Annotated in this window: 44 protein-coding genes, 1 tRNA gene and 3 pseudogenes; 42 read left to right on the plus strand and 6 right to left on the minus strand. The window is 44.6% G+C overall.

The window, feature by feature from the left end; translation table 11 throughout:
- Positions 1-857 precede the first annotated feature (857 nt).
- The 13 genes from H8704_RS12290 to H8704_RS12350 all read left to right on the plus strand — a co-directional run bounded on the left by H8704_RS12290 (position 858) and on the right by H8704_RS12350 (position 17,549).
- Positions 858-2,105: a hypothetical protein gene (locus tag H8704_RS12290; RefSeq protein WP_249298451.1), complete on the plus strand. Its 1,248-nt coding sequence runs from the start codon at positions 858-860 to the stop codon at positions 2,103-2,105.
- A gap of 71 nt (positions 2,106-2,176) precedes the next feature.
- Positions 2,177-2,653, plus strand: a complete 477-nt coding sequence (locus tag H8704_RS12295; RefSeq protein WP_022464005.1) for a DNA-deoxyinosine glycosylase — start codon at positions 2,177-2,179, stop codon at positions 2,651-2,653.
- Between the two features lie 123 nt (positions 2,654-2,776).
- Complete coding sequence (locus H8704_RS12300) at positions 2,777-4,498, plus strand: putative DNA modification/repair radical SAM protein (RefSeq protein ID WP_249298452.1); 1,722 nt, start codon at positions 2,777-2,779, stop codon at positions 4,496-4,498.
- Positions 4,499-4,617: 119 nt separating this feature from the next.
- On the plus strand, positions 4,618-5,403 hold the full coding sequence (locus H8704_RS12305) for a TIGR03915 family putative DNA repair protein (protein WP_022464007.1): 786 nt from the start codon (positions 4,618-4,620) through the stop codon (positions 5,401-5,403).
- Positions 5,404-5,584: 181 nt separating this feature from the next.
- Positions 5,585-6,028, plus strand: coding sequence for an Hsp20/alpha crystallin family protein (locus H8704_RS12310; protein WP_022464008.1), 444 nt, complete (start codon positions 5,585-5,587; stop codon positions 6,026-6,028).
- Between the two features lie 285 nt (positions 6,029-6,313).
- Entirely contained in the window at positions 6,314-7,471 is a 1,158-nt protein-coding gene (locus tag H8704_RS12315; protein WP_249298453.1) for an exonuclease SbcCD subunit D, read from the plus strand.
- Positions 7,458-10,625 carry an AAA family ATPase gene (locus H8704_RS12320; RefSeq protein ID WP_249298454.1) on the plus strand — a complete coding sequence of 1,056 codons (3,168 nt, stop codon included), beginning with the start codon at positions 7,458-7,460 and terminating at the stop codon, positions 10,623-10,625. Before H8704_RS12315 ends, H8704_RS12320 begins: the two co-directional genes overlap by 14 nt.
- A gap of 101 nt (positions 10,626-10,726) precedes the next feature.
- Positions 10,727-10,797: transfer RNA gene (locus H8704_RS12325), tRNA-Gly, on the plus strand.
- A gap of 61 nt (positions 10,798-10,858) precedes the next feature.
- On the plus strand, positions 10,859-12,046 hold the full coding sequence (gene fabV, locus H8704_RS12330) for an enoyl-ACP reductase FabV (protein ID WP_249298455.1): 1,188 nt from the start codon (positions 10,859-10,861) through the stop codon (positions 12,044-12,046).
- Positions 12,047-12,433: 387 nt separating this feature from the next.
- Entirely contained in the window at positions 12,434-13,042 is a 609-nt protein-coding gene (locus H8704_RS12335; RefSeq protein ID WP_022464012.1) for a cytidylate kinase-like family protein, read from the plus strand.
- A gap of 22 nt (positions 13,043-13,064) precedes the next feature.
- Positions 13,065-13,889 carry an SIR2 family NAD-dependent protein deacylase gene (locus H8704_RS12340; RefSeq protein ID WP_249298456.1) on the plus strand — a complete coding sequence of 275 codons (825 nt, stop codon included), beginning with the start codon at positions 13,065-13,067 and terminating at the stop codon, positions 13,887-13,889.
- Between the two features lie 196 nt (positions 13,890-14,085).
- Positions 14,086-15,543, plus strand: coding sequence for a glutamate--tRNA ligase (gene gltX, locus H8704_RS12345; RefSeq protein ID WP_118679379.1), 1,458 nt, complete (start codon positions 14,086-14,088; stop codon positions 15,541-15,543).
- Between the two features lie 89 nt (positions 15,544-15,632).
- Complete coding sequence (locus H8704_RS12350; RefSeq protein WP_249298457.1) at positions 15,633-17,549, plus strand: ATP-dependent helicase; 1,917 nt, start codon at positions 15,633-15,635, stop codon at positions 17,547-17,549.
- 29 nt (positions 17,550-17,578) lie between these two features.
- Here the strand turns inward: H8704_RS12350 and H8704_RS14555 are convergent.
- Positions 17,579-17,740, minus strand: a pseudogene (locus tag H8704_RS14555) (hypothetical protein); the annotation flags it as partial.
- A 297-nt stretch (positions 17,741-18,037) separates the two neighbouring features.
- Between H8704_RS14555 and H8704_RS12355 the strand changes: the two are divergent.
- The 12 genes from H8704_RS12355 to H8704_RS12410 all read left to right on the plus strand — a co-directional run bounded on the left by H8704_RS12355 (position 18,038) and on the right by H8704_RS12410 (position 27,915).
- Positions 18,038-18,268 (plus strand): pro-sigmaK processing inhibitor BofA family protein, encoded by a 231-nt coding sequence (locus tag H8704_RS12355; protein ID WP_408611200.1) that lies wholly within the window; start codon positions 18,038-18,040, stop codon positions 18,266-18,268.
- Positions 18,269-18,327: 59 nt separating this feature from the next.
- Positions 18,328-18,876 (plus strand): A24 family peptidase, encoded by a 549-nt coding sequence (locus tag H8704_RS12360; RefSeq protein ID WP_249298459.1) that lies wholly within the window; start codon positions 18,328-18,330, stop codon positions 18,874-18,876.
- Positions 18,877-18,895: 19 nt separating this feature from the next.
- Positions 18,896-19,801, plus strand: a complete 906-nt coding sequence (locus H8704_RS12365; RefSeq protein WP_249298460.1) for a P-loop NTPase family protein — start codon at positions 18,896-18,898, stop codon at positions 19,799-19,801.
- An 86-nt stretch (positions 19,802-19,887) separates the two neighbouring features.
- Positions 19,888-21,063, plus strand: a complete 1,176-nt coding sequence (locus H8704_RS12370) for a CpaF family protein (protein WP_118679385.1) — start codon at positions 19,888-19,890, stop codon at positions 21,061-21,063.
- Complete coding sequence (locus tag H8704_RS12375; protein WP_249298461.1) at positions 21,050-21,769, plus strand: type II secretion system F family protein; 720 nt, start codon at positions 21,050-21,052, stop codon at positions 21,767-21,769. The genes H8704_RS12370 and H8704_RS12375 overlap by 14 nt, the downstream gene beginning before the upstream one ends.
- 25 nt (positions 21,770-21,794) lie before the next feature.
- Entirely contained in the window at positions 21,795-23,180 is a 1,386-nt protein-coding gene (locus H8704_RS12380; protein ID WP_249298462.1) for a hypothetical protein, read from the plus strand.
- A 30-nt stretch (positions 23,181-23,210) separates the two neighbouring features.
- Positions 23,211-23,396: a Flp1 family type IVb pilin gene (locus H8704_RS12385; RefSeq protein WP_022464023.1), complete on the plus strand. Its 186-nt coding sequence runs from the start codon at positions 23,211-23,213 to the stop codon at positions 23,394-23,396.
- Complete coding sequence (locus H8704_RS12390; RefSeq protein WP_249298463.1) at positions 23,377-25,035, plus strand: DUF5702 domain-containing protein; 1,659 nt, start codon at positions 23,377-23,379, stop codon at positions 25,033-25,035. Before H8704_RS12385 ends, H8704_RS12390 begins: the two co-directional genes overlap by 20 nt.
- 221 nt (positions 25,036-25,256) lie before the next feature.
- On the plus strand, positions 25,257-25,955 hold the full coding sequence (locus tag H8704_RS12395) for a hypothetical protein (RefSeq protein WP_249298464.1): 699 nt from the start codon (positions 25,257-25,259) through the stop codon (positions 25,953-25,955).
- 1 nt (position 25,956) lies between these two features.
- A complete protein-coding gene (locus H8704_RS12400; RefSeq protein WP_118679357.1) occupies positions 25,957-26,379 on the plus strand; it encodes a hypothetical protein in 423 nt (140 codons plus the stop codon).
- A gap of 77 nt (positions 26,380-26,456) precedes the next feature.
- Positions 26,457-26,891 (plus strand): TadE family protein, encoded by a 435-nt coding sequence (locus H8704_RS12405; RefSeq protein WP_022464027.1) that lies wholly within the window; start codon positions 26,457-26,459, stop codon positions 26,889-26,891.
- Entirely contained in the window at positions 26,878-27,915 is a 1,038-nt protein-coding gene (locus tag H8704_RS12410) for a DUF6382 domain-containing protein (protein WP_249298465.1), read from the plus strand. Before H8704_RS12405 ends, H8704_RS12410 begins: the two co-directional genes overlap by 14 nt.
- Before the next feature lie 155 nt (positions 27,916-28,070).
- On the opposite strand, the gene H8704_RS12415 is transcribed toward H8704_RS12410, so the two are convergent.
- Together H8704_RS12415 and H8704_RS12420 are read right to left on the minus strand one after the other, a co-directional pair.
- The gene (locus H8704_RS12415; RefSeq protein WP_249298466.1) at positions 28,071-30,440 is read right to left on the minus strand and encodes a glycoside hydrolase family 31 protein; all 2,370 of its coding nucleotides are present in this window, start codon (positions 30,438-30,440) and stop codon (positions 28,071-28,073) included.
- Between the two features lie 94 nt (positions 30,441-30,534).
- Positions 30,535-31,023, minus strand: coding sequence for a protease complex subunit PrcB family protein (locus tag H8704_RS12420; protein WP_249298467.1), 489 nt, complete (start codon positions 31,021-31,023; stop codon positions 30,535-30,537).
- 249 nt (positions 31,024-31,272) lie between these two features.
- Between H8704_RS12420 and H8704_RS12425 the strand changes: the two genes are divergently transcribed.
- The 8 genes from H8704_RS12425 (at position 31,273) to guaA (ending at position 40,894) form a co-directional block, all read left to right on the plus strand.
- Positions 31,273-33,738: a glycogen/starch/alpha-glucan phosphorylase gene (locus H8704_RS12425; protein ID WP_118679349.1), complete on the plus strand. Its 2,466-nt coding sequence runs from the start codon at positions 31,273-31,275 to the stop codon at positions 33,736-33,738.
- A gap of 106 nt (positions 33,739-33,844) precedes the next feature.
- Entirely contained in the window at positions 33,845-34,489 is a 645-nt protein-coding gene (locus H8704_RS12430; RefSeq protein ID WP_330605996.1) for a hypothetical protein, read from the plus strand.
- A 12-nt stretch (positions 34,490-34,501) separates the two neighbouring features.
- Positions 34,502-35,539: a signal peptide peptidase SppA gene (sppA, locus tag H8704_RS12435; RefSeq protein WP_249298468.1), complete on the plus strand. Its 1,038-nt coding sequence runs from the start codon at positions 34,502-34,504 to the stop codon at positions 35,537-35,539.
- A complete protein-coding gene (locus H8704_RS12440; RefSeq protein ID WP_249298469.1) occupies positions 35,529-36,212 on the plus strand; it encodes an RDD family protein in 684 nt (227 codons plus the stop codon). The genes sppA and H8704_RS12440 overlap by 11 nt, the downstream gene beginning before the upstream one ends.
- Before the next feature lie 194 nt (positions 36,213-36,406).
- On the plus strand, positions 36,407-37,213 hold the full coding sequence (locus H8704_RS12445; RefSeq protein WP_022464035.1) for a M23 family metallopeptidase: 807 nt from the start codon (positions 36,407-36,409) through the stop codon (positions 37,211-37,213).
- Positions 37,214-37,438: 225 nt separating this feature from the next.
- The gene (locus H8704_RS12450; protein WP_118679343.1) at positions 37,439-38,122 is read left to right on the plus strand and encodes a TIGR00266 family protein; all 684 of its coding nucleotides are present in this window, start codon (positions 37,439-37,441) and stop codon (positions 38,120-38,122) included.
- Positions 38,123-38,277: 155 nt separating this feature from the next.
- Positions 38,278-39,183 carry an HD domain-containing protein gene (locus H8704_RS12455; RefSeq protein WP_249298470.1) on the plus strand — a complete coding sequence of 302 codons (906 nt, stop codon included), beginning with the start codon at positions 38,278-38,280 and terminating at the stop codon, positions 39,181-39,183.
- A 136-nt stretch (positions 39,184-39,319) separates the two neighbouring features.
- Positions 39,320-40,894 carry a glutamine-hydrolyzing GMP synthase gene (guaA, locus tag H8704_RS12460; protein WP_118689578.1) on the plus strand — a complete coding sequence of 525 codons (1,575 nt, stop codon included), beginning with the start codon at positions 39,320-39,322 and terminating at the stop codon, positions 40,892-40,894.
- Between the two features lie 292 nt (positions 40,895-41,186).
- Here guaA and H8704_RS12465 read toward each other — a convergent pair whose 3' ends face one another.
- A complete protein-coding gene (locus tag H8704_RS12465) occupies positions 41,187-41,717 on the minus strand; it encodes a helix-turn-helix domain-containing protein (RefSeq protein WP_009247529.1) in 531 nt (176 codons plus the stop codon).
- 448 nt (positions 41,718-42,165) lie between these two features.
- On the opposite strand from H8704_RS12465, the gene H8704_RS12470 reads away from it, so the two are divergent.
- The 6 genes and pseudogenes from H8704_RS12470 (at position 42,166) to H8704_RS12495 (ending at position 46,361) form a co-directional block, all read left to right on the plus strand.
- Entirely contained in the window at positions 42,166-42,354 is a 189-nt protein-coding gene (locus H8704_RS12470) for a helix-turn-helix domain-containing protein (RefSeq protein ID WP_009247528.1), read from the plus strand.
- Positions 42,355-42,567, plus strand: a pseudogene (locus H8704_RS12475) (Arm DNA-binding domain-containing protein); the annotation flags it as partial.
- Positions 42,568-43,893, plus strand: a pseudogene (locus H8704_RS12480) (DUF3427 domain-containing protein); the annotation flags it as partial.
- Positions 43,894-43,950: 57 nt separating this feature from the next.
- Positions 43,951-44,376, plus strand: a complete 426-nt coding sequence (gene mutT / locus H8704_RS12485) for an 8-oxo-dGTP diphosphatase MutT (protein WP_249298471.1) — start codon at positions 43,951-43,953, stop codon at positions 44,374-44,376.
- A gap of 1 nt (position 44,377) precedes the next feature.
- Complete coding sequence (locus H8704_RS12490; RefSeq protein WP_249298472.1) at positions 44,378-46,072, plus strand: hypothetical protein; 1,695 nt, start codon at positions 44,378-44,380, stop codon at positions 46,070-46,072.
- Entirely contained in the window at positions 46,017-46,361 is a 345-nt protein-coding gene (locus tag H8704_RS12495; RefSeq protein WP_249298473.1) for a hypothetical protein, read from the plus strand. Before H8704_RS12490 ends, H8704_RS12495 begins: the two co-directional genes overlap by 56 nt.
- Positions 46,362-46,420: 59 nt before the next feature.
- On the opposite strand, the gene H8704_RS12500 is transcribed toward H8704_RS12495, so the two are convergent.
- Together H8704_RS12500 and H8704_RS12505 are read right to left on the minus strand one after the other, a co-directional pair.
- Positions 46,421-46,606 (minus strand): hypothetical protein, encoded by a 186-nt coding sequence (locus tag H8704_RS12500; protein ID WP_118689281.1) that lies wholly within the window; start codon positions 46,604-46,606, stop codon positions 46,421-46,423.
- A 345-nt stretch (positions 46,607-46,951) separates the two neighbouring features.
- On the minus strand, positions 46,952-48,232 hold the full coding sequence (locus tag H8704_RS12505) for a galactokinase (RefSeq protein ID WP_118679130.1): 1,281 nt from the start codon (positions 48,230-48,232) through the stop codon (positions 46,952-46,954).
- A gap of 475 nt (positions 48,233-48,707) precedes the next feature.
- Between H8704_RS12505 and H8704_RS12510 the strand changes: the two genes are divergently transcribed.
- The 3 genes from H8704_RS12510 (at position 48,708) to H8704_RS12520 (ending at position 51,934) form a co-directional block, all read left to right on the plus strand.
- Positions 48,708-49,742 (plus strand): LacI family DNA-binding transcriptional regulator, encoded by a 1,035-nt coding sequence (locus tag H8704_RS12510; protein WP_118679128.1) that lies wholly within the window; start codon positions 48,708-48,710, stop codon positions 49,740-49,742.
- Between the two features lie 505 nt (positions 49,743-50,247).
- Entirely contained in the window at positions 50,248-51,561 is a 1,314-nt protein-coding gene (locus tag H8704_RS12515) for an extracellular solute-binding protein (protein WP_249298474.1), read from the plus strand.
- A gap of 115 nt (positions 51,562-51,676) precedes the next feature.
- Positions 51,677-51,934, plus strand: coding sequence for a hypothetical protein (locus tag H8704_RS12520; RefSeq protein WP_249298475.1), 258 nt, complete (start codon positions 51,677-51,679; stop codon positions 51,932-51,934).
- Positions 51,935-52,023 lie beyond the last annotated feature (89 nt).

Raw genomic sequence — 52,023 nt, forward strand, 5'->3', positions numbered from 1 at the left:
ATGGCTTCCCGTCAATTTTCCGACGGGAAAAAGCTGGAGAAGCAGGAGCAGTTTCAGTTATTGGAGGGGTTGGAGTGGTTCTTTCAGTATAAGGAGGGAAAGTCTGTGCCGGATGACCTTACATTTGGAATGCAGTTGATTTCGACAAGTAAGTAATACAATCAGAAGAATGTGTGGGATATAGCGGCATGGATAGATCGTTATGGGAGTGTCGCATTCCCTTTCTATTGCATTTTTCCCATATCATTTTTCTTTGATAAAGTAAGTGGCATTCCTCCATACATTGCATATTCTTCATAAGCCTCTGATTTGTCACCGCCAACAAAGTTGTAATACTCTTTAAAGGAAAGCGGATATATTTTGACAGCTCTGCCGGATCACGGTATTGCGTAAACATATCGTCATCAAGAGGAATTTAAAGGATCTGATCTTCATTAATTCCCTGTGAAATTAGATAATCATGATAGAGATAGAATAGTAAATAGCTTTTGCCATATCTTTTGATACCGGTTATCACCTTAATGAGACCGTTCTCTTTTTTGTCGATCAATCTTTGTAAATAAGTGTCTCTTTTTATCTCGTTCATGATTTAACTGCCTTTCGTTTAAAACTTAGGGGCATTTTCTCCTGACTTTTAAATGAAAAGACAGATTGTGTGCCGGTTTTATAAAAAATTCAACATCACATGCAACATTTTGAAAACAAAAGACACATATCCATGTGTGAAGTGCAAGGTGGTGGCATTGCAAAAAATCTGTTTTTTGCAACATTTGAGGTAAAACGGTGTCTATATAAGTAGGGGGGATTAGATGAGGAGAGATTGTCTATTTATATGTAAGCGGAGAAATTTTGCTGCTTTGTTTATAGTAATCGTGATGTGTGCTGCCAGTATACATGTGATGGCAAATAACAGTGTCAAAGCGGAAGAAACTGTAGATGAGCCTGTCAGAGAAGAAACGGTGAGAGAACTTCAAAAGCTGGAAGGGAAGCTGACAGTAAAGAACGAAGCTGCCGAGAGAGCCGGGTTGCAGGAAGCTGTAGAGGAGCAGGCGGCCGGAAAGAAAAACAGCGTTTCTTTACAGGAGGCATATCGGGTGAAATTATTGAAGAATTTCTGGCTGACCGGGTATCTGGAGGGCGGAGAGCTGGCAGATCATGTATCCGGCAAGATTCAATGGAAGGTACCGTATCAACAGCATAATGGGGAAGCCGGGATTATGACATTTGCTCTTCGGGAGCATGCTTATGTCCGGCTGGGGGAATCCTCCGGGGAGAAGCAGGAACAAATACCGGCACCGAAAAAGGAGATCGCCCGGATCATTGCAAAGGCTGGGATTACATCGGAGGATATTGATAAAGCAGAGTATTATTATTCTCAAATGTACAGTCTGGTTCTTATTGATATAAAAACACAAGACAGAGAGTTTGTTATTCCATATGCGGAATTCCCGGAAAAAATGAAGTCAACAGATCAGGGAGAGCAGATCCTGAATGGGCAGATATATGAGATTTCCGACTTTATGAATGAAATGAATCAGATTTTTGATGAGAAATATTTACAGGACCATCCGGAGGAAGTAACAGGGATGTATTATCGGAGGGATACGATGGCAAAAAAGAAATGGGTTATAGTAGGAATTTTTGGAGTGATTGTTTTATTTTTTGTGGTAAATACCATGACCATGAAAGGATATTGCTACACTGTCAGCTATCCGGGAGGGGAAATGATTTTCCTGAAGAATGGAAAATGCTATGTTGGTCTTCCCGGTTCGGAGAAACGTTCAAAGCTTACCGGCAGAAGTTATGACGGACGTCCCACAAGTCTTTCGGATGCGGATGAGGTCGAGGATACCTATTCCACATTTCTTGGGACTATTGTCTCGGTGGACAAGGGACGATGGATCGGTGTGCATTGCATCAACCGTTATTTCCTGATACAATGCAGTGGATATGACAAACCGGACAATAAGAAATTTGATTTTTATCAATATATCTTGGGAAAACCGTATTTTGTGTTTAAAAATAATGGAGAGAAGGATGACTATCCACAGGAATTTATTGAGAAATCAAAGGAAAGTAATCTAGGCTTGCCGGTTCAGAAATAAAATAAAAATATGTTTTATAAATTTAGGCTCTGTGGTTTTGTTGACTGCAGAGCTTAGGAAAGGTTCATATTATGATACAACATCCCATAGCACCGGTTTACGACGAGCATTCTAATATTTTAATTCTGGGAAGCTTTCCCTCTGTGAAATCCAGAGAGCAGGGCTTTTTTTACGGTCATCCACAAAATCGTTTCTGGCGGGTACTCGCTGCGGTGTATGGAAATCAGGTGCCACAGACTGTTGAGGAAAAGAAAGCATTTTTACTGCAGAGTGGTGTGGCGGTCTGGGATGTGATCGCATCCTGTGAAATTCAGGGGTCGGCAGACAGCAGCATTAAGGACGTAGTACCGACAGATCTGAGCGGGATTCTGGCGCAGGCACCGGTTCGTCGGATCTATGTCAACGGGAAAAAGGCGGAGCAGTTGTATCGGAAATATCAGCAAAAACAGACGGGGATCGAGGCGGTCTGCCTGCCATCTACCAGTCCTGCCAATGCCGCCTGGAGCCTGGATCGGCTTGTGGAGGCATGGCAGGTGATACGGGAGTGATTTCTTATTTCGGCGAACAGACTGCTCCGCATCATCCATCTTTTTCCTCTTGACACAGACCTGAGGCAAGTGTATTATAATAGAACAAATGTTCGGAATATATGTTTGAGAGGAGATGATAAAATGATCTTTGCGGAGCATGCGTCTCTGGAGGAGAAGCTGCGGATATTATCTGATGCAGCGAAGTATGATGTCGCCTGTACCTCCAGTGGAGTTTCCCGGAAGGGGAAGGATGGACAGATAGGGAACACCAGTGCGGCGGGAATCTGTCACAGCTTCTCAGCGGATGGGAGATGCATTTCTTTGTTGAAGATTTTATTTACCAATGAATGTATCTATAATTGCAAATATTGTATTAACCGTGTGACGAATGATGTTCCCAGAGCGACGTTTACCCCGGAGGAGGTTTGTGAGCTGACGATGGAGTTTTACCGGAGAAATTATATAGAAGGTCTTTTTCTGAGCTCCGGGATCATACAGTCAGCGGATCATACGATGGAGCTGATCTGTCAGACACTTCACGACCTGCGGACGATTCACCGGTTCCATGGCTATATCCACTGCAAGGCGATACCGGGGGCTTCCCCGGAGCTGGTAGAGCTGGCGGGGTGGTATGCGGATCGTATGAGTGTGAATATGGAGCTTCCTACGGCAGATGGACTGCGTCAGCTTGCTCCCAATAAAGACCGCCGGCAGATCCTGACGCCTATGCGCCAGATTCAGTCAGGTATGGAGGAGAGCAGGCAGGCACTTGGGATGAAGGGGGGGAATCGCAGTGCTTACTGGCATACCAGCCGCAGACTGGGGAGAAGCATGCCGGATGGAATCAGCCGCAGGGAGGACGCACCGAAGCTTGCAGGTCTGCAGGACATATCGGGTGGAGCAGGACAGGGAGAAGGGGCCACAAAGCCGAAGGAGCATGGCATATTGGGTAGAGTAGATTATAGCAGGACTACATCGGAGGCGGCGGGATTGACTGGGACATCCGCCAGAGATTGTCAGACACGGGGGATAGGGAAGCAGGGGGGCTTGCAGAAGGAGCCGGAGGTCCGGCAAGGGCAGAACGACAGTAAAGATATTACCGGAGAGACGGCAGGCCGGCAGAGGGCTGTAACGGATGATCTGTACCTCCCTTCTTCTGTCAAAGCCACAGGACTGACACAGTGGCGGCATTATGATACGAACCGCGGATTTGTACCAGCCGGTCAGAGTACACAGATGATCATTGGTGCCGGAGGAGAGAGTGATTATGAGATCATGTCTGTTTCAGAGGCGCTATATCAGAGATTTGATCTGAAGAGAGTGTTTTATTCTGCTTTTATCAATGTGAATCAGGATGCCTCTCTTCCGGCTTTGGAAAGCGGTCCTCCTCTGCGGCGGGAGCATCGGTTGTATCAGGCAGACTTTTTGCTTCGGTATTATGGCTTTGAGGCCGGGGAGTTATTGTCACCGTCCAGACCTAATTTCAATATATTTCTTGATCCGAAATGCGACTGGGCATTGGGACATATGGAGTCTTTTCCGGTAGAGATTAACACCGCGGATTATAATACGCTGCTGCGGGTGCCGGGAATCGGCGTAAAGTCCGCCAGCCGGATCGTGAAAGCGAGAAGGACAGGTTCCCTGGACTACTCTCATCTTAAAAAAATGGGAGTGGTATTAAAGCGGGCTGTGTATTTTATCACATGCAATGGCAGGATGATGTATGACTTTCTGAAGGTAGACGAGGATTTTATCACGAGACGGCTGGTAGGGGAAGAAAAGGAGCTGCAGAGATATTATCAGCAGAGTCAGATTCATTATCAGCAGTTGTCACTGTTTGATTTTGTGGCAGATGCAAATTAGTGTAGCAGATGTTTGGCTTGATTTATGGATTATGAGATAAGCATTGTATTTAGGAATTTGTATGTTTATATCGTTTGTTGTGGTGCAGATGGCGGAGAAAGGGAGGTTATCAGGGAACAATGAAGGAGACGAGAATATACCGGTGTGACGATACTCCGGAGGCCATCTTTACGGCGGTTTATGATGCGGGCAAATCTGCATATGGCCACGACCATATCCGGCTGGAGGTAAATATGCCGGAGGCAGAACAGAATTACACATTATTTTCTGAGTATGTGGATGTGGTGCCGGATCCGGATAAGATGACGAAGGTGCTTCGTACCGTCCGGCGTCAGATCTCGCAGCAGGCATATGAATATATTATGGTGGCAGCGGGAAGCCGCCAGCCGGATAAGGCAGACGTGATCTATCATTTTATTGTATATGGTTTTGCGCTGGGCAGTAAGGTGACGGAGGCGCTTCACATTCCATGTGTCCAGAGGATATTTGAGATTTACCGTAAAGCAAGGAATGAGGCACACTATTTCCTGGAGTTTATACGGTTTGAGGAAATATCCTGGCAGGACCATCCTGTATTGTATGCGGTGATCGAACCGGAGAATGAGGTCATCGATATGGTTGCAGACCATTTTACAGATCGTCTGAATCCGGAATGGTTCATTGTTTATGATAAAAGTCATGGAAAAGCAGCGTTTCACAATCCCGGCAGAAGATGGTACATGCGCCAGCTGGAGCAGAGGGAACGTCAGGTGTTAGATGAGCTGGAGCATAGTGGTGGTCAGGAGTACGCCGATCTGTGGAAGGCATTTTTTGACAGTATTGCAATTAAGGAACGAGAGAATTCAGGTCTGCAAAGAACCAATCTGCCGTTGCATTATCGGAAGCATATGACAGAGTTTCATTAGGAGTTCACAAAATTTTCACAAAAAATGTTAGCACTCACTCTTGACGAGTGCTAATAAAGGTGGTATAACATATTACAGAACAAGGGAAGAGGTAATTAGGAAGTCAGGAATGACTGGGACTTCATCCTACTTGCTCTGAGAAGAACAGTTCAATAAGGTTTGATTGAAGGAGGAATGACTTATGTTGATGCCTAGTATTTTTGGAGAAAATTTATTTGATGACTTTTTTGATGATTTCGCAAGACCAATGAATGTGATTCATTATGCAAACCCGACACCAAGTGCCATGAAGACCGATGTGAAAGAGACAGATGCCGGTTATGAACTTGATATTGATCTGCCGGGTTATAAGAAGGAAGATGTAAAAGCAGAGCTTAAGGATGGTTATATGACCATTAGTGCCGAGAAGAAATCTGAGGACGGCGAAAAGGATGAGAAGAGTGGTAAGTACCTGCGCCGTGAGAGATATTATGGAAGCTGCAGCCGTAGCTTTTATGTAGGCGAGGATGTGACAGAGGAGGATATTAAAGCGAAGTTTGAGGATGGTATCCTGAAGATCTCTGTTCCAAAGAAAGATCCGCAGCCTGCAGTGGAGCAGACAAAAACCATAGCCATTGAAGGATAAAGATTAAAATAAGTGCAAATAAGTTAAATAAACCATCGCTTTCATATGTGTGCCCCTGTGAGAGTTTTATAACTCCCACAGGGGTTTTTGATTTTTTGCCCCTTACAAATTCTATGTAAGTGAACAATCCCGCAAGTGAGGAGAACCGGAGCTCTTTCGAACCTTTTGCCGAAGTGTTGCGAATTTGTGGTACAATGTGTATAAATGCACCTGTGAGTGAGAAAAAGAGGAGTTTTTTTCCGAAGCGTTGTAAATTCACGATAATTAAAAAGGAGAAAATGGAGTATGAAATTTTTGCATTTGGGAGATCTGCATCTGGGAAAGTCTCTGGGAGATTTTGACCTGATCAGGGATCAGAAATATATACTGGATCAGATATTGGAAATTGTAAAAAATCAGTCCGTTGATGCGGTACTGATTGCGGGCGATGTATACGACAGAGCAGTTCCGAGTGAAGCGGCGACAAGGCTGTTGGATTACTTTTTGTGCAGTCTTGCGGAGTCCGGCGTTATGACATTTATGATCAGTGGGAATCATGATTCGGATGAACGTCTGAATTATGGAAGTGATCTGTTTGAAAAGAATCAGATTTATATTTCAGCAAAGTATGAGGGGAACTTGTATAAAAAAACAGTAACGGATGATTATGGGGAGATAGACATTTATCTTCTTCCGTTTGTAAAAGCGTCGCAGGTAAAGCATTTCCTGCCGGATGCCGGGATTGAGAATTATGATGATGCGGTGAGGGAGGTTCTGGAGCAGGCAGAGATTGACAGGACACGCAGAAATGTGATAGTGACACATCAGTTTGTGACCGGAAAGTCAGAGGAGCCGGTGACCGGTGGATCAGAAGGCGTTGGTGTGCAGAGTGTCGGTCTTGTGGAAAAAATCGGTTATGACTGCTTTGACGCATTTGATTATGTAGCTCTGGGACATATTCATTCGCCTCAGAAAATAGGGAGAGAGGAGGTCCGGTATTCGGGTTCTCCATTAAAATACTCCCTGAGTGAGGTTGCGAACGACAAATCGGTTCCGGTGATCACGATAAAGGAGAAGGACAAAACATCTGTCGAGCTAATTCCGTTAAAGCCTATGAGGGATATGCGTCATATCAAAGGAAAGCTGGAGCAGCTTCTCAAAACAGAAAATGTAATCGAGACGGAGGATTTTATTTACGCAACCCTTACGGATGAGGATATGGTAAATGATGTCATGGGGATTTTTCAACAGATTTATCCCAATACCGTTAAGATTGATTATGATAATTCCCATACGAAACAGATTGAGCAGGTGGACATTTCAAAAATTGCGGAGAACAGATCCTTTGGGGAGCTTATCGGTGATTTTTACAATAAAATTTATGGCTGCGAGATCAGTGAAGAAGAGATGGATATTATGCGAATGGTGGCAAGAGAGGCAGGTGTGATGGATGAAGCCGATTAAATTATTGATCAGTGCGTTTGGACCTTATGCGGACGAAATGCCGGAGATTGATTTCAGACAATTTGAGGATAAAGGACTTTTTCTGATTTCAGGAGATACCGGAGCGGGAAAGACTACGATATTTGATGCCATATGCTTTGCTCTCTATGGAACTACCAGTGGAACATATAGAGATACGAAAAATTTAAGAAGTGAATATGCCGGGGAGGGCACTGACAGTTATGTGGATTTTTATTTTTCTCATCAGGGGAAAGAATACCATGTGAAACGCCAGCCTGCTTATGAGAGACCGAAGAAGCGTGGCACAGGTGTGATCACGGAAAATGAAAAAGCCGTTTTTCAGGAGCAGGGACAGTCACCGGTTGAGGGAGTGAAACAGGTCAATGCTGCAGTGGAGGAGTTGCTGCATATTAATGACAAGCAGTTTAAGCAGATTGCAATGATCGCACAGGGAGAGTTCTGGGAGCTGCTCAATGCAAAAACAGAACAGAGAACGGAGATTCTCCGTACAATTTTTATGACAGATCCATATAAAAATATTGAATACAAGCTGAAGGATCGTATGAATCATAGCTTTGGCATAAAAAATACGGCAGAAAACAGTGTGATCCAGTATTTTGGAGATGCGGTGGCAGAAGAAGAAGGGGAGCTTTCTGAACTTCAGGAAAGAGCGAAGGGATCCGGAAGTGCATGGAATATTGATGAAATGGTGGAGCTGTTAGACAGGCTGACAGATTCAGACAAGGCAAAATATTGTGAGAAACAGGAAGTATTAAAAAGTGCAGAGAGAGACTTAAAAGCATGTCAGGATACTCTGGCTATGGCAAAGACGAATAATGACTTTATTGCCCGGAGAGAAGTACTGAGAAAGGAACAGAAGGAGCTTACAGATCAGAAAGCGGAAATGGAAGCTCTGGAAAAAAGGCTGATGCGCCAGAAGACGGCGACGCGGGGCGTATATCCGGCATATACAACATGGAAGTCCAAAGAGCAGGAGATTCAGAATACGCAGGAGGAAATCCTGTTGAAAATGCAGGGGCTGGAAAAAGCGCAGAATAAAGCGCAGGAATCCACAAAAGTCTGGGAAACTGCACAGAAAAGGCGTCCGGAGGCAGAGAAGCTACAAAAGAAGGCGGACAAGCTTCAGGAGCAAAAATTAAAATATCAGCAGAGAGATGAGTTGTTGGCGGCGCAGGTGACATTAAAACAAGCGCAGAGAGAGCAGGCGCAGGCGGAGACAGAGCTGAAAGCGCAGGCAAAAGAGCTGGAATGTCAGATCGGGAGTTGGAAAGAACAGGTTGCATCACAGAAGGAAAAGCCGTCAGAGCTTGCTCTGGCACAAAATGAAAAGGAAAAACTGGATACTCTTTGGAATAATATCGACGATATTTTGGAAGAGCAGCTCCCAAAGTGGGAACAGCAGCAGAAAGATCTGTCCCAAAAACAGGACATATTCTGTGTGGCTCGTGAGAAATATGAAGAGATTCATACGAAAAGAGAGGCGGCAGAGAGGATTCTGGAAAACTGCCGGGCCGGGATTCTGGCAGAGCATCTGGAGGAGGGGCAAAAGTGTCCTGTGTGTGGTTCACAGCATCATCCGGAGCCGGCAAGCCTGCCGGAGCAGTTTATTACAGAGGAGCAGTTTAAGAAGCTGCAAAAGCAGGAAGAAGAGAGGCAGCAGCAAAAGCAGGCGGCAAATACCGAGGCGGAAAAGTCAAAGACGGCGCTGCAGGGACTGGAAGTCCGGCTTCGGGAGAAAATCACCGGCTGTCTGGAACATCCGCTCTTAGACGGGCCGGTACAAGAGGGTACACTGGAGGATATGATAAAGCAGCTTCGGGAAGCGGAGAGTTTTGTGCGGAGAAAGTCACAGGAAAATGAAAATACAAGGACAGCATTAGCCCAGATTTGTGCAGAGCTGGAAAAAACACAGGATCTGCTGGAAAAGGCACAGGGGGAGGACACGGAACGGCTCAAAAATGCGGGGGAGCAGTTAAATACCAGAAAGCAGGAAACACTGACAGCAGTTGCGGAAGTGGAAGCAACCTTAAAAACATTGGCAGAACTGCCATTTGAAGATTGGAAAACGGCAGAGAATGAAGTGAAAAAGGCAGCGCAGGCGGCAGAAGATATTTTAACGGAAATTAGTGAAGCGGAGCGGCAGAAAAAGGAAGCAGATCTGGCGGTGGCTTCATTACAGGCATCCCTGACAACGCAGAATGAGACGTTGCAAAACCAGCAAAAGCTGGAGAAAATATATAAAGAACATTTAGAGACGGCAGTGCGGGAACAGAAATTTGCTTCTTTGGATGAAATGCTTTCCTATGTGACGGAGGAAGAGGCGATTGCCGGATCGGAGGAAACGCTCAGCGGGTACCGGCAGAAGTGCAGTACAAATCATACGCAGCTTGAGCAGGCAGAGCGGGATGCGGAGGGGAAAGCATATGTGGATATGGATGCCCTTAACGAGGCGTGTCAGGAGAAGGAAAGGGCGGTGCAGGAGCTTCGCAGAGAGGTCAATGTCATTGAAAACCGCATTAATATCAATACAGAGAAACGGATAAATATCGCAGCACAGAAAGAGACAATGGAGACAGCGGGCAAGGAATATGAGCATTGCCGCAAACTGTATAATTTGGTAAAGGGAACCACGGGAAATGGCAAGATTACATTGGAGCAGTATATTCAGGCGGCGGGCTTTGACGGCATTATTGCAGCGGCGAACCGGCGTCTGCTCCCGATGAGTGACGGGCAGTATGAGCTTTACCGGCAGGATTCTGTGGGCAAAAAAAGCAATAATTTTCTAGATCTGGAGGTGCTTGATAACTATACCGGTCATCGGAGACCGGTGGGAAATCTTTCCGGAGGGGAGAGCTTCAAGGCATCTCTCAGTCTGGCTCTGGGCTTGTCGGATACGGTCTCCTCAAATCTGGGAGGTATTCAGATGGATGCACTGTTTGTGGATGAAGGCTTTGGAACTCTGGACCGCAAATCCATGGATAATGCAATGGACAGTCTGACTGGTCTTTCAAGTGCCAATAAACTGGTGGGCATTATTAGTCATAGAGAGGAACTGATGGAAAATATTCCACAGCAGATCAAGGTAAAAAAGACAAAGGATGGCAGCAGCATTACCATAGAAAACGGCATATAATCGGCATGAAATATGACGAGGGAACATTAAAAAATTTCATTATTTGACAAACACAGGCATAATGTATAAAATAGTAAGGAGCAGCAGCTTGATGCTTCTGTGCAGGATTAGTACATCGGTAGTATATCAGCTTCCCAAGCTGAGGAGGCGGGTTCGACTCCCGTATCCTGCTTGACACGATTCGCAGGATTCTTAGGAGTTCTGCGTTTTTTTAACGAATGGAGGATTATTTCATGGTAATTGAACCAAAGGTAAAGGCATTTATCTGTACTACGGCACATCCGGCGGGATGTCGTGCGGCAGTACAGGCACAGATTGATTATGTAAAGGCACAGCCAAAGACGGAGGGACCGAAAAAGGTGCTGGTGATCGGCTGTTCCATGGGATATGGACTTGCTTCACGTATTGCGGCAGCATATTCATGTGGAGCAGATACACTGGGGATTATTTTTGATAAGCCGGCAAAGGGCAAGAGAACGGCGACGGCAGGCTGGTACAACACGGCAGCATTTGAGGAGATTGCCACGGCAGACGGTCTGTATGCAAAAACTCTGAATGGAGATGCATATTCGGCAGAAATGAAGGAGCAGACCATTGAGACTATTAAAAAGGATCTTGGTCAGGTGGATATGGTGATCTACAGTATTGCGGCACCGCGTAGAACGGCACCGGATGGAGTGACCTACAAGTCTGTTCTCAAGACCACAGGAGAGTCCTATACCAATCGCACCATTGATCTGAGAAACAATCAGCTCATGGAAGCAACAATTGAGCCGGCGACAGACGAGGAGATCCAGAACACCATCAAGGTTATGGGCGGTGAGGACTGGATACTCTGGATTAAAGCATTGAAGGAGGCTGGCGTTCTTGCGGATGGTGCAAAGACCGTGGCATATTCTTATATTGGACCGGAGCTGACCTATCCGATTTACAAGGAAGGCTCTATCGGACAGGCAAAGAAGGATCTTTATGCTTCCGCAGACAAGATCCAGGCAGAGATTGATGGGGTTGAGGCATATGTTTCTGTGAATAAGGCAGTGGTGACACAGTCCAGTGCGGCGATTCCGATCGTGCCTCTTTATCTGGCGATCCTGTTTAAGGTCATGAAGGAGCAGAAGGTGCAGGAGGGCTGTATTGAGCAGATGTACCGTATGATCCATGACCGTCTCTGCAATGGCGGAGCTGTTGTGACGGATGAGAACCGCCTGATCCGTATGGACGATTGGGAGATGGAGCCAAAGGTACAGGAGGCAGTGGCTGAGATCTGGCAGAAGATCGATCAGGACAATCTCGAGGAGGTTACTGATCTGGAGGGATACTGGCGGGAGTTCTATGAGATCTTTGGATTCCGGATCGACGGTGTGGATTACGGTGCCGATGTGGACGCAGATGTACAGATTCCAAGCATAGCAGCAGAGTAGAGAAATAATCGTGCAATTATTTTGATTACGGATTTGCGACACGTCATTATTTATTATAAGGAAAACGGAATAAAATTTAACAGGATGTATGTATGAGATGTTTCGTTACAGAAACAATCATACATACATTTTTTCGTCTCTGGGAAAAAAGTGGAAATCCAACTACAATTATAAAGCGGTTACTGGATAATAAATCCAACAAAGTAGAAATGTAGTATAGAAAATATTCCCAAATCACAATAAAAATATTGGAGATATTTCACAAAAAATTATAAAAATATATTAAAATCCTTGTGAAAATAACCAAAAAGGTGTATACTGAAAATAGATGTAAAACATTTTATGCAATCTGCAACGGGTTGGAGCGGAACAAAAGGGGGTCTTGATATGAATAAAGTAATTACTATCAGCAGACAGTATGGCAGCGGGGGGAGAGAAGTTGGACAGAAGCTGGCAGAGCATTACGGGATTCCGTTTTATGACAATGAGCTGATCACACGGGCGGCGAAGGAAAGCGGCTTTGCAGAGGAGACGTTTGCAAGAGCGGAGGACAAAGCGACCAACAGCTTGTTGTATTCCCTTGCTATGGGGATCAATGTGTATGGCAATCAGGATTTTGGCTTTTCGGGCTTAAGTCTGGATGACCGTATTTTCCTGGCACAGTCGGATGTGATCCGAAAGGTGGCAGACGACGGGCCATGCGTGATCGTTGGCCGATGCGCAGATTATGTATTGAAGGAGAGAACCAATACATTCAATGTCTTTGTACAGGCTTCTCTTGATTTCCGACTGAAACGTGTTGTGGAGAATTACGGAGAAAGCGAGAAGAAGGCAGGAGAGATTATTTTAAAGAACGATAAGCGCCGTGCAAACTACTATAATTATCATGTGGGTGAGAAGTGGACGAATCTGACCAACTACGATATGGTTGTCCGCAGTGATATTGCCGGTATTGATAAAGCGGTGGAGAGTATTTGCACTTACCTTGGCGAGTAACAGCAACAAAGGGGGACGTGTTATGGAGAAGATAGCAGAAAGAATTAAGGAGATCATTGATAAAAGTGGCAATATTGTGGTTTTAAGCGGCCTGAATGTCATGAGGGAGACTGGGTTAAATGGTGTTCGTGCAGAGCATCTTGCCTATGAGACAGAGGAAAAGTACGGCTATGCCAATGAAGAGATCATTTCGTCCGCATTTTATGCAAGGCGCAGTGAGATCTTTTATGATTACATTAAAAATGTCACGATCAATAAGGAAACAGCAGAACCGACGATTGTTCACAAGGCGATCCGTCAGCTGCAGCAGAAGGGAAAGGTGCCTCGTATTATTACATACACGGTGTATGGGCTTTATGAGAATGCGGGGTGCGAGAATGTACTGGATATTCATGGATCTATTCAGAAAAATAAATGTCCCGCATGTGGTAAAATTTTTGATATGAAATACATCAAGGACTCAGTGGGAGAACCGCTTTGTGATGCCTGTAAAGTGCCGATCCGGCCGGGATTTCTCCTTCTGGGAGAGCGTGTGGATAACGGGAAAATGTCTGAGGCATGCGATGATATTGAAGCGGCAGATGTCCTTTTTGTAATTGGATTTGGCATTCGGGAGTCGCTGTGTCAGCATCTGCATAAATATTACAAAGGTAACAAGCTGATTCTTGTCAATACGGAGGAGAAGCTGGGAGATGAGCGTGCCGATTACAGGATATATGGGAAGATCAGTGAGATTGTTCCGTATATTACCGGGTATGATCCGGATGCTGTGTTTGAGGAGCCGGATGAGGAGTTGGAGGTGGCGGCAGCCATGGAGAAGGAGACGGAGACGGCAAAGAATTCATAAAAAATTAAATCGAAATTTCGAAAGAATTAAGAGCCGGGAAGGTTGCAAAACAAACGAAAACGGTTTACAATTAATCTCTGTCCGGAGTTTTTTGGACGGAGATTTTCTTTTGCCTGCCGGCAGCAGTCAAGTCGGTCCGGCAGAGAAATGATTGATGGATAACAGACAGAGAATGAAAAATGTGGAGGATTGTGAGATGAGCAAGGTTAGAACAAGATTTGCGCCAAGCCCGACAGGCAGAATGCATGTGGGAAATTTAAGAACAGCATTATACACATATTTGATCGCAAAGCATGAGGGCGGCGATTTTGTACTTAGAATAGAAGATACCGATCAGGAGCGTTTTTTTGATGAGGCGCTGGAGATCATTTACCGTACACTGGACAAGACAGGCCTGAAGCATGACGAGGGTCCGGACAAGGATGGCGGCTATGGTCCGTATATTCAGAGTGAGCGTTGCAAGAGCGGTCTTTATATGAAATATGCAAAGGAGCTGATCGAGAAGGGGGAGGCATATTACTGCTTCTGTGATAAGGAGCGGCTGGAGTCTCTCAAGCAGAATATCGGCGGTAAGGAGATCGTAGCGTACGACAAGCATTGTCTTCATTTGACCAAGGAGGAGATTGAGGCAAACTTGGCAGCGGGAAAGCCTTATGTTATCCGTGCCAATGTACCAAATGAGGGTGTGACTACATTCCATGATGAGATATACGGAGATATTTCCCAGCCGAATGAAGAGCTGGATGATATGATCCTGATCAAATCAGACGGATATCCAACTTACAATTTTGCCAATGTTATTGACGATCATCTGATGGGAATTACACATGTAGTACGTGGTAACGAGTATCTTTCCTCTGCACCGAAATATACCAGACTTTATCAGGCATTTGGATGGGAGGAGCCAAAGTATATCCATTGTCCGTTGATCACCAATGAGGAGCACCAAAAGCTCAGCAAGCGAAGCGGTCACTCTTCCTATGAGGATCTGATCGAGCAGGGATTTTTGTCTGAGGCAGTTGTAAATTATGTAGCGCTTCTGGGATGGAGTCCGACAGACAACCGCGAGATTTTCAGTCTGGAGGAGCTGGTAGAGAATTTTGATTACCACCATATCAGCAAATCACCGGCAGTTTTTGATATTGTAAAGCTGAAATGGATGAATGGTGAATATATCAAGGCGATGGATGATGAGGCATATTATGAGCATGCGCTTCCTGTGATCAAAGAGGTGATCACAAAGGATTATGATCTCAAGAAGATTGCTGATCTGGTTAAGACGCGTATCGAGATATTCCCGGAGATCAAGGAGAAGATTGACTTCTTTGAGGAGCTTCCGGAGTACGATATCGCAATGTATACACACAAGAAGATGAAGACCAACAGCGAGAATTCTCTGCAGGTATTAAAGGATATGCTGCCGCGTCTGGAGCAGCTGGAGGATTACAGCCATGAGGGTATCGAGGATGTCTGCAAGGCGTATATTGCAGAGAAGGAGATCAAGAACGGCGTATGCCTGTGGCCTCTACGTACAGCAGTTTCCGGTAAGCAGATGACACCGGGCGGTGCATATGAGATCATTGAGATCATTGGCAAGGACGAGACGATTGCCCGCGTTAAGAAGGGAATTGAGCTGTTGGAAGCAGCCGTTTAGAGTTTTTGAGGTGCGGTTGGTGCAGAAAGAGGTATATCACATATTGGATTTCAGACCGAAGCACATGGGGAAGTGGCGGAAAGGCTTATATGGAGTTAAATGATGCACAGAAAAAGGCGGTCTCTCATTTCGAGGGACCGATGATGGTCCTGGCGGGTCCGGGCTCTGGTAAAACCAGAGTCATTACCCACCGGGTCCGTTTTTTAATAGAGGAAAAGGGAGTCAATCCCTCAAATATCTTAGTGATTACATTTACAAAGGCAGCGGCCGTGGAGATGCGGGAACGCTACCGGCAGATGGCACCGGCATATAGTGCGCCGGTTTCTTTTAGTACATTTCATTCTATTTTTTTCACAATTTTAAAACATGCGTATCATTATAAGGCAAGTAATATTATCCGGGAAGACATGCGTCGTCAGCTTTTGAAGGAGATTGTGGACGAGACGGACATTGAGATACAGGATGAAAACGAATTCCTTAATGATCTGGGGTCTGAGATCAGCCGGGTGAAAGGCGGGAGGATGGATCTGGCTCATTACTATTCTCCGAATTGCCCGGGAGATACCTTTCGACGGATCTACGAGAAATATCAGAATGGTCTGGCAAGAAAACGGCTTTTGGATTTTGATGATATGCTTGTATACTGTTATGAGCTTCTGGATCAGCGTCCGGATATCCGCCGGATGTGGCAGAGACAATTTCCGTATATTCTCATTGATGAGTTTCAGGACATCAACCAGGTACAGTATGACGTGGTCAGGCTGTTGGCGCAGCCTCACAATAATCTGTTTATTGTGGGGGATGATGACCAGTCGATCTACGGATTCCGTGGGGCGCGTCCGGATATTATGCAGAGCTTTGTAAAGGAATATTCACCGGAGATATGCAAGTTAAATATAAATTATAGGAGCAAAGGCGAGATCATTGCTCTGGCGGGTCGTGTGATCGGACACAATAAGAATCGTCTGGCGAAAAAGATCATAGGGACGGAAAAAGATTTTGTGGCGGGTTCTGCTGTGCGTGTGCAGGAATTCCAGGGGATGACCGAGCAGAATGAGAAGATCCGGGAGGAGATTCTTTCGTACCGCAATCAGAAGATCCCATACCGGGAGATGGCGGTGCTTTTTCGTACCAATACGCAGGCGAGGGCCATTAGTGCCAAGCTGAAGGAGTATAATATTCCTTTTGTGATGAAGGAAATGGTACCAAATCTTTATGACCACTGGATCGTGCGGGATATTCTGACGTATATCCGGGTGGCAATGGGCAACCGGGAGCGGGCAAATGTTTTGCGGATCATTAACCGGCCCAAGCGTTATGTTCATAGAAATGCATTGACGGAGCCTTATATTGATCTGAAGGAATTGGAGCTTTTTTATGAGGATAAGGACTGGATGGTGGACCGGATCGTGAATCTCCGGGCAGATCTGGGACTGATCGCAGATATGCGTCCCTATGCAGCGGTCAATTTTATCCGCCGGGGTGTGGGATATGACGATTATATCCAGGAATATGCGGAATATCGTGGGATTCGTGCGGCTGATATGTACGAGATTCTGGACGAGCTGCAGGAGGCATCCAAGGGATTTAAAGATTTTGAAGAGTGGTTTGAATATATCCGCAGCTATGGCGAGGAACTAAAAAAGCAGAGCGAAAAAAGCCGTCAGTCGGACAATGGACAGCCGGAGGATGCGGTGATGCTTATGACCATGCATGGATCAAAGGGGCTGGAGTTTGAGTGCGTTTTTCTTCCGGATGTCAATGAGGGGATCACACCGTATAATAAAGCGGTGCTCACAGAGGATATTGAGGAGGAGCGCCGGATGTTTTATGTGGCAATGACCCGCGCCAAATCGCATCTTCACATTTATTATTTAAAGGAACGGTTCAGCAAGGAGGTTTCCGTTTCAAGATTTGTAGGGGAAATGCTTGGAACGCCCGGCACAGAGGCTGTAGTTTCTTCGGCAGCAGCCAGCTCACGCATTTCCTTTAAAAGAAAACGATAGCGCACATTTGCGGCGTTCATTTCATATATATATCGGTCAATGAGATCCGGCTCATTTGTGTTCTGGAGCCCCAGCCAGGCATCATTGATAGCCTGCTGACAATCTCTAATCGCTTTTTTGAGAAAATCCTTTCGTTTTGGAGGGATTTTCTTTTTGTTTTTCCATACTAATTGAATCATAATCATCCTCATTTCTGTTAGTGGCTTGAACCATGCATCATATTATATGTTAAGTATAGACACGCTCTTTTCAAAATATACGCAGTTTGTCCTATGTTTTGGAAAAATATTTAGATTTCGTATTGCGCCAGGAACGGTCATATGGGATTGGGACGTGCATATATTTTACAGAGAAGGAAATGAAGTGGGCTTACTCACCTTGTTCTTAAATGACAGTTGCTATTTTGAAAATATGAGAGGTGTCGTGTCAGAAACGGCATATGGGAGGAAATTGCATTGTATAAAGCGGCATTTTTGGTTTTGGTTATTATGTTTTTAGTTTGCATATGGCGAAATATGGGAAGGGTGCTAATGAATGCAGTCATCAGGTGCCTGTTTTGCCTGATCTGCGTCTATTTATGTAACGGCATGATCCAGTATTGTGGGGGAAATATTGCCGTCAAAATTAACGAAATTACGGTATGTGTTTCGACACTTTTGGGGATAAGTGGAGTGGCGGGACTTTATGTGTTACAGTTATTTTTTACAATTCACGGATAAAAATTTGGGAGATTTGCACAGATTTTTGACGTTTGACAGCCTCCGGTGCGGGTGTTATAGTGGGCGACACCAAAGCGAAGGGAGGTGATGTGATCGACGTTGTTGCAATGACCATATTATGGATCCTTAGCTCTGTCAGCGATCTGCGCGAGTATCAAATACCAAATGATCTGATCCTGGCGGGGTGGCTGGCGGCGTTGGTCTGCCGTCTGTATATACAGGGGATTTACGGAATGGGAGCCGGGATCTGCTGTATTGTGGCAGGAATCCTTGTATTACTGCCGGTGTATGGTGTCCACGGAATGGGAGCCGGGGATATCAAGCTTTTATCGGTGGTTGGTGCAATGTATGGGATGAAATTATGGATACAGACAGGGATCGTGTTTGCGCTTCTGGCGGCATTGTTTTCTTTTGTCTATATGTTGATAAATCGTCTTTTTGTGAATCGAATGCGCTATTTTTTTCACTTTGTGATTTTAGACCACAAAAAATCGTATTATGATGCGACGAGGGACGGCAGATCCATGGTGATCCCGTTAGCTCCGGTAATGGCTCTGGCATACTATATGGTTTTTTTCTGCCGGTTATCCGGCGGAATGAAGGGTTAAATATGACAGGGGGGATTTTTTGAACAAGTTATTGGTGGCTTTATATGATACACAGGGATATATGAAAGCCTTAGCAGAATATTTTGGAAAAAAGAATTTTTTGCTGGCCAGCCGGCTTTTTACTAAAGCAGAAAGTCTGAATGATTTTTTGAAGGAAAGGCAGCCGGATGTACTGCTTTTGGGACAGGATGTGGATCGGACAGGTCTGAAACATCTGGACCATGTAAAGCAATTGGTTATTTTGTCGGAGGGAAACTGTGTGTCAGAGGGCAGGGAAGACTATCCCCTGATCTTCAAATATCAGTCTGCAGAAAATATTTTAAAGGAAATCTTTGCCATTCTGGAGGAAGGCACTCCGAAGGAGTCAGGGATTGCAGGGAAAATGTGTGGCCGGATGGAGATATGGGGCATCTATCATCCATATCAGGCACCGCTGACGATGCAGCAGATCTGTCCGGAGCAGGGAGATTCCGGCAAAAGATGTTTGCGGATCAGTATGGAGCTTTTGGGTGGGGAGGAATATAAGGATTTGTCCGGAGATGACCGCGGACTGTCGGAGATTATTTTTTATCTGAAACAAAAAAATGAGAGGCTGGCGTTAAAGCTTCGGCAGCTGGTGCAGCAGAGCAATGGAATGGATCATATCCGCCCGGTAACCGATTTCCGAGATCTTTACAGTTTGTGCCGGGAGGATGTGGACAGGCTGTTGACCGTGATTTCCGGCGAGACAGGCTATGAGAGGGTAATCTTTGATATTGGCTTTTTGACAGATACGGCATTATATCTGTTGTATTGCTGTGATCGTATATATATTCCGAAAGCACAGAGCTTGTGGGAGGAGAAGCAGGCAAATAGTCTGGAAAGGCTTCTGGTAAAAGAGGGATTGGAAGAGGTGCTGGAAAGTATTCGCTATATTGCAGTATAGGGAGGAGCATATGTATGGGAGAAAAGCATTTGGAACAAATCCAGCAGAAGATTCAGGAGGAGCTGTTGGCTGAACTGGAGCAGGGGATGAGTTTTTCCGATGAGGAAATGCGTGATGAAATTGAATTACGCGTCCTAAAATATGGACAGATTGAATATCTGACGATCGAAGAAAAGCTGGAGCTTGCCAAGAAAATATTTAATTCCATTCGAAGGCTGGATGTTTTGGAGGAGCTTTTGGAAGATCCGGATATTACAGAGATTATGGTCAATGGTCCGGAGCATATTTTTATCGAAAAGGATGGGAAGCTGATGGACTCCGGGAAAAAATTCCAAAGTCGCAGCAAGCTGGAGGATGTGATCCAGCAGATCGTGTCAAAGGTAAACCGGGTCGTAAATGAAGCTTCGCCCATTGTGGATGTGCGGCTGCTGGATGGCTCCAGAGTGAATGTGGTGCTGCCGCCGGTTGCGTTAGACGGACCGGTTATGACAATCCGGAGATTTCCGGAAACGCCCTTTCATATGGACAAGCTGTTGGAGCTGGGGAGCATTACACAGGAGGCTGCGGATTTTCTGCGGACACTGGTAGAGGCAAGGTACAATATTTTTATCAGTGGAGGGACAGGTTCTGGAAAAACTACTTTTTTAAATGTCCTTTCCAATTATATTCCGGTTACGGAGCGTATCGTGACTATTGAAGATTCCGCAGAGCTTCAGATCCGGAATGTTGCCAATCTGGTAAGGCTGGAAACAAGAAATGCTAATCTGGAGGGGAAAAATGCCGTGACGATCCGTGATCTGGTGCGTTCGGCCCTTCGTCAGAGGCCGGATCGAATTATTATTGGAGAAATTCGTGATGCGGCGGTGATTGAGCTTTTGAGTGCTATGAATACCGGACATGATGGAAGTATTTCGACAGGCCATGCCAACAGCCCCGCGGATATGCTTCGCAGAATGGAGACACTGGTACTCACCGGAATGGAGATTCCGCTGGCAGCAGTCCGCAGCCAGATTGCCTCTGCGATTGAAATTGTAGTGCAATTGGGAAGACTCCGGGACAAGTCCCGGAAGGTATTGGAAATTGATGAGGTTTGTGGGATTGACCAGGGGGAAATTGTTTTGCGGCCGCTTTATCAGTTCCGGGAGACAGAGAACAGCACCAGAGAGAGGGTGGAGGGAAGACTGATGACCACGGGGAATTCTTTATTGAATCGCAGAAAACTTGTTATGGCGGGAAAGGAGAGGACGGTTGAGATTTCGTAAGCGGCAGATAGATATGATCCGATCCGGGACAGAAATTTTTGTGCTTCTGATATTGTTTTACAGAAGTATGTTGTGGGTGGCAGTTTTGTGGATACCATTATTCTATCTGCGATATCGCCGTCTACGACTCAAATGGGAGGAGGAGAGGCGTTGGCAGCTGAATCTGGAATTTAAAGAAGGGCTTCAGGGGATTGCTGCGGCATTAAACGCCGGTTATTCCGTAGAAAATGCCATAGAAGAGAGTCGAAGGGATCTAAAGGTTTTGTATGGGCAGGAATCTCTGTTGTGCTGGGAATTTCAGATTATGCTGGAGCAGCTGCGGATGAATCGCCCTGTAGAACAGGTTATGGATGAACTTGCGGACAGAAGCAAGGTGGAGGATATCAAAAGCTTTGCAGAGGTATTTCGGACAGCTCGCAGATCCGGAGGAGATCTGGTATCCATAACCAGAGTCTGTGCAGAACGGATTGCAGAAAAGATAGAGGTCAGCAGGGAGATTCGTACTTTGTTTGCAGGAAAGCAGATGGAGGGGAAAATTATGAATGTGGTTCCTTTGGGAATAATATTTTATTTTTGGATCTGTTCTCCGGGATTTCTGGATTGCTTTTATGGAGGTATATGGGGACGGATTATGATGAGTATCTTTTTGGAAATATATATTGCGGCATATCTGCTCAGCGAGAAGATATGCAGAATTCGTTTTTAGTATAGAGGATAGAGAGGAGGAGGGGATGCAGAGGGGAAAATTGTTTTGCAAAAAAATCGAACAAAAAATAGGATCTCTGGCCTTTGGACTGCATCTTTTATGGCGGGTGCGACTTCATATCCCGTTTTCTCAGGACAGGATGAAGCAGTTGCAGATGCTTTGGCCGGGAAAATCGCCAAAAGAGCTGGAGGAAAGGGATGATTGCCGGAGGTTTACTTTATGGATTCTTCTCGTGATCGGTACTGTGTTTTTGACAGTCGTTGCGTGGGGTGGAGAGAGAGGTTCTCAGTATCTAAAGGGAAACGGTTATCTGGAACGGCGCGAGCCGGGAAAGGGACAGCAGAAGGCGAAGCTTCAGATAAGGGGACAAGGTGTACAAAAAAAGGTACAGATTGTTGTGCCGGAGAGAAAATATCGTCCGGAGGAGCTGCAGGCGAAATTGGAAGAAGGAAGAAATTATATTATCAAGAAATATCTGGGAGAAAATAAAACAGCAGAGAAGGTGACGAAGCCACTGTGTCTTGTGTCCGAAATAAAGGACAGTGCTATTAAGGTGAAATGGAAGCTGGATGGGGATGGTTATATTAACCGGGACGGAACATTAAATAACAGGACACTGTCTCAGAAAACAGAGGTATCTATTACGGCGTATATGGTATACGGGGATGTGAAGGAACCGGTGGAGTTGGAGCTTTTTATCTGTCCCGTTCAAAAGAGTTATGAGCAGAGGCTGTGGGAGAATTGGGAAAGCCGGCTGGAAGAGGAAAAAGAACGGTCGGCACAGCAAAAGGTACTGAAACTGCCACGGGAGGCAGCGGGAAGGAAGCTTTTCTACCGGGAGGTGAAAGAACGTTTCTGGTGTCGTGTGTTTCTTGCAGGAGGGCTGTTATGTATCTGCATTCCGTTTCTTTTGGATTATCAGACAGAGCAGGGGATAAAGAAAAGAGACCGGCAGTTACAGACGGAATATCCGGAAATGGTGGAGCGTTTTATCTTATTGCTGGGGGCCGGTCTGACCATACGGGGAACCTGGCTCAGGATCGCGGGGGAGTATGAAAGACGAAGGGCATCCGGAGAAATCTCATACAACTATTTGTATGAGGAAATGCTGTTGACGAGGAATGATATGGAAAATGGAAAAAGCGAAGCAGCGGCGTACACGTCATTTGGAAGACGGATTTCGATGCTGCAGTATATGAAATTCAGTACGTTATTGGTGCAAAACTTAAAGAAAGGTTCCGATGATCTGCTTCGGCGGATGGAGCTGGAAGCTGAGGATGCGGTCCGGATTCGGCGGGAGCTTGCAAAAAAGCAGGGAGAAGAAGCGGGAACAAAGCTTTTGCTTCCGATGATGCTGATGCTCGTGGTGGTGTTTGCAATAATTTTGACGGCAGCATTCCGGGCAATGTGATATGAAAACAAAGAAAGGATGGAAGAAAATATGAATATGATCAGAAAGTTTTGGAAGGATGAGGATGGCATAGGTGTTGTGGAGATTGTGTTGATTCTGGTAATTCTTGTGGCGCTAATTGTAATTTTTAAGGATAAAATTACATCAATTATCAGCAGCGCATTTTCACAGATTGATGATGGGGCAGGGACGATCAATGATGGTATCAGTATATAAGGAAGATGGAAGTATCACGATATTTATGACGTTTATTTTTCTGCTGTTGTTTGCGCTGACCGGAGCTGCATTGGACAGTGCCCGTTATTTTAGTTCCGGTGGTTATGTAAGGTCGTCTGCATATGGCGCAGACATTGCCATATATGGAGAATATAACCGGGAATTATATACGGAATATGGTTTATTTGGCTGCGGCGGTTTTAATGGAAAGGGGGAGAGTGACTGGCTGGATCGTTATCAGGAAATTTTGCAGGAAAATTTGCGGGAATGGCCGGATAAGCAGGAACAGGGTATTTTGCCCCGGAGATATGCATCGGTTTATCAGATTAATGATATCCGGACCGAACTGGAAGAGGTCCATTTTCTCACAGAAGAGAAATATTTTCGGCAACAACTGCGGAAGTGGATCGCGGCAGAGGGATTAAAGGATCTGGGAGGAGATCTGGTCAAACAGGTTTTGGGAACCAATCAAGGGAAAAAGGAGGAGCTGTTGAAGGATTTGGAGAAAACGGATTCTCTGGAGGAAACAAAAGAAGCAGAACAGGCAAAGAATTCCGTTGTGGATAAAGGAGTTCCGAATAATACCGGGCGGGGACAACAGAAGCCAACGGTTGAAAATCCATTGGAATTTCTCAGAAAATTGCTGCAGGATGGCGTGTTGTCTCTGGTTTGTGATACAGGGAGCCTATGTGAAAGAGAGATTGACACGCGGGAGGTTACGGGAGAGATGCAGGATGCGCAGGAAGGTCTGAAACCTAAGGGGACTCAAAGTTGGACTACAGGAAAATCCGGTTTGAAGATTCTGAAAAAGTTTTTGAAGCAGGAGGATTCCATGTGGAATGATGAAATGACAGTGGATTCCGGAAAAAAGGGTGAGCTTATTATTTATGTGACAAATATACTGGAATCTTATGTATCAGAACACAACGGAAGTGTACCCTATGGACTGGAATACCTGATCAGCGGTAAGAAAAGTCAGAAGGAAGCCTTTGGTGCGGTGATCAATCATCTGTTTTTGATCCGGACAATGACGAATTTTCTCTATGTGGAGAAAGATCCGGCACTTCAGGCGCAGAGTCTGGAAACAGCAACCGCTTTGGCTGCACCTTTGATGGCGGAAGCGTTTATTCCGGTTATTCAGAAAGGGATTTTGATGGTACTTTCTATGGAAGAGGCATGTGTCGATATTACAGCTCTTCTTCAGGGACGCCGGGTGCCGGTTTTTAAAAGCCGGGGAAGCTTTCAGATGCAGTATGCACAGATTTGTCTGGCAACTAGGAAATTATTTGTGAAAAAAGCGAAAAGCTTTCCAAAAGAAGGGGATAGGCTGATTGACGGAAATGGACGGATGGGGTTGGGATATACACAATACCTGTGGCTGATGCTTATGATGCAGTCGTGGGATGAATTGTATCAGAGGACGTTGGATATAGTGCAGTTTGATCTGCGGGAGCGGTTTAATCAGACCTTTACGCTGGATCATTGTATTTGCAGGACCGGGGTGGTGGTGACATATGATCTGCCGGTTTTATTTAACCGGCTTGTTGATGGGAAAAACTATAAAGATAGAATAAAAAGCAAAAATAGTACGACAGGTATGCTGAGCAGGCAAATTACTGTCACATATGGATACTCGTAAATAAAATATGCCGGGGGCTGTACAGGGCACTTTCTCAAACCTTCTTTTAGGAATAAACCTATAATAGTTCATAATGTTTTGGCAGAAGCCGCTTCCCCCTTTAATGAGAAATAAATAGAGCATTACGCAATTTCGTAAAAACTTGTCAATTGAAAAATCAGTATATACCAATAGAGAAAGTGCTCTGTATAGTCCCCGGCAATCGTGATAAGGATGAAAATATGAGATTTTTTGGAAAAAAGTGGTGCCAGGCATCTTATACGGTAGAGGCTGCATTTACAGTACCTCTGGGGTTTCTGGTTCTGTTCTCTTTAAGTGTTTTATTTACTTTGCTGATAAAAGGAAATAAGGTGCAGATGTCTCTTCTTCATACCGTACAGACATACGCAGTGACCGGAAGTAAAATGTCATCTGCAGCGGGGCTGCTTGAACAGGGTGTTTTGGTTCGTTGGAAGGAACAGGAAGGAACGAATTACTGTTATACCGGTTATTCGGAGAGTGTTCCGTTTTTGGGATCCAGATTTTTCCGTTTGCACCGATATCAGCAGATGGCGGTCACTGATTATTCCGGATGCAGCATGGTCTCGGATGAAGTGGCTGACTATTTTGTATATATTGCGGAAAATGGAAAGGTATTTCATCGGGATCGTGAGTGCACTTATCTCAGGATACGCATTCAGGAAAGTACCCCATATGTGCTGGAAAATAAGCGAAACCAGTCGGGAGGTATTTATTATCCTTGTGAGAGCTGCTGTCATGCAGAGGCACAGCCATCGGCAGCAATGGTATATTTCACATCGTATGGTGACAGATATCATATCCGGAAGGAGTGTTCTAAATTAAAGAGAAACGTAAGAGCAGTAAGGCGGTCAAAAGCAGGAAATTTATCGCCTTGCAGTAAATGTGGAGGTGGAGAGTGAAATGAATTCGGTATTTCATATAGGGCTGTTGACTATGCTTGGAATATGTGCGGTTATGGACTGTATGTATCGAAGGGTGTGGATGCCTTTGACCGGTATAATGCTTTGTTATACCGTTATAGCTGGCTTATTGACAAAGGGTGTATTGTGGCAGGGCTTGTTGTTTGGGATGGGTGTAGGAGTGTTTTTTTATGTGGCAGCTATTGTAACCGGAGGGCAGATTGGAAAGGCAGATGGAATTTTGCTCGGTATATTGGTGATGGCATGGCCGCCGTGGAACGGTGTATTGTTTATTGTATACAGTTTTTTATATTCGTTTGTGGCAGCAGTTCTTTTGGTGGCGATATGGCGTAAAGGGAGAAATACGAGGATGCCGATGGTTCCGTTTATGTGGCTTGGATATATTACGGTGTTGTGTTTATAAGTGGGAGGATATGATAGCTTGTATAATAAATTCGAAAAATTATGAGGAATGAGAAAAGTACGAGAGAAGGGGTTATTATGTATAGATATATGTGGGATGGAAGTTATACCGTCGAAGCTGCTTTTATTGTGCCTGTGGTTCTTGGCATATTATATGGATGGATGTTTCAGCTTTTTTATCTGCATGATCAGGTAGTCATAGATGGGATGCTGCAGGAGATGGTAGTGCTTCGACAGGAGAAGAAGGAATGTGGGGAGCAGGAAATAGATCGATGGAGGGAGAAGCTTCAGGAAGCTCTTTGGATTGCACAGGTGGATGGATTTCAGCTTCAAAAGGATTCCCTATATGTAAAGGGAAAAATATCTGCATCGGCAGTATGGAAAATACCTGTTATGCAGCAATTTTTAGGAAATCGTTTTCAAAGTAGCACGACTCAGATAATTTCATCTGTGCAGCCGGACACTGTGTTAAGAATAAAGGGAAAGGAGGAAATATCGCGTGGAGGAGATTGACCGGTATTCCGGGCGTTTTCGGGAAGAAAAAGGTTTTCTGGTTGTGGAAGGAGCAGTAGATCACGGGGACTCCTTTGATATTAAAATGCTTTTGAATAATCAGATTGCGGGTATTCTTCCGTTGCAGATCCAGTATATTGATAATCAGTGCATATATCGGTATTTGACGGGAGAAAAAATATCGCTTACCCAATTTTTATCACATCAAAAACTACATTTCAAGGAGGCATACCGGTTGTGGAAAGATATATTCCACAGTTGTAGTATATGCGCGGAATATCTGCTTCAGACAGACCAGCTGCTGTTATGTCCGGAATATATTTACTGGGATTCTTCAATGCAAAGTTTCTCTTTTTGCTATTTCCCCGAAAAGGCAGAGGCTTTGGAAATACAGATTAAAAGGCTTTGTGAGTTTCTTTTGACGGTGGTGGATCATGAGGAAAAGCTTGGGAGAGAATTTGTATATGGATGGTACGAGCAGGTGATAGGTATGGGTTTTTATCTGTCAGAGCTGGAGCGTTATCTGAAAAGCTACCGGGACAGAGAGAATGTCATAGGGGGCCGGCTTACGGAGGAACCGGTAAAGACGAAGAAATCAGCAGAGGTACAGGAGCTGGTAAAAACGCAGGTGTCAGCGGAGGCACAAGAACCGGTAAAGTCACAGAAATCACTAAAGAGCCGGGAATCGGGAAAAATGCAGGAATTAGAAAGAAAGGAGGTGTGTAATTACTATCTGAAAAATGTCTCAAAGTATCCAGAGGCATTGCCGCAGCTTTTTCTGACGGAAGGTGCATTGACGGTAGGACGTGCGCCGGGGTGTGATGCAGTATTGCCGGGGAGCCAGATCAGTTGGCATCATGCCAAAATAGAAGTAGAAGAGGATCGGGTTTTTGTGATAGACACCAATTCCTCTAATGGAGTTTTTCTGAATAAAAAGAGATTGATAAAAGAACATCCGGTACTTTGCAGGGCAGGCGATATCATTGGTTTTGCAGATATTACCTATTTGCTTTGTACCGGATGAAAAGGAATGTACCCATGTCCGGGAGGGATAGTTTGCCGTTAAAGCTGACTGGCACCGATCTCTACAGTTCTATGATATAATGAGTCCTGAAGGACTCATATTAGGAGTTTCTTCGAAACTCCGTTATGCGCAAAAATCGTGCGCTGATATATGAATTAATGAGCACTTAAACGGACAGCGTCATAAAGATGGTCATAGCCCTGATGATCCATTGAGGTGGTCAGGTGACCGTCACTGTCAATATGGAAATGATATATATTGTACTCGCCGTTTTCATAAGAAAAATCGGTGCCGTTGTCCTGATAATGGCAATATTCCGCAGGAGCATCTGAGGTATAGTACTCCAGGATCAACTCCTTTGCACCGCCGTCCGGAATGTGATTAAGCTGCGGCCAGGTAGGAATTATGCTGCCTGCCTTGATATAGATTGGACATATATCCAGAGGGGCATCCCGAAGGATATACTTTCCGCCTTCAATACGTTCCTTGGTCCAGTAGTCCACCCAGATTCCCTCCGGGAGATAAACCGGTCTGACGTGGGCTCCCTGATCGGTGACAGGGGCAACCAGAATACGGTCTCCGACCAGATATTCGTCGTTGCATTCATATACCTCAGGATCATTCTGATAGTGCATTACCAAAGGACGGATGATTGGCATTCCGGTCTGCGATTCTTCATAAAACAGATCATACAGATAAGGAATAAACCGATATCGGAGCTTTAAGTAGGTACGATAAATATCGAGAGTCTGGCGGTCAAACTGCCATGGCTCCTGACAGCGGGAGAATTTCGCACAATGATTGCGGAAAAGCGGGGCGAAACAGCTTGCCTGTATCCAGCGGCAGAGGAGCTCCGGTGTCGTATTGGAGCCAAATCCGCCAATATCGGTACCCACAAATGGCATACCGGACATACCGAGGTTTAATAGCTGTGGAATGGACATTTTCAGATGAGTCCATATACTCTGATTGTCGCCGGTCCATGCGGTGGAATATTTCTGGGAGCCGCTATAGCAGGCTCTTGTAATGACAAATGGACGTTTACCGCTTGTTTCTTTGAGACCTTCATAGGTTGCCTTTGCCATAAGATGACCATATACATTATGAACTTCTTTGTGAAGCCGTGGAATGTCGTCTCCGGGAAATACGACATTCTCCGGCAGTGGTCCGCGGAAGCTGGCCGGCTCATTCATATCATTCCAGATGCCGCTGATGCCCTGGTCCACCAGCAATTTTGTCTGGCTGCCCCACCAGTTTCGTACAGTAGAGGAGGTGTAATCCGGAAATACAGAGTCTCCCGGCCATACAACATTTTCGTAGATGTCACCTTCCGGAGTCTGGGCAAAGTAGTGATTACGGACACCTTCATCATACATATGGTAACCCTTTTCAACCTTTGTGCCGGGGTCAATAATGGTGACTAACCGGATGCCCTTGTCCTGCAGGGTATTACTGAGACCGGACAGATCCGGAAATTTGTTTTTATCTACGGTAAAGACTTTATAATTATCCATGTAATCAATATCCATATGGATCACATCACATGGAAGATCGTTGTTGATAAAGTTTTCTGCCAGTTCAAGGACCTCCTGCTGGGAGGAATATCCCCAGCGTGACTGGTGATATCCCAAAGTCCAAAGCTGTGGCAGTGGACAGCGGCCGGTAAGGGCAGTATAGTTTTTGATCACATCAGCAATGGTATCGCCGTAGATAAAGTAATAGTCCAGCTCTCCGTCTGCGGCACCGATGGAGTAGTAGTCTGTAGAGCTGTAGCCCATATCAAAACTCGTTTTGTAGTGGTTGTCAAAAAAGATACCGTAAACACAGTCTTTGCGTAATGTAATAAAGAACGGAATCGACTTGTACAAAGCTTTAAATGTAGGATTTTCCACATGAGGATCCGGGTTGTCTGTATTCCACATGGTATAGTCATAGCCCATTTTGTTCAAGAAGCCGGTTTTGTCTCCAAGCCCGTAGAATACTTCATCTCCGTATAGAGACTTGGTGATTTGGAAACGGCAGGCGTCATCCCCGGCATGGACTACATGTCCCTCCTGACGCATCTGTTCGATCTCCTCCTCGGTCAGGGATTCTGCTTCCTGCAGTTTTCCGGTGTAATCTGAGCAGAGAGGTGTTCCGTCCACAGAGCAGATCTGCAGATGCAGCTCATCGTCAAGGGAAATCTGCAAGGTTTTTGTAGCGAATGTGAGGAGGGACTGGTTATTTTGGGATGCATCTGAAGAAGCAGTCCCGGTGAATGCGGTGCGCAAGGCTGCATCACAGGCTGTCTTTTCCTGTGGCAGGTCATCCGATGGACTTACTGCAGTCAATGTGCCTGTAAGCTTAGGACGCTGTTCTACAGCAAATGATTCCAGGGTTCTTGCATGGATTCGCAGTGTGGTGTCTGTAACTGCTTCGATCTGCAGAGGTGTGCCGGAAACATTTGTGTATTTGCTTAGGAGATCTCCTGCGTAAATAGAGCAGGAATGATCCGATAATTCGTATTTCCATGGAAATGTACTCATTTGTGTATAGCTCCTTTGTATTTGTTTCTAAACGCATTGTACAAAATCAGGCGGCCGGATGCAATGTCGCAATCGTTAGAAATGTGTGAATATTTTATGAAAAGATCACGGTTGCATCCCGAAATTCGGTTTTGATCACGATATATGGGCAGGTTTCTGTCTCGCTGATGTCTGCATCTTTTTTGGGACCGGTCAGTTCGGTAGCAAAGACAAGTCCGTCTTTTGCTTCATAGAAGTCTGTAACGGCAATATTGTAGCCGTCTGTCTGCCGGGCACCATAGCCTTTTACGATATAAAGGCAGCTTCCGTCGGAATATGTAAGCTCAAATGCGTTGTTGCACCGGTCGTCAATGAGCTCTTGCAGCTCTGCCGGAATATCTGTTCCTGCAACTACAGTAAAATCCAGATCTTTGGTCTTTTCCGGAAGCCGGTTTTTGTCACAGCCGGCCAGCATGGGCAGAAGCAGAAATAATAAAAGTGCAGAAAGCAGAGCAGAGGGGAAGGAATGCGGAAAAGAGCAGCAAAGAGGATGGTGATAGGCAGTTGACTTTTCATTTTTAGAAAAAAGTTTTTGTGACAACATAAAATCTCCTTGGTCAGACCATTTTTGACCGGAATTTCAAGCCAAAACGTACGACAAAGTAAATATTGATATAATTTATTCGAAAACATACATACATATGCAAAAAACACAGGAAATCCAAGTAAAATAACGCCAATTTTATCAACAAATTAGGGTGGATTCGTTGATTTTTTGACTTTTATAGTATATGATAATAAAGTGATTGTGAATAGAATCTAGAAGTCGATAATTTCAGGGAGGATACTACGAATGAACGAAATTAACAAGGAAGAATTCAAAAAAGACATTGAGAATTATGCAAAGGTCTTGTTCCGTAAATCCATCAAAGAAGCCAGTGATCAGGAGAAGTTCCAGGCTGTTTCTTATGCAGTAAAGGATATTGTAGTAGATCAGTGGATGGCAACTCATAAGACATATGAGGAGCAGGATGTAAAGACAGTGTACTATCTGTCAATGGAGTTTTTGACAGGACGTGCATTAGGAAACATCATCATCAACTTAAAGGGCAACAAGGCAATCAAGGAAGCTGTGGAAGAGCTGGGAATGAATCTTGACGTGATCGAGGATCAGGAGCCGGATGCAGCACTTGGTAACGGTGGTCTTGGACGTCTGGCTGCATGTTTCCTGGATTCATTGTCTACATTGGGATATCCTGCATATGGATGTGGTATCCGTTATAAATATGGTATGTTCAAACAGGTCATCGAGAATGGTTATCAGATTGAGAAGCCGGATGACTGGTTAAAGAACGGTAACCCATTTGAGATCAAGCGTCCGGAGTACGCCGTAGAGGTTAAGTTTGGCGGTTACGTTGCAATGCGCAAGGACGAGTTTGGCAGAGACAAGTTTGTACAGGAGAATTATCAGTCCGTACTTGCTGTTCCTTACGATCTCCCGGTTGTGGGTTACAACAATAACGTAGTAAATACACTGCGTATCTGGGATGCAGAGGCGATTGATACTTTCAATCTGGATTCCTTTGATAAGGGTGATTATCAGAAGGCAGTAGAGCAGCAGAACCTTGCACGTACCATCTGTGAGGTACTTTATCCAAACGATAATCATATGGCTGGTAAAGAGCTTCGTCTGAAACAGCAGTATTTCTTTGTATCTGCCAGTGTTCAGAGAGCTGTTGCAAAATATATGGAGAAGCATGATGATATTCGTAAGATTTACGAAAAGGTCTGCTTCCAGTTAAATGATACACATCCAACCGTAACTGTATCCGAGTTCATGCGTATCCTGGTTGACGATTATGGTCTTGAGTGGGATGAGGCATGGAGCATTACCAATAAGACATGTGCATATACAAACCATACAATCATGTCCGAGGCATTGGAGAAATGGCCGCTGGAGCTGTTCTCAAGACTGCTTCCTCGTATCTATCAGATTACAGAAGAGATCAACCGTCGTTTTATTCTTCAGATCCAGGCTGCTTATCCGGGAGACAACAGCAAGGTTGAGAAGATGGCGATCATTTATGACGGACAGGTTAAGATGGCACATCTTGCAATCGCAGCAAGCTTTTCTGTAAATGGTGTTGCCAAGCTTCATACAGAGATCCTGAAGAATCAGGAGCTTAAGGACTTCTATCAGATGATGCCTGAGAAGTTCAATAATAAGACAAATGGTATTACCCAGAGACGTTTCCTTCTTCATGGAAATCCACTGCTTGCAGACTGGGTAACAAAGAAGATCGGGGATGACTGGATCACTAACCTGGCACATATCAATGAGCTGGGTATTTATGCAGATGATGAGCTGAGCCGCAAGGAGTTCATGAACATCAAGTATCAGAACAAGGTTCGTCTGGCGAAGTACATCAAGGAGCACAATGGTGTAGAGGTAAATCCTCGTTCTATCTTCGATGTGCAGGTAAAGAGACTTCACGAATACAAGCGTCAGCTTTTGAATATTCTTCATATTATGTATCTGTACAATGAGTTAAAGAAGAATCCGGAGATGGATTTCTACCCACGTACTTTCATTTTTGGTGCGAAGGCATCCGCTGGATATCACAGAGCAAAATCCATTATCAAGCTGATCAACAGCGTTGGTGATGTGATCAACAATGATAAGGATATTCACGATAAGATCAAGGTTGTATTTATCGAGAACTACCGTGTATCCAATGCAGAGATCATCTTTGCAGCGGCTGATGTGTCTGAGCAGATCTCAACTGCCAGCAAGGAGGCTTCCGGTACCGGTAATATGAAGTTTATGCTGAACGGTGCCCTGACACTGGGAACCATGGACGGTGCAAATGTTGAGATCGTTGATGAGGTTGGCAAGGAGAATGCATTTATCTTTGGTCTTTCTTCTGACGAGGTTATTGCATATGAGCAGAATGGTCAGTATAACCCAAGAGATATTTACAATATCGATTCTGACATTCGTGCGGTGATGACACAGCTTGTGGATGGCACATATGCTTCCGGAAACCTTGACGAGTTCCGTGACATTTACAATTCCCTGTTAGATGGTAACGGTGGACGTCCGGATATGTACTTTATCCTGAAGGATTTCCGTTCCTATGCAGATGCGCAGAAGAGAGTTGAAGCTGCATATCGTGATGAAGAGGGCTGGGCAAAGTCAGCACTTCTCAATGTTTCTAAGAGTGGTAAGTTCACATCTGACCGTACCATCGAGGAGTACGCAAAAGAAATCTGGCATCTTGAGAAGGTAACCGTAGAGGTTCCTGAGGATGACGAATAATAAAATAACTGTTTCGGAAACGAAGCAACATATTAACTGCCCTATGCATTTTGCATAGGGCAGTTATGAACAGAAAACAATATAAATATAGAATGGAGGGTTTATTATGAGTATGGACAACATCATCAAAATTCCGGCTAAGTGTAATCGTAAAATTGAGTTAAAGGCGATTCCGGGACATTTCGCAACGAATCATTCCCATATCAATTACTATCTTGATATGACGCCGATCAAGTACCGCCATACAGAAGCGCAGCTTGTGGCGAAGGAAATGGTGAAAAAATACCGTCACACTACTGCTGTAGATGCAATTGTGTGTATGGACGGATGCGAAGTGATTGGCGCATATCTGGCAGAAGAACTCACAGCGGCCGGTATTATGTCTCTGAATTCACATGAATGTGTGAATGTCATTACGCCGGAGATCAATTCCAGTGGACAGATCATTTTTCGGGAGAATGTGGAGCCGATGGTACTGCATAAGCATGTTGTGGTACTCATTGCCAGTGCAACGACAGGTAAAACCATCCAGCAAAGTATCGATGGCATCAGTTACTATGGAGGTATTGTTGAGGGCGTGTCTGCTCTTTTTTCTGCCGTTGATAATGTAGGCGGCGTTGATGTAGACTCCATCTTTACCACCAGTGACATTCCGGATTATGCGACATACAGACCGGGTGCATGTCCGTTCTGTGATGGGAAGCAGAAGCTGGATGCCATTGTAAACAGCTTTGGATATTCTAAGATTTAACAGGGAGGCAACATGAAAAAGAAACAATGGATTGGAATTGTTGTGGCAGGCGTGGTATTTATCGCCGTATGTGCAACGGGCATTTTATCAAATGTCGTTCAATCAAAACTTACAGAAAAAGCAGATACAAAGTCAAAAACAAGTACATCAGAAATGTTAAGCAGCATCTGGGGATCTTCCGAGGAGAATGTTACACTGCCGGAGGAGGATTTCGTGGGAGTGCTGAATATTGTGGGGACAATTCAGGCAAACTCCTCCGGTAACATCAGTCTCTCAGGCTCTGATGATGATCAGTATAATCATAATCTCTACATGAAATATGTTGATGAGCTGGAGAAGTCAAAAAACAATAAGGCGATTCTTTTGTATGTCAACAGTCCGGGAGGAACCGTGTATGAGAGTGATGAGTTGTATCTGAAGCTGATGGAGTATAAAGAGAAGACAAAACGTCCGGTATATGCTTACTTTGGTTCGCAGGCATGTTCCGGGGCATATTATATTTCTATGGCGGCAGACAAGATTTATACGAATCGTAATACCTGGACCGGTTCCATTGGTGTTATCGTATCTCTGACCAATTACAAAAAACTTTATGACAAGCTTGGAATCAAGGAAATTGATATTACCAGTGGCAAAAATAAATCTATGGGTTCCGGCGGACTCGATCTGACCGATGAGCAGTATGATATTCTGCAGAGTCTGGTGGATGAGGCATATGATCAGTTTGCCGGGATTGTCAGCGAAGGCAGAGGAATTGATATTGCTACAGTGAAAAAGATTGCCGACGGAAGAATCTATTCTGCAAAGCAGGCCAAAGAGAAGAAGCTGGTGGATGAGATCGGTACCGAGGATGAGCTGAAGACATTGATCCAGAAAGAAAATAAGCTGTCAGATGATGTCGTATATGATACGGCCAAAAGCTCCGGTTCGAATTTTCTGTCTAACCTGATGGGGTCTGTGCAGAAGATCATGCCGAAATCTGACAGTGAGCTGGCAGTAGATATTATTGAAAATAAAGGAAAAGGAGTGCTGATGTATTATGCAGACTAATACGAAGGATCAGGTATATGCCGGATTTTTCGTACGTCTGACGGCATTCCTGGTAGATATGATCATCGTCAATGCCGCATTGCTGGTGATTCGGATCCCGATGTGGATATTATCGTTAAACAGTCCGGATAACGTATTGGTGCGGGATTTCATTTTTCAGTATTCCATAACAGATATCGTCTGCTATCTGTTGACGGTACTGTATTTTACATTGCTGACGTATTATACAGGGGCAACCCTTGGTAAAAAGCTTTTTCAGCTTCGGGTCGTCAGTACGGAAGACCGGAAAATGACATTCTTTGAGGTACTTTACCGGGAAAGCATCGGCAGATTTTTGTCCGGAGTGATTATGAACCTGGGATATCTGCTGATCCTTGCACAGAAAGAACACCGCGGAATTCACGATCTGCTGGCGGATACCAGCGTGATCTATTATCATGAAAAGAAGGTGTATGTGCATACACAGATGAATTACAGGAATATGGTGCCACAGCCGGGATATATTGTACCACAGCAGGGAGGTATAAACCAGCAGAATGGGAATTCACTGCCCCAGCAGAGTGATATAAATCCCCAGAGTGGGGACCAGGTATCCTCACAGGAGATGACATCTGCTGCAGCTCCGGTACAGAGTCCACCACAGAAGCCGGAGGATCACACAAATGTCGATTAGATTTTTTAAAGTCATTGAATAAATTCGAAAATGCCTGTCAAAAATAAAAACAGAAGATATCGGAAAGCATCTCGATAGATTTGAGGTGCTTTTCTTTCTTTTCAGAATAGGTGGATTCCGGATGCAGCACATCCGGGAAACAGCTATTGGTATAAAAGAAAAGAGGCGGCAGCGTCTCAGAATGGAGGGACAGGATGAAGAATAAACGCAATGATTTTAAGGACCAGAACACACAGTCAAAAAGAAGCTTTTACGTGGCAGCATGCGCGGTGCTGGCATGTGCGGCGGTGCTGGGAACAGCGTATTTTCAGACACAGAAAACAGATAATACAGGACATAAGGTGGCGGAAAATCCTGCCGCAACCATAGCCGGAGAATCGGCAATCAACAAGAATTGGAAAGCGGATGCCCAGGGAATTGGCAAGACAGACAGCGAGCAGGCAAGCACTACGATGAATGTAGATGATCTCGCTAAAAAGAAGGAAAAGGCAGCAAAGAAAAATGTTGAGGTTAAGGCAAATCAGGCAAAGAAAAAAGATGCAAAAAATACGTCAAAGGCAACCATGATATCGGCAAACCACAAAAGCTTCAATGAGGAAAAAGGATTGACATGGCCGGTTAAAGGGGATGTTCTGATGAAATTCAGCCAGAGTAATAATATTTATTTCAAAACCCTCGCGCAGTATAAGAGTAATCCAGCGATCGAGATTTCTGCCGATGAGGGAACTAAAGTGATCGCTTCGGCGGCCGGAACCGTGACGGAGATCAGCAAGGATGATATCACCGGAACAATGATTACTACAGATATCGGAAGTAATTATAAAGTCACTTACGGCCAGTTGACAAATCTCAAGGTGAAAAAAGGGGATGAAGTCAAGGAGGGACAGCTTTTGGGAATGGTTGCAGCACCAACAAAATATTTCAGCGAAGAGGGGAGCAATCTGTTCTTTCAGGTGAAAGAAAATGGAAAAGCGGTGGATCCGCTGTTGCTGTTAAATTAATATTTATACAGATAAAAATCTGATACAAAAACCCCAGTGATGGTTTTATCATTGGGGTTTTTTGTTTTTTCCTAGTCAAATGCCTGCCTGTATGGTAAGATGTATGCGAAGGCAAAAGTAAAAGTGACAAGTACCCTCGCGATGCGAATTTATTAGATTCTTGTGATAAATCAAAGGAGAAGTGAATAAAATCAGCAGAGGAAGAAAAAGAAAGGCAGGTAAAAAATGCAGTACAAAATTTTAGGGAATACCATGCCGGCGGTGGAAATTTTATTTGATCAGCCGGGAGAATCCATGTATACACAGTCTGGTGGTATGGCATGGATGTCAGATGGCGTAGAGATGGACACCAATACCAGAGGAGGGCTCCTCAAAGGTGTTGGAAGAATGTTTGCCGGAGAGTCTTTGTTTATGGCAAATTATACCGCCAGCAAACCGGGGGCAACCATTGCATTTGCTTCTACAGTAGCAGGTGAGATCATGCCTCTGGATGTCAGCGAGACCGGTGGAATGATCTGTCAGAAGGGAGCATTCCTTTGTGCAGAGCCAACCGTCAACATAAATGTTACATTGACGAAGAAACTTTCCTCAGGTTTCTTTGGCGGTGAGGGCTTTATTCTCGAGGAGATCAGCGGAGCAGGTATGGCTTTTCTGGAAATTGATGGAGACAAGATCATCAAGGACCTTGCACCGGGCGAGGTGATCAAGGTAGACACCGGAAATGTTGTGGCATTCCAGAAGGGGATGGCATATGAAGTCGAGATGGTCAAGGGATTAAAGAACATTTTTCTGGGAGGTGAGGGCCTGTTCCTTACGAAGATTACCGGACCGGGACGTGTTGTTCTTCAGACTCAGAACTTTGCCGAGTTTGCCGGCAGAATCGCAAAGATGATTCCCAGTAAAAACTGATCGGGGCAGTGTACTTGGAAATATAGTGGACAATATTACTGATTCCGTAGACATTTTTGATCTGTTTTCGTAGAAGGATCGATCTGGCACAGCAAAGATGCGTTGGCGTTTTTGCTGTGTCTTTTGATATATAGCGGATGGAAAAGAGGATAAACATGAAGATAAATCGTGAACATATAAAGAATACATTTCAGGAATATACCGATCGTTATGACAGTACCGATCCGAAGATAAAATTAAAGATCGATCATACCTATCGTGTGGCGGATCTGTGCGAGCGGATCGCAAAGTCGCTGGATCTGTTGCAGGAAGATATTGATCTGGCGTGGCTTAGCGGGATGCTGCATGACATTGGGAGGTTCGAACAGCTTCGCCGTTATCATACATTTTCGGATGCACAGTCGATCGATCATGCGAAGTTTGCGGTGGAACTGCTTTATGAGGACGGACTGATTGCCGATTATGTGCCGGAGATATCGACGGCAAAAATAGTTACTAATATCAGGACGAAGGATGGTGGAATTGATCCTGCGGATAAACGAGGTGCAGCGGCGCAGACGAGCGGAGAGTGCGGATCATCCACTGGCTTGAGTGAGGACATGCCATTATCCGATGTGTTCCGGACACTTCGCATAGCAATCGGAGAACACAGTGCATACCGGATACAGGAAGGTCTGGACGAACGGACACAGATGTTCTGCCATATTTTGCGGGATGCGGATAAGGTTGATATCTTCCGGGTAATCTGTGATACGCCCATGGAGGAGGTTTACGGCTTTCAAACGGAAGATATTCTCCGGTCAGGAATTACACCGGAGGTCAGACGGGCGTTTCTGGAGCATCATGCAGTGCTTCGAAGCCTGAAAAAGCAGCCGGTTGATTACGTTGTAGCACACGGTTCGCTGGCATTTGAGCTGGTATATCCGGAGAGTCTGCGGATCGCCAAAGAGCAGGGATATCTTGGCCGGATGATGTCGTTTCAGTCGGAAAATCCGGAGACGGCGAAGGAGTTTGAACATTTGCGGAAGGATCTGAACGATTATCTGGAGCAGAGGTCGTAGATCAAAAGCGCAACTAACAGGCGCAAAGAAAGAGCGGAAAGGAAAGTGCAAAATGCCCTTGTTATTATGGGGACAGTAATTTATAATGAAAGAAGCGTGTATGCTTATTATTGCACAGAAAGAGAGGAAGACACAGATGAATCAGGAAAAGGTTATCGTTATTGACTTCGGTGGCCAATATAACCAACTGGTGGCAAGACGTGTGCGTGAGTGCAACGTATATTGCGAAATCTATTCTTATAAGACGGATTTAGAGCAGATCAAGGCAATGAATCCTAAAGGAATCATTCTGACCGGAGGACCAAACAGCTGTTATGAGGCGGATTCTCCAACATATCAGAAAGAGTTGTTTGAATTAGGTGTACCGGTTTTGGGACTTTGTTATGGCGCGCAGCTTATGATGCATGTGCTGGGCGGTAAGGTGGAAAAGGCACCTGTCCGTGAATATGGAAAGACAGAAGTGTCCGTAAATCAGGACTCACCGTTATTTCGGAATGTCAGCAAAGATACCATCTGCTGGATGAGCCACTTTGATTATATTTCAAAAACAGCACCGGGCTTTGAGATTGTTGCAACAACGGCAGACTGTCCGGTGGCAGCAGCACAGAATCTGGAGCAGAAGCTTTTTGCGATCCAGTTCCATCCGGAGGTGCTTCACACCCAGGAAGGAACCAAAATGCTTTACAATTTCGTCCGCAATATCTGCGGCTGTGCCGGCACATGGAGAATGGATTCTTTCGTGGAGCATTCGATCGAGGAGATCCGTAAGAAGGTCGGCAACGGAAAGGTGCTTTGCGCCCTGTCCGGCGGTGTTGATTCTTCAGTAGCGGCCGTTATGCTTTCCAAGGCAATCGGCAGCCAGCTCACCTGTGTCTTTGTGGATCATGGACTCCTTCGAAAAGACGAGGGCGATGAGGTAGAGGAAGTATTTGGCCCGAATGGCCCATACGAGTTGAATTTTATCCGTGTCAATGCACAGGAGCGTTATTATACAAAGCTTGCAGGCGTCACAGAGCCAGAGGCAAAGCGTAAGATTATCGGTGAGGAATTCATCCGTGTCTTTGAGGAAGAGGCAAAGAAGATCGGTGCCGTAGACTTCCTTGTACAGGGAACCATTTATCCGGATGTGGTAGAAAGTGGTCTTGGCGGCGAGTCTGCAGTCATCAAATCCCATCACAACGTAGGGGGTCTCCCGGATTATGTTGATTTCAAGGAGATTATCGAGCCACTTCGCAACCTGTTCAAGGACGAGGTCCGCAAGGCAGGCCTGGAGATGGGCATTCCGGAGAAGCTTGTATTCCGTCAGCCATTCCCTGGTCCGGGTCTGGGCATCCGTATCATCGGAGAAGTCACCGGCGAGAAAGTTAAGATCGTGCAGGACGCCGATGCCATTTACCGCGAGGAAGTGGACAAGGCTGCCAAAGAGTACGAGCAGCAGAACGGCGAAGCACCGGCGTGGATGCCGAACCAGTACTTCGCAGCACTCACCAATATGCGTTCCGTGGGTGTGATGGGCGACGAGCGTACCTACGATTACGCTGTGGCACTGCGTGCCGTGAATACCATTGACTTTATGACTGCCGAGGCGGCACAGATACCGTTTGAGGTGCTGCAGAAGGTGATGAGCAGGATCATCAATGAGGTGAAAGGGGTCAATCGGGTATTCTATGATTTGACGAGTAAGCCACCGGGGACGATAGAGTTTGAATAAATCGAGTTGCTTAAAAAAGCCAGTGTTTATGCGGGTTTCAGCGATTTCGATTAGTCTTTTGATAACAAATTGATAACAGTCATAGCAAGTGCCATTATTCTTGTTATCCAGTGGTTTATGGGTAACGGAACAATTAACAGGTGGCTTGCAGACTAAAGTTCGGAGCTTGGCTCTGAACAAATTCCATATTATAAACTAAGCCCTTAGCTGTGGTTAATAACCATAGTTAAGGGCTTTTTTGTCGTTGCCAAAGCATCTGTAGGGAGCTGCCAGTGGCAGGTCCTGTAGGTGCTTATTTATCTTTCAAGTGGTCTTTGAATGCTTCCACGAGAGCGTCACTTAATTCCTGTGATGGAACTTTTGCCCAACGCTGTGTGGTGTCGAACTCTGGATAATGGTAACGCCAGTTATCGTATTCTTCTCTGTTGATTTCTTCGGAAGATAGCTTGTCTGCCTGTTCTTTCCAAGCATACAGCATTTTGAGGAGTTCATATGCTTCTCTGCCTTTGTCCTTGTTGACCTTTAAGCATACCTCTCCGTCTGCTTCACTGACAGTAAGACCGTAAATATCTTCAAGGGTAAACAGAGTGTGCATAAGACCGATATAGCTGTCTATGTCAGGAACATCAAGAGCCTGTGGAGAAACATCAAGCACCTGTGCCAATGCATTTGTAAGGTCTGCTTTCGGTTTGCGTGTACCAGTTTCGTACTGTGCCAAACGCACATCAGCACTCTTTTCTGGAAAACCGATTGCTGTACCGAGATACTTTTGTGTCATACCACGCATTAGTCTGAAAAAATGTATTCTTTCGCTGATAGCCATAATGATACGCTCCTTTTATATTTAGTGAAATAAGTATAGCAGAAATGTTTAGTGGAAGTCAAGAAAAACCGAAACAAAAATGTTTAATATTTTCTTTGCAACCACTTGACAATAGCAAATATGTTTAGTAAAATAAATTACGAATTAAACAAATATGCTTAATGCGACAACTGAATGACCGTCCGAAAAGCCAAACCGCCAAGACCTCGTCGGAGCAAGTTCCGTATCGTTCGCTTGTGTGCAAGCACAAAAGCTCATTCGCTGCACTGCTCCTCCTCTTCCCCAAAAGTCTCCGACTTTTCGGGAACCCCTATACGAGCGAGCGCCTGATGTACTGCGGTGCATTGGGACAGCACAGCGCCTGCCGACAAGCAGGAGTGCCTGTTGGAACTTTAACACGGAGAAAGCGGCAAGCAAAAAATTATTTTAAGAAAGGAAGAAAAAGGATATGGAAAACAGATTTATCCGAGCCGAAGATGTGGCTCAGGAACTAAACGTATCAAAACCTTATGCATATAAACTCATCAGACAATTAAATGAGGAATTGAAAGCAAAGGGCTTTATTACGATTGCAGGGCGTGTAAATCGCCAGTATTTTTACGAAAGGCTCTACGGAGCAGGAAAGGGGGAAATGTAAATGCCGGTATTTAAGAATGAAGATAACGGTACTTGGTATGTGATGGCAAGGTATGTGAACTGGAAAGGGGAACGCAAGCAGAAATGCAAGCGTGGCTTTGCTACCAAACGAGAAGCACAGGAATGGGAAAGAATGTTCAAATTGCAGACTTCTTCAGACCTTGATATGAGTTTTGAAGCCTTTACGGAGCTTTATATCAATGATGTGAAGAATGTTTTTATTCAACAATTAGGGCGTGGCCTTAGAAAGGCACCACAGAAGGAATATGTTGTGATTCTTGATTTCATTGGAAATTATAAGAATAACTTTATGATTCCAATCGCATTATCCGGTGATCGTAGCTACAACAAAGACAATATTCGCAGATACTTATTGGAAGGCGGAAGAGTGATTCCGGGAGCAAGTACGATTCACTTTGATGAGATTAGCAGAAAGCGTATTTTTGCAGCAGTGGATGGAGCGAACTTTAGTGATATAAAATTGATTAAGGAGAATTACACAAATCTTAAAAATAAGCTGGGAAGAATTCCGAAATTAAAGGATTTTGACGATTATGGGGAAATGGATGTTCTTCGGATTTTTGATAATAATAGCCTGGGAAGCTACTATAAATTTTTGGAAAAATATGAGAAGGACTATACTGAGAGATTATCGCCGGAAGAGGAAAAGGTTATTGAATTTGTATCAAAAAAACTTGCCAATGGAAAGAGAATTCAGGAATTAAAACTTTTGGATCGAATGCTTGGATATGCACATGAATTTTCGCTGTTTTCTGGACTACAGAAAGAATTGCATAAGAATTATGGCTTGCAGATAAGCCAGGAACAGAAAGATAATATTGTAAATATTATGACAAATCAATTTCCTGCCGGTGCAAGTAAAAAGACATACTCTGATTGCATTTTGCTTGAAAAGGACGATCAAAAAGGGACAGATTATCATGTGTCGAAGTCTTTTGAAGTAATGCTTGCGAACAAAGAGTTTTATGGTATTTTGAAGGAGCTGATTGATTTTGGGATTAGCCGATATGAACGTGATTTTTCCCATACATATCGAGAAACAGATTTTGTCCTATATCAGAAATATACATATGAGGATGTATGTCGATTGCTGAACTGGGAAACGAATGAAGTTCCGTTAAATATTGGTGGATATAAGTTTGACAAAAAGACAAAGACATTTCCGGTATTTATCAATTACGATAAATCGGAGGATATCAGCGATACTACAAAATACGAGGATCATTTTATCAGCAGCAACCGTTTGATTGCAATATCAAAATCAGGTAGAAGTATTCAGTCGGAAGATGTTCAGAATTTTCTTCATGCTGAGGAAAGAGGGATACAGGTTCATTTGTTTGTTCGTAAAAATAAGGATGATAAGATTTCCAAGGAATTTTATTATCTGGGGTATATGCATGCCAGCGGGAATGTCAAGGAATTTGTTATGCCAAATACAAGTAAAACGGCAGTAGAGATTGAGTGGCTTCTCGATGTTCCGGTTCGTGAAGATTTATATGAATATATTATAAATGAGTAGAAGTTAATGGCAGTAGTTCAATACTAACTCATTTTTCGGAAAGGTAAGGTGAATTAGATGAAAATAATAAGAGTAGTAGCGGCCGTTATCAAGGCTGAAAATAAACAGGGACAACCAATCATTTTTGCGACTCAGAGAGGATATGGAGAATTTAAAGGAGGCTGGGAATTCCCCGGTGGAAAAATTGAGCCGGGAGAAACGCCGCAAGAGGCACTCAAACGAGAAATACAGGAAGAACTTGATACCAAAATCAAAGTGGGAAGTCTTATTGATACGATAGAATATGATTATCCTACGTTCCATTTGTCGATGGATTGTTTTTTGGCAGAAATTGAGTCGGGGAACTTGGTGTTGAAAGAGCATGAGGCGGCAAGATGGCTGACAAGAGAAGAATTGGATTCTGTTGATTGGCTGCCTGCGGATGTGCTGTTGATTGATACATTGAAGCAAAGTAAATTTATAACTCCAGAAAAGGAAATGTGATATGAGAAAAAAATTAAGTGTATTATTTTTGATTTTAATGTTAATTATGAACCAAGCTGCTCCAATGGGCATTAAGGCGGCGGATGCAGCAGATGAAGTTAAGGTTTATGTGGAAAATGGAGAAGGCAGTCTTACGGAAGGTGACGGAACCGCCCAAAGACCGTATCAAAATATACGTACGGCCTTGAAGCAGATTCAGACGGGACAGACACTTGTACTTGTGGGTGAAGTCTCCTACACCAAATACGAGACGTACGAAGACGAATCTCCGAAACCATTATTTATTGATAAAGATATCACGATTGTTGGTTCAGATACGTCAGCAGGTTTGAAAATACGCAGTATGATTCAGCTGGGAGCGGACGTTACGTTTCGTGATATGTGGCTGCAAATGGTGCCGCAGGCAGGAAATGCACGTGGGACAACAATTTATGCGGCGGGACATACGCTGGTGTTGGATGCGGTAGATACGAGAGTAGGAACCAGTACATTGCAGGACGATGTGAGGCCATTGATCAGCGGTGGCGCGTACCAGGGAGAGGAAGGAAAGATGGGAAGCCACACAACGATTAAAGTGGTCAATCCCATATCCCAGACTAAGATAGCTGCAATTTATGCAGGAGATTATTATCGCGATTCCGAACAAGACAAAGTGGATATAGAACTGGATTCCAAATTGGTAGACACGGAGATTCATGCAGCGGGTGCCGATGGTCATACATTGACAGGAAATGTAAATGTTACACTGGGAAAGGATAGTAATGTAACGGATTTTGACAAGACGGATCTGATAGGTGAGTTGAATGTTAATGTGAAAGCGGGGGCTCATATTGATACCCTGTCATTTTCCGGTATCAATAATCTCACGATGGCAGAAAAGTCGCGGATCACGCTTCCTAAGGAGGCGGATTTTAACGTAAATAACGTCTTTTGCGAGAAAAATGCGGTGCTTGATCTCAGACAAATGTCAACGAATCCGAGTGTTGCAAACAATTTTACCGGTGTAACGGTAGTCGGCGAGGATCAAACATGTGGCTCCGTTTTGGTTGGAAATGATACTACACTTGAGATAAAAGGAGAAGTCTATGGTCTAACAAAATTAAACGTAAATGGCTCAGAATATATGGCGAGATTTGTGGAGAATCATTGTTACATACAGGCAAAGGCCTCTTCGAGTGGGAATTTTACAATTGAGGGCACGCAGTATACAAATTTTCAATTAAATAAAAAGAAAACCGAAGAAATATATTCCTGGATTATTGGAAAACTGGAAAATGAGGACGCAGATGACTTTTATTGGATTGGAGATGCAGATAAAAAATCTGTGATCAGTCAGCAGGGAAAAGAATATTATTATCCGGTTGAATTTAAAAAGGCAGATGGTACGGTTTATAAGCCAACGTTTGAGGAACTTTTTTATGATTACGATTTGGCATTGACGAAGGAAAACGGGGAAGCGGTTGATTTAGAGGAAGCGGCTTTCTGCAGTTGGGATGAGGAGTGTATTAACGAGGGGCAAAGCCAATATAATCAGGTGATGGTATGTATATACGACTGGGAGAACTGTAAGGGTGAACTGACATTGACGCTGACCCATTCGAAAACCGGCAAGAGTATCCCGATGGGAAACGGGGAATTATATGCCGCCGGCGGAATCGTTGATCTTGCTCAGCGATATTTATGGGATCAGTATTAATGAAATTTTGGCCGGAAAGCGCGTGGAAATGGATGAGCTCAAGGAAGTGGCAGATGAGAATATGACGAAAGTGCTTGGGGAGTTGGAGGGTGACTACAAGAAATTCGAAAAGAGAATGATCGTTATCCTGATCATTAATGCCATATTGGCGATTTCGATCATTACATTGATGCCGTTGAAAAACGCAAAGGATGTTGCGATATTTGTTATGGTGCTTGCGATGGCGTTTTTGTCCAATGTGGTGAATATGGTTGCGGTTGGAGCGAAAAAGGAGAGTTTAGGAAAATAGACTCCGAAATAAAAAGCAGGTTCCCGGCTGATGTTTTATCGGCCGGGATCCTTTATTTGTTAGGGCATATGCCCTGTTTTGCGAGCAAATTTCTCAACAGAGAAATGAGCGAAGCAAAAAAATAAACCACCGGTTTCTGCTGCGCTTGCTGATTTTGTACCTGGTCCGCTTACGCTGAAACTGGTTACAATCATAGAAAAGCTTAAGCATGCGGCCAAAAGACCTTTAAGATTTTTATTTCTCAAATCTTTCCCTCCTCTTTTATTTTTTCATTGTAATATTTTTGTTCTCTTTTTTTGCGATTGTTTGCTATAGCATACTACTGTATTGAACACAAACTCATGATGGGATTCAAGAAAATTATTGGTCATAATTACCAGTAAAAATAGAGCAAAATTGTAGTAGAAATTTCACATAGACAGAAAAAGCCCTGAAAAATGGGGGAAAATAAGAAAAATGCAATCGCAATAAATGATTATTATCCATCGCAACATAATACTATAAATGTTCGTAAAATATAGTTTGGTGCTGCGATGGATGTGATAATGCATGGGGAAAATGCAGATTATATAAAAGAGAAGTCTTTAAGATTACAACACCTTTATTCCGCCGTATTTGCGGATCATCAAAACGCTGCAGGCATCTTTGCCAAACAGGTCATCCATTGCCTGTTTATATTCTGTGACAGCATCCTTTTGAACAAATGCCTGAATGGTTCCGGCAAAACCGCCGCCATGGACACGGCAGACGCCGCGGTTTTCGAGAACTGTCTCGCTGACGGCGAGTGCCAGAGATATATTCTGTGTCTGGACATCCTGACCGGAGTAAATGTTTTGCAGATATTTGAAGGAAGAATCTCCGGATGCGGCAACGGTCTGAAGGAATGCAGAGATATCTTCCCGGTTTAATGCAGCGACTTCCTGACGGACACGTTCATTCTCGCAGAAGAAATGAATGGCGCGAAGGACACTTCGGTCGGAGGTGGCTTTGCGCACTTCCGGAAGCTTTCGGAAGAATTCATTTGCAGGGACATCCCGGAGCACTTCTTTACCCAAATACGCAGCCACTGATTTCATTTCGGCAGGAATTGCCGCATAATCCGGGGTAAGATCTGCGTGGGACCCTTTGGTATCGGTAATGCACAGGCTGTAACCGTGCTTCGCCATATCAAATGTCACCTTTTCCACGACGGGCTTCGCCGGATCAGCAAAATCAATATGGACAAGACTTCCCACGGAGCAGGCCATCTGGTCCATCAGACCACAGGGTTTGCCGAAATAGACATTCTCTGCATATTGTCCCATCATAGCAATCTCGATCGGAGAAATCTTCATCTCGTTGTAGAGGCCGGACAGGATCGTACCGATAATTGTTTCAAAGGCGGCAGAGGAAGAAAGACCTGCGCCGATCAGAACGTCACTGGTAATGTAAGTCTGAAAACCGCCAATCCGGTATCCTCTTTCCTGTGCGGAGACAAGAACCCCTTTGATCAGAGCGCGTGTGGATCCCTTTTCGGATTCCTGCAGGGAAAGGTTGCCAAGATCTATGGTGATCAGTTCGTAGCTGTCGGAGATAACCTTTACAACGGGTTCATCCAGAGGGGACACGACAGCAATGGCATCGTTATTGATGGAAGCAGCCAGAACCTCGCCATGCTGATGGTCCGTATGATTTCCTCCGATTTCGCTGCGGCCGGGTGCGCTGTAAATGGAAACACCGCCGGCGCCAAAAGCTGTTTCATAGCATTCAATCGCTTTGATATAACGTGTGGTCTGGTAGTCGATACGGTTCGGATCTACATAAAGATCCGTTAAAATTGCCTGGTATTTTTCCTGACGGAGGTTTTCCTTGAGTGTAGTTGTGTGATTCATAATGTGTAGACATTCCTTTCCGGGTTTGCTGTTTCTGATCGCAGATATAAAGTGCAGCAAATTCCTATATAGTTAATTATGTGAAGCGGATGAGCCGTTTTATCGTACAGATATGATTCGCTTTTTAAGATGCTTTTTACTGTGTAAAAGTGGAATATACCAACAGCGCAATCGGGTGCGCTATACCTGCATACATCATAAGATATCTCTGCCGGGATGTCAATATATGAATTTATAACCGCATATATGTTAAATAAACAGATGTTAAATGATCAGAAGTATTAAATAACCGCATAGGAAGAAAGGTTTTTAGCTTAGAGGGCGCACATAGATATTTTGAAGGGATGTACCAAAAAATAAACCTTTTATAAACTTTCCAAAAACCTGATTGACAAATTGCGCAACAGCTGATAACCTAATGTTAAAAGATTGCGCAACAAGAGTGCAACACCTTTTGAAGGAGGAGGGAAGGAAGATGGCAGGGCAGAACGAATGGACCACCACAAAAGGCAGGGAACAAAGCCGTATTACAATCGGCGATGTTGCGGAGGCACTGGGGATATCCAAGACCACCGTATCCAGAGCTATTTCAGGTAAGGGAAGGATCGGCGAGCAGACCAGACAGCGTGTTCTGGCTTATATTGAGGAGAATAACTACAGACCGAATCCGATGGCGCAGGGGCTTGCACAGTCCAAGACGTACAATATCGGCTGGGTGATTCCGGGAGATTCGACGATTACAGATCTGCCATTTTTTCAGAGATGTATGATCGGCATCAGCGAAGTGGCTTCCAAAGAGAATTATGATATTTTAATCTCCATGGTTTATGACCATGAGCTGGAGCATTTGCGCAGAGTGGTTGAGAATCATAAGGTGGATGGCATTATTCTGGGACGGACGCTGATCGATGATGAACGTGTGCGGTTCCTGAAGGAGCACGATATTCCGTTTGTGGTGATCGGCAGTTCCAGTGAACCGGATGTGATCCAGATTGATAATGACCACGTTAAGGCATGCCGGGAGCTGACCTCTATTTTGATCATGAAGGGGATACGTCGTCTGGCATTGATCGGCGGCGATGAGAATCATGTGGTCAATCAGACGAGACGCCGGGGCTTTGAGGAAGCTGTGGCGGAGCAGCATCTGAACGAGGATGATGTTTTTATTTACATGAATGGTGAGACAAAGGTAGACATTGAGCGTAGTGTAGAAGAAGCACTGCGCAATCAGGTGGAATGTATTGTCACCATGGATGACCGGATCGGCTTTGAAGTGATCAATATTTTGAAAAGAGACGGGATACAGATTCCGGATCAGGTCAAACTCGCTTCCTTCTACAGTAGCGACCTGCTGGAAAGTAACCAGCCGGCGGTCACTGCATTACAGTATGATCCCAAGGAACTGGGAGTCGTTGCCTGCAGAACATTGTTTGATATGATGAATGCACGGCAGGTCGACGAAAAAGTCCTTCTCAGTTACGAGGTGGCCCTGAGGGGTTCCACCCAGTAGATATAATGAACCCGTCAGGGTTCGCAATGCGCAAAGCAATGCGCGATGATATGATGCCGTGTGAATCGTTATGTGATCCGGGTTGTTTGCTTCCGGACGCAGGGAATCAGGCATCTTAAAAACTGCACCCACAGTTAAAAAACGCTATGTCATAAAGCGATGACATAGCGTTTTTTAATATATAAATATAAGAAAATGCTGGCAATTTGGAGGAGGAATCTAAGGGCAAAACGCCGGATCTGCATTTTTGATTTTATAATATGCGCAAATGGTTGACCGTTTGGCTGTGAAAAGTCGGATAAAATGCACAAAAACAACAGAACTTTGTATTTACAGCAGATAACGTATTAGAAAAAATGTCACAAAAAATAAATAATATTGTTGACATTGTTGTAAAAGTTTGCTACTATGCAAATATAGAACAACCGATTGCGCAAAAAGACGCACAAAAGGTGATGAAAAATCATTCACGGTAACGTGATCAATATGAAGGAGGATTTTTGTTATGAGAAGAAAACTATTATCTTTTCTGTTGGCAGCAACGATGGTAACGGGGTGCATCGGACTGACAGGATGTGGAAACAAGGATGCGGCAGACGCAGATTCTGCAGCGCAGTCTTCAGACGCAGGTTCTGAAAATGCAGGCGAGGACGCAGTAGCAAACCTGATCAAGTCCACGAAGGATACAGTAAAGCTTACGGTATGGGCTTCTGAGGAGGATCAGGATCTGACCAAGAGTCTGCTGGACAAATTCCAGAAGGAGTATTCCGATGTAAAGTTTAATATTCAGCTTGGTAAAGAAAGCGAGTCAAAGACAAAGGATGATATTCTAAAGGACGTTGATGCAGCACCGGATGTATTCGCATTTGCAGATGACCAGATCAATGAGCTGGTAAAGGCGGGGGCGCTCCAGGAGGTTGTTGCAGATTACACATATGATGTAAAGTCTGAGAATGTTGCGGGAAGTATTGAAGCGGCAACAGTAGATGATAAGCTTTATGCATATCCGATGACAGCAGATAATGGTTATTTTATGTTCTATGATTCTTCTGTATTTTCTGAGGATGATGTAAAGACTTTGGATGGTATGGTAGCCGCCGCGAAGAAGGCCGGCAAGAAGATTGCCATTGAGGCATCCAATGCGTGGTATTTCTATTCTTTCTTTAAGGGAGCAGGATATGATCTGTCCCTGAATGAGGACGGAAGCAATACCTGTGACTGGAACGGAGATGGCGCAACAGATGTTGCACAGGCAATCATTGATCTTTATAAGTCAGGTATTGTTGTAAATCTGAATGATGCAGCAACTGTAACAGGTATTAAGGATGGCACGGTGGCAGCTGCAGTCAATGGTACCTGGAATGCAAAAGCCGCTTCCAAGGCATGGAAGAAGAACTACTCCGCTTGCAAGCTTCCAACCTTTACGGTAGCAGGAAAGCAGGTTCAGATGGCTTCCTTTTCCGGATGTAAGCTGGTTGGTGTTAATCCGAGAAGTAAATTTGTAGGCTGGTCTATGCTTCTGGCAGAATACCTGACCAATTATGATGCACAGGTTGAAAGATTTAACCAGAGAGAATTAGGACCTTCTAATATTAAGGCATCTGAGTCTGACGAAGTACAGTCCAACAAGGCAATCGCAGCACTGGCATCCCAGGCAGAATTTGCAGCACCTCAGCGTGTGGGCAATAACTACTGGAGTCCGGTTGAGACATTAGGTAAGAAGCTGGCAGACGGCAACCCGAAGGGAACAGATCTTCAGAAGCTGCTTGACAATGCAGTAGCCGGTATTACAGCACCGGTAGAAGATTCAGCAAAATAACAGCACCATTGGCAGAAATGTCAATTAACACAGGATGATCCGGATCTGCTCCGGAATGCTGCGGGACAGCTCGGTCCCGTGGCAGATGATCCTGAATAAAGAGAGGGTGTTTGCTATGGCAAATAAGAAGACAAATAAAATAAGTAATTTTTTCCGGTCTATGGGAACCGGGCTGAAAAATTTTGGAACAGCACTTGCCGGATACTTTCGGGATTTTGGTACTGCTGTGGTAAAAGGTGATATCTGGGTTAAATTATCTCTCCTGATCATGGGAGCCGGATATTTTGCAAGAAAACAAATTGTAAATGGTATCTTGATGATGTTGGTACAGATTGGATTTATTCGAGAGTGTGATACTTTTTCTGTAAAATAATGATTAGAAGGTTCTTCTATGATAAAATAAATATCATTAGGAGGGCCTTTTATTATGGCAAGACAAAAGAAACCTGTACATCGAGTACA

This window comes from Jutongia huaianensis, from assembly GCF_014384985.1.
Lineage (GTDB): Bacteria > Bacillota > Clostridia > Lachnospirales > Lachnospiraceae > Jutongia > Jutongia huaianensis.

Coding starts and splice junctions, on each gene's coding strand:
- H8704_RS12420 (WP_249298467.1), bottom strand. CDS start 31,023: ATGTTGTCACAAAAACTTTTTTCTAAAAATGAAAAGTCAACTGCCTAT.
- H8704_RS12395 (WP_249298464.1), top strand. CDS start 25,257: ATGAGATTTTTTGGAAAAAAGTGGTGCCAGGCATCTTATACGGTAGAG.
- H8704_RS12505 (WP_118679130.1), bottom strand. CDS start 48,232: ATGAATCACACAACTACACTCAAGGAAAACCTCCGTCAGGAAAAATAC.
- H8704_RS12490 (WP_249298472.1), top strand. CDS start 44,378: ATGAGAAAAAAATTAAGTGTATTATTTTTGATTTTAATGTTAATTATG.
- H8704_RS12315 (WP_249298453.1), top strand. CDS start 6,314: ATGAAATTTTTGCATTTGGGAGATCTGCATCTGGGAAAGTCTCTGGGA.
- H8704_RS12465 (WP_009247529.1), bottom strand. CDS start 41,717: ATGGCTATCAGCGAAAGAATACATTTTTTCAGACTAATGCGTGGTATG.
- H8704_RS12510 (WP_118679128.1), top strand. CDS start 48,708: ATGGCAGGGCAGAACGAATGGACCACCACAAAAGGCAGGGAACAAAGC.
- H8704_RS12305 (WP_022464007.1), top strand. CDS start 4,618: ATGAAGGAGACGAGAATATACCGGTGTGACGATACTCCGGAGGCCATC.
- H8704_RS12415 (WP_249298466.1), bottom strand. CDS start 30,440: ATGAGTACATTTCCATGGAAATACGAATTATCGGATCATTCCTGCTCT.
- H8704_RS12430 (WP_330605996.1), top strand. CDS start 33,845: ATGAGTATGGACAACATCATCAAAATTCCGGCTAAGTGTAATCGTAAA.
- H8704_RS12455 (WP_249298470.1), top strand. CDS start 38,278: ATGAAGATAAATCGTGAACATATAAAGAATACATTTCAGGAATATACC.
- H8704_RS12470 (WP_009247528.1), top strand. CDS start 42,166: ATGGAAAACAGATTTATCCGAGCCGAAGATGTGGCTCAGGAACTAAAC.
- H8704_RS12340 (WP_249298456.1), top strand. CDS start 13,065: ATGGAGAAGATAGCAGAAAGAATTAAGGAGATCATTGATAAAAGTGGC.
- H8704_RS12445 (WP_022464035.1), top strand. CDS start 36,407: ATGAAGAATAAACGCAATGATTTTAAGGACCAGAACACACAGTCAAAA.
- guaA (WP_118689578.1), top strand. CDS start 39,320: ATGAATCAGGAAAAGGTTATCGTTATTGACTTCGGTGGCCAATATAAC.
- H8704_RS12450 (WP_118679343.1), top strand. CDS start 37,439: ATGCAGTACAAAATTTTAGGGAATACCATGCCGGCGGTGGAAATTTTA.
- H8704_RS12405 (WP_022464027.1), top strand. CDS start 26,457: ATGTATAGATATATGTGGGATGGAAGTTATACCGTCGAAGCTGCTTTT.
- sppA (WP_249298468.1), top strand. CDS start 34,502: ATGAAAAAGAAACAATGGATTGGAATTGTTGTGGCAGGCGTGGTATTT.
- H8704_RS12440 (WP_249298469.1), top strand. CDS start 35,529: ATGCAGACTAATACGAAGGATCAGGTATATGCCGGATTTTTCGTACGT.
- H8704_RS12295 (WP_022464005.1), top strand. CDS start 2,177: ATGATACAACATCCCATAGCACCGGTTTACGACGAGCATTCTAATATT.
- H8704_RS12335 (WP_022464012.1), top strand. CDS start 12,434: ATGAATAAAGTAATTACTATCAGCAGACAGTATGGCAGCGGGGGGAGA.
- mutT (WP_249298471.1), top strand. CDS start 43,951: ATGAAAATAATAAGAGTAGTAGCGGCCGTTATCAAGGCTGAAAATAAA.
- H8704_RS12495 (WP_249298473.1), top strand. CDS start 46,017: ATGCCGCCGGCGGAATCGTTGATCTTGCTCAGCGATATTTATGGGATC.
- H8704_RS12515 (WP_249298474.1), top strand. CDS start 50,248: ATGAGAAGAAAACTATTATCTTTTCTGTTGGCAGCAACGATGGTAACG.
- H8704_RS12520 (WP_249298475.1), top strand. CDS start 51,677: ATGGCAAATAAGAAGACAAATAAAATAAGTAATTTTTTCCGGTCTATG.
- H8704_RS12390 (WP_249298463.1), top strand. CDS start 23,377: ATGATGGTATCAGTATATAAGGAAGATGGAAGTATCACGATATTTATG.
- H8704_RS12300 (WP_249298452.1), top strand. CDS start 2,777: ATGATCTTTGCGGAGCATGCGTCTCTGGAGGAGAAGCTGCGGATATTA.
- H8704_RS12355 (WP_408611200.1), top strand. CDS start 18,038: ATGTTTTTAGTTTGCATATGGCGAAATATGGGAAGGGTGCTAATGAAT.
- H8704_RS12370 (WP_118679385.1), top strand. CDS start 19,888: ATGAGTTTTTCCGATGAGGAAATGCGTGATGAAATTGAATTACGCGTC.
- H8704_RS12350 (WP_249298457.1), top strand. CDS start 15,633: ATGGAGTTAAATGATGCACAGAAAAAGGCGGTCTCTCATTTCGAGGGA.
- H8704_RS12385 (WP_022464023.1), top strand. CDS start 23,211: ATGAATATGATCAGAAAGTTTTGGAAGGATGAGGATGGCATAGGTGTT.
- fabV (WP_249298455.1), top strand. CDS start 10,859: ATGGTAATTGAACCAAAGGTAAAGGCATTTATCTGTACTACGGCACAT.
- H8704_RS12400 (WP_118679357.1), top strand. CDS start 25,957: ATGAATTCGGTATTTCATATAGGGCTGTTGACTATGCTTGGAATATGT.
- H8704_RS12380 (WP_249298462.1), top strand. CDS start 21,795: ATGCAGAGGGGAAAATTGTTTTGCAAAAAAATCGAACAAAAAATAGGA.
- H8704_RS12320 (WP_249298454.1), top strand. CDS start 7,458: ATGAAGCCGATTAAATTATTGATCAGTGCGTTTGGACCTTATGCGGAC.
- H8704_RS12425 (WP_118679349.1), top strand. CDS start 31,273: ATGAACGAAATTAACAAGGAAGAATTCAAAAAAGACATTGAGAATTAT.
- H8704_RS12310 (WP_022464008.1), top strand. CDS start 5,585: ATGTTGATGCCTAGTATTTTTGGAGAAAATTTATTTGATGACTTTTTT.
- gltX (WP_118679379.1), top strand. CDS start 14,086: ATGAGCAAGGTTAGAACAAGATTTGCGCCAAGCCCGACAGGCAGAATG.